The 53,702-nt window shown below is 64.9% G+C and carries 62 protein-coding genes and 3 tRNA genes (2 of these 65 cut by a window edge); 39 read left to right on the top strand and 26 right to left on the bottom strand.

The window, feature by feature from the left end; genetic code table 11:
- Both arcC and EWH21_RS06550 read left to right on the top strand, forming a co-directional pair.
- A protein-coding gene (arcC, locus tag EWH21_RS06555) for a carbamate kinase (RefSeq protein WP_277700088.1) crosses the window boundary here: on the top strand, positions 1-76 show its end. The gene continues 851 nt to the left of window position 1, outside the view; 76 of the gene's 927 nt are visible here — the last part of the coding sequence; its start codon lies off the left edge, out of view; it ends in the stop codon at positions 74-76.
- A 14-nt stretch (positions 77-90) separates the two neighbouring features.
- Positions 91-456, top strand: coding sequence for a DUF5064 family protein (locus EWH21_RS06550; RefSeq protein WP_277700087.1), 366 nt, complete (start codon positions 91-93; stop codon positions 454-456).
- Between the two features lie 57 nt (positions 457-513).
- On the opposite strand, the gene lpdA is transcribed toward EWH21_RS06550, so the two are convergent.
- Positions 514-1,914 carry a dihydrolipoyl dehydrogenase gene (gene lpdA, locus EWH21_RS06545; RefSeq protein WP_277700086.1) on the bottom strand — a complete coding sequence of 467 codons (1,401 nt, stop codon included), beginning with the start codon at positions 1,912-1,914 and terminating at the stop codon, positions 514-516.
- A 15-nt stretch (positions 1,915-1,929) separates the two neighbouring features.
- A complete protein-coding gene (locus EWH21_RS06540; protein WP_277700085.1) occupies positions 1,930-3,129 on the bottom strand; it encodes an MFS transporter in 1,200 nt (399 codons plus the stop codon).
- Between the two features lie 95 nt (positions 3,130-3,224).
- On the opposite strand from EWH21_RS06540, the gene EWH21_RS06535 reads away from it, so the two are divergent.
- Together EWH21_RS06535 and EWH21_RS06530 are read left to right on the top strand one after the other, a co-directional pair.
- On the top strand, positions 3,225-3,794 hold the full coding sequence (locus tag EWH21_RS06535) for a PaaI family thioesterase (protein ID WP_277700084.1): 570 nt from the start codon (positions 3,225-3,227) through the stop codon (positions 3,792-3,794).
- 29 nt (positions 3,795-3,823) lie between these two features.
- On the top strand, positions 3,824-4,396 hold the full coding sequence (locus EWH21_RS06530) for a TetR/AcrR family transcriptional regulator (protein ID WP_037046935.1): 573 nt from the start codon (positions 3,824-3,826) through the stop codon (positions 4,394-4,396).
- 39 nt (positions 4,397-4,435) lie between these two features.
- On the opposite strand, the gene EWH21_RS06525 is transcribed toward EWH21_RS06530, so the two are convergent.
- Complete coding sequence (locus tag EWH21_RS06525) at positions 4,436-5,230, bottom strand: SDR family oxidoreductase (RefSeq protein ID WP_179553572.1); 795 nt, start codon at positions 5,228-5,230, stop codon at positions 4,436-4,438.
- 432 nt (positions 5,231-5,662) lie between these two features.
- Here EWH21_RS06525 and EWH21_RS06520 point away from each other — a divergent pair, with 432 nt between their 5' ends.
- From EWH21_RS06520 to EWH21_RS06510, 3 genes are all read left to right on the top strand, one after another.
- Positions 5,663-6,469 (top strand): outer membrane protein OmpK, encoded by an 807-nt coding sequence (locus EWH21_RS06520; protein ID WP_047588025.1) that lies wholly within the window; start codon positions 5,663-5,665, stop codon positions 6,467-6,469.
- Between the two features lie 121 nt (positions 6,470-6,590).
- Positions 6,591-7,436 (top strand): EamA family transporter, encoded by an 846-nt coding sequence (locus EWH21_RS06515; protein WP_277700083.1) that lies wholly within the window; start codon positions 6,591-6,593, stop codon positions 7,434-7,436.
- 55 nt (positions 7,437-7,491) lie between these two features.
- Entirely contained in the window at positions 7,492-7,965 is a 474-nt protein-coding gene (locus EWH21_RS06510) for an LEA type 2 family protein (protein ID WP_037046928.1), read from the top strand.
- A gap of 22 nt (positions 7,966-7,987) precedes the next feature.
- On the opposite strand, the gene EWH21_RS06505 is transcribed toward EWH21_RS06510, so the two are convergent.
- Entirely contained in the window at positions 7,988-8,782 is a 795-nt protein-coding gene (locus tag EWH21_RS06505) for a type 1 glutamine amidotransferase (protein WP_047592383.1), read from the bottom strand.
- Positions 8,783-9,249: 467 nt separating this feature from the next.
- On the opposite strand from EWH21_RS06505, the gene EWH21_RS06500 reads away from it, so the two are divergent.
- On the top strand, positions 9,250-9,591 hold the full coding sequence (locus EWH21_RS06500) for a zinc ribbon domain-containing protein YjdM (RefSeq protein WP_037046925.1): 342 nt from the start codon (positions 9,250-9,252) through the stop codon (positions 9,589-9,591).
- 63 nt (positions 9,592-9,654) lie between these two features.
- On the top strand, positions 9,655-10,377 hold the full coding sequence (locus tag EWH21_RS06495) for a transporter substrate-binding domain-containing protein (protein ID WP_152488031.1): 723 nt from the start codon (positions 9,655-9,657) through the stop codon (positions 10,375-10,377).
- 4 nt (positions 10,378-10,381) lie between these two features.
- Here EWH21_RS06495 and EWH21_RS06490 read toward each other — a convergent pair whose 3' ends face one another.
- The 4 genes from EWH21_RS06490 to EWH21_RS06475 all read right to left on the bottom strand — a co-directional run bounded on the left by EWH21_RS06490 (position 10,382) and on the right by EWH21_RS06475 (position 14,739).
- A complete protein-coding gene (locus tag EWH21_RS06490; protein WP_051800515.1) occupies positions 10,382-11,131 on the bottom strand; it encodes a hypothetical protein in 750 nt (249 codons plus the stop codon).
- A gap of 142 nt (positions 11,132-11,273) precedes the next feature.
- Positions 11,274-12,605, bottom strand: a complete 1,332-nt coding sequence (locus EWH21_RS06485; protein ID WP_152488029.1) for an MFS transporter — start codon at positions 12,603-12,605, stop codon at positions 11,274-11,276.
- Positions 12,606-12,801: 196 nt separating this feature from the next.
- Entirely contained in the window at positions 12,802-13,824 is a 1,023-nt protein-coding gene (gene hemH / locus EWH21_RS06480) for a ferrochelatase (protein WP_277700082.1), read from the bottom strand.
- Positions 13,825-13,836: 12 nt separating this feature from the next.
- Positions 13,837-14,739, bottom strand: a complete 903-nt coding sequence (locus EWH21_RS06475; RefSeq protein WP_277700081.1) for a TIGR01777 family oxidoreductase — start codon at positions 14,737-14,739, stop codon at positions 13,837-13,839.
- 191 nt (positions 14,740-14,930) lie between these two features.
- On the opposite strand from EWH21_RS06475, the gene EWH21_RS06470 reads away from it, so the two are divergent.
- The 11 genes from EWH21_RS06470 to EWH21_RS06420 all read left to right on the top strand — a co-directional run bounded on the left by EWH21_RS06470 (position 14,931) and on the right by EWH21_RS06420 (position 24,687).
- Positions 14,931-15,917: an NAD(P)/FAD-dependent oxidoreductase gene (locus EWH21_RS06470; RefSeq protein WP_277700080.1), complete on the top strand. Its 987-nt coding sequence runs from the start codon at positions 14,931-14,933 to the stop codon at positions 15,915-15,917.
- Positions 15,914-16,144 carry a TIGR02450 family Trp-rich protein gene (locus EWH21_RS06465; protein ID WP_277700079.1) on the top strand — a complete coding sequence of 77 codons (231 nt, stop codon included), beginning with the start codon at positions 15,914-15,916 and terminating at the stop codon, positions 16,142-16,144. The genes EWH21_RS06470 and EWH21_RS06465 overlap by 4 nt, the downstream gene beginning before the upstream one ends.
- Before the next feature lie 139 nt (positions 16,145-16,283).
- Positions 16,284-17,234, top strand: coding sequence for a DUF523 and DUF1722 domain-containing protein (locus EWH21_RS06460; protein ID WP_175253056.1), 951 nt, complete (start codon positions 16,284-16,286; stop codon positions 17,232-17,234).
- A gap of 4 nt (positions 17,235-17,238) precedes the next feature.
- Positions 17,239-18,195, top strand: coding sequence for a MerR family transcriptional regulator (locus EWH21_RS06455; RefSeq protein ID WP_277700078.1), 957 nt, complete (start codon positions 17,239-17,241; stop codon positions 18,193-18,195).
- Positions 18,183-19,619, top strand: coding sequence for a deoxyribodipyrimidine photo-lyase (gene phrB, locus EWH21_RS06450; protein WP_277700077.1), 1,437 nt, complete (start codon positions 18,183-18,185; stop codon positions 19,617-19,619). Before EWH21_RS06455 ends, phrB begins: the two co-directional genes overlap by 13 nt.
- A complete protein-coding gene (locus EWH21_RS06445; RefSeq protein ID WP_277700076.1) occupies positions 19,616-20,038 on the top strand; it encodes a nuclear transport factor 2 family protein in 423 nt (140 codons plus the stop codon). Before phrB ends, EWH21_RS06445 begins: the two co-directional genes overlap by 4 nt.
- Complete coding sequence (locus EWH21_RS06440) at positions 20,035-20,793, top strand: SDR family NAD(P)-dependent oxidoreductase (protein WP_277700075.1); 759 nt, start codon at positions 20,035-20,037, stop codon at positions 20,791-20,793. The genes EWH21_RS06445 and EWH21_RS06440 overlap by 4 nt, the downstream gene beginning before the upstream one ends.
- The gene (locus EWH21_RS06435; protein WP_277700074.1) at positions 20,790-22,037 is read left to right on the top strand and encodes an FAD-dependent oxidoreductase; all 1,248 of its coding nucleotides are present in this window, start codon (positions 20,790-20,792) and stop codon (positions 22,035-22,037) included. The genes EWH21_RS06440 and EWH21_RS06435 overlap by 4 nt, the downstream gene beginning before the upstream one ends.
- The gene (locus EWH21_RS06430) at positions 22,037-22,837 is read left to right on the top strand and encodes a DUF1365 domain-containing protein (RefSeq protein ID WP_277700073.1); all 801 of its coding nucleotides are present in this window, start codon (positions 22,037-22,039) and stop codon (positions 22,835-22,837) included. The genes EWH21_RS06435 and EWH21_RS06430 overlap by 1 nt, the downstream gene beginning before the upstream one ends.
- Entirely contained in the window at positions 22,824-24,116 is a 1,293-nt protein-coding gene (locus tag EWH21_RS06425) for a cyclopropane-fatty-acyl-phospholipid synthase family protein (protein WP_277700072.1), read from the top strand. Before EWH21_RS06430 ends, EWH21_RS06425 begins: the two co-directional genes overlap by 14 nt.
- 40 nt (positions 24,117-24,156) lie before the next feature.
- Positions 24,157-24,687, top strand: coding sequence for a DUF2878 domain-containing protein (locus EWH21_RS06420; RefSeq protein WP_277700071.1), 531 nt, complete (start codon positions 24,157-24,159; stop codon positions 24,685-24,687).
- A 61-nt stretch (positions 24,688-24,748) separates the two neighbouring features.
- Here the strand turns inward: EWH21_RS06420 and EWH21_RS06415 are convergent, their stop codons facing one another.
- The 6 genes from EWH21_RS06415 to hemA all read right to left on the bottom strand — a co-directional run bounded on the left by EWH21_RS06415 (position 24,749) and on the right by hemA (position 30,312).
- A complete protein-coding gene (locus EWH21_RS06415) occupies positions 24,749-25,264 on the bottom strand; it encodes an acyloxyacyl hydrolase (protein WP_277700070.1) in 516 nt (171 codons plus the stop codon).
- 95 nt (positions 25,265-25,359) lie between these two features.
- Positions 25,360-26,151, bottom strand: coding sequence for a glutamate racemase (murI, locus tag EWH21_RS06410; protein ID WP_277700069.1), 792 nt, complete (start codon positions 26,149-26,151; stop codon positions 25,360-25,362).
- The gene (locus EWH21_RS06405; protein WP_047587909.1) at positions 26,141-26,893 is read right to left on the bottom strand and encodes a molybdopterin-synthase adenylyltransferase MoeB; all 753 of its coding nucleotides are present in this window, start codon (positions 26,891-26,893) and stop codon (positions 26,141-26,143) included. The genes murI and EWH21_RS06405 overlap by 11 nt, the downstream gene beginning before the upstream one ends.
- Positions 26,894-26,897: 4 nt before the next feature.
- On the bottom strand, positions 26,898-27,731 hold the full coding sequence (gene prmC / locus EWH21_RS06400) for a peptide chain release factor N(5)-glutamine methyltransferase (protein ID WP_277700068.1): 834 nt from the start codon (positions 27,729-27,731) through the stop codon (positions 26,898-26,900).
- 221 nt (positions 27,732-27,952) lie between these two features.
- Positions 27,953-29,035, bottom strand: coding sequence for a peptide chain release factor 1 (prfA, locus tag EWH21_RS06395; protein ID WP_047587912.1), 1,083 nt, complete (start codon positions 29,033-29,035; stop codon positions 27,953-27,955).
- Entirely contained in the window at positions 29,032-30,312 is a 1,281-nt protein-coding gene (hemA, locus tag EWH21_RS06390; protein ID WP_047587914.1) for a glutamyl-tRNA reductase, read from the bottom strand. The genes prfA and hemA overlap by 4 nt, the downstream gene beginning before the upstream one ends.
- A 391-nt stretch (positions 30,313-30,703) precedes the next feature.
- Here hemA and EWH21_RS06385 point away from each other — a divergent pair, with 391 nt between their 5' ends.
- From EWH21_RS06385 to ychF, 9 genes are all read left to right on the top strand, one after another.
- Entirely contained in the window at positions 30,704-32,431 is a 1,728-nt protein-coding gene (locus EWH21_RS06385; RefSeq protein ID WP_047587916.1) for a tetratricopeptide repeat protein, read from the top strand.
- Positions 32,431-33,045 (top strand): lipoprotein insertase outer membrane protein LolB, encoded by a 615-nt coding sequence (gene lolB, locus EWH21_RS06380; protein ID WP_277700067.1) that lies wholly within the window; start codon positions 32,431-32,433, stop codon positions 33,043-33,045. The genes EWH21_RS06385 and lolB overlap by 1 nt, the downstream gene beginning before the upstream one ends.
- A gap of 205 nt (positions 33,046-33,250) precedes the next feature.
- Positions 33,251-34,120 (top strand): 4-(cytidine 5'-diphospho)-2-C-methyl-D-erythritol kinase, encoded by an 870-nt coding sequence (ispE, locus tag EWH21_RS06375; protein ID WP_277700066.1) that lies wholly within the window; start codon positions 33,251-33,253, stop codon positions 34,118-34,120.
- Positions 34,121-34,146: 26 nt separating this feature from the next.
- A tRNA-Gln gene (locus EWH21_RS06370) sits at positions 34,147-34,221 on the top strand.
- 56 nt (positions 34,222-34,277) lie between these two features.
- Positions 34,278-34,352, top strand: a tRNA-Gln gene (locus tag EWH21_RS06365).
- Between the two features lie 46 nt (positions 34,353-34,398).
- Positions 34,399-35,340, top strand: a complete 942-nt coding sequence (locus EWH21_RS06360) for a ribose-phosphate pyrophosphokinase (RefSeq protein WP_037046880.1) — start codon at positions 34,399-34,401, stop codon at positions 35,338-35,340.
- Positions 35,341-35,445: 105 nt separating this feature from the next.
- Positions 35,446-36,057: a 50S ribosomal protein L25/general stress protein Ctc gene (locus EWH21_RS06355; RefSeq protein ID WP_037046878.1), complete on the top strand. Its 612-nt coding sequence runs from the start codon at positions 35,446-35,448 to the stop codon at positions 36,055-36,057.
- A 63-nt stretch (positions 36,058-36,120) separates the two neighbouring features.
- Complete coding sequence (pth, locus tag EWH21_RS06350) at positions 36,121-36,711, top strand: aminoacyl-tRNA hydrolase (protein WP_277700065.1); 591 nt, start codon at positions 36,121-36,123, stop codon at positions 36,709-36,711.
- Between the two features lie 25 nt (positions 36,712-36,736).
- Positions 36,737-37,837, top strand: a complete 1,101-nt coding sequence (gene ychF, locus EWH21_RS06345) for a redox-regulated ATPase YchF (RefSeq protein WP_047587921.1) — start codon at positions 36,737-36,739, stop codon at positions 37,835-37,837.
- A gap of 69 nt (positions 37,838-37,906) precedes the next feature.
- Here ychF and EWH21_RS06340 read toward each other — a convergent pair whose 3' ends face one another.
- From EWH21_RS06340 to EWH21_RS06330, 3 genes are all read right to left on the bottom strand, one after another.
- Entirely contained in the window at positions 37,907-38,293 is a 387-nt protein-coding gene (locus EWH21_RS06340) for a carboxymuconolactone decarboxylase family protein (RefSeq protein WP_277700064.1), read from the bottom strand.
- A complete protein-coding gene (locus EWH21_RS06335) occupies positions 38,241-38,696 on the bottom strand; it encodes a MerR family transcriptional regulator (protein ID WP_277700063.1) in 456 nt (151 codons plus the stop codon). The genes EWH21_RS06340 and EWH21_RS06335 overlap by 53 nt, the downstream gene beginning before the upstream one ends.
- 110 nt (positions 38,697-38,806) lie before the next feature.
- Positions 38,807-39,559: a class I SAM-dependent methyltransferase gene (locus EWH21_RS06330; protein ID WP_277700062.1), complete on the bottom strand. Its 753-nt coding sequence runs from the start codon at positions 39,557-39,559 to the stop codon at positions 38,807-38,809.
- A gap of 117 nt (positions 39,560-39,676) precedes the next feature.
- On the opposite strand from EWH21_RS06330, the gene EWH21_RS06325 reads away from it, so the two are divergent.
- From EWH21_RS06325 to EWH21_RS06310, 4 genes are all read left to right on the top strand, one after another.
- Positions 39,677-40,045 (top strand): hypothetical protein, encoded by a 369-nt coding sequence (locus EWH21_RS06325; protein WP_277700061.1) that lies wholly within the window; start codon positions 39,677-39,679, stop codon positions 40,043-40,045.
- 188 nt (positions 40,046-40,233) lie between these two features.
- Positions 40,234-40,479: an Arc family DNA-binding protein gene (locus tag EWH21_RS06320; protein WP_152488001.1), complete on the top strand. Its 246-nt coding sequence runs from the start codon at positions 40,234-40,236 to the stop codon at positions 40,477-40,479.
- The gene (locus EWH21_RS06315; RefSeq protein WP_277700060.1) at positions 40,476-40,895 is read left to right on the top strand and encodes a type II toxin-antitoxin system VapC family toxin; all 420 of its coding nucleotides are present in this window, start codon (positions 40,476-40,478) and stop codon (positions 40,893-40,895) included. The genes EWH21_RS06320 and EWH21_RS06315 overlap by 4 nt, the downstream gene beginning before the upstream one ends.
- An 18-nt stretch (positions 40,896-40,913) precedes the next feature.
- Complete coding sequence (locus EWH21_RS06310) at positions 40,914-41,291, top strand: excalibur calcium-binding domain-containing protein (RefSeq protein ID WP_172979131.1); 378 nt, start codon at positions 40,914-40,916, stop codon at positions 41,289-41,291.
- A 148-nt stretch (positions 41,292-41,439) separates the two neighbouring features.
- Here EWH21_RS06310 and EWH21_RS06305 read toward each other — a convergent pair whose 3' ends face one another.
- Together EWH21_RS06305 and EWH21_RS06300 are read right to left on the bottom strand one after the other, a co-directional pair.
- Complete coding sequence (locus EWH21_RS06305; RefSeq protein WP_277700059.1) at positions 41,440-42,015, bottom strand: hypothetical protein; 576 nt, start codon at positions 42,013-42,015, stop codon at positions 41,440-41,442.
- Positions 42,016-42,117: 102 nt separating this feature from the next.
- Positions 42,118-42,194, bottom strand: a tRNA-Met gene (locus EWH21_RS06300).
- Between the two features lie 228 nt (positions 42,195-42,422).
- On the opposite strand from EWH21_RS06300, the gene EWH21_RS06295 reads away from it, so the two are divergent.
- Positions 42,423-42,581, top strand: a complete 159-nt coding sequence (locus EWH21_RS06295) for a hypothetical protein (RefSeq protein ID WP_277700058.1) — start codon at positions 42,423-42,425, stop codon at positions 42,579-42,581.
- 42 nt (positions 42,582-42,623) lie between these two features.
- The gene (locus EWH21_RS06290) at positions 42,624-43,070 is read left to right on the top strand and encodes a hypothetical protein (protein ID WP_037046856.1); all 447 of its coding nucleotides are present in this window, start codon (positions 42,624-42,626) and stop codon (positions 43,068-43,070) included.
- A gap of 58 nt (positions 43,071-43,128) precedes the next feature.
- Here EWH21_RS06290 and EWH21_RS06285 read toward each other — a convergent pair whose 3' ends face one another.
- Both EWH21_RS06285 and EWH21_RS06280 read right to left on the bottom strand, forming a co-directional pair.
- Complete coding sequence (locus EWH21_RS06285; RefSeq protein WP_037046854.1) at positions 43,129-44,043, bottom strand: DMT family transporter; 915 nt, start codon at positions 44,041-44,043, stop codon at positions 43,129-43,131.
- 219 nt (positions 44,044-44,262) lie between these two features.
- A complete protein-coding gene (locus tag EWH21_RS06280) occupies positions 44,263-46,179 on the bottom strand; it encodes a bifunctional UDP-sugar hydrolase/5'-nucleotidase (protein ID WP_277700057.1) in 1,917 nt (638 codons plus the stop codon).
- Positions 46,180-46,352: 173 nt separating this feature from the next.
- Here EWH21_RS06280 and EWH21_RS06275 point away from each other — a divergent pair, with 173 nt between their 5' ends.
- Positions 46,353-46,517 carry a hypothetical protein gene (locus EWH21_RS06275; RefSeq protein ID WP_167494383.1) on the top strand — a complete coding sequence of 55 codons (165 nt, stop codon included), beginning with the start codon at positions 46,353-46,355 and terminating at the stop codon, positions 46,515-46,517.
- A 174-nt stretch (positions 46,518-46,691) separates the two neighbouring features.
- Here the strand turns inward: EWH21_RS06275 and moaE are convergent, their stop codons facing one another.
- The 5 genes from moaE to EWH21_RS06250 all read right to left on the bottom strand — a co-directional run bounded on the left by moaE (position 46,692) and on the right by EWH21_RS06250 (position 49,761).
- Positions 46,692-47,144: a molybdopterin synthase catalytic subunit MoaE gene (gene moaE / locus EWH21_RS06270; protein ID WP_277700056.1), complete on the bottom strand. Its 453-nt coding sequence runs from the start codon at positions 47,142-47,144 to the stop codon at positions 46,692-46,694.
- Positions 47,145-47,218: 74 nt separating this feature from the next.
- On the bottom strand, positions 47,219-47,461 hold the full coding sequence (locus EWH21_RS06265) for a MoaD/ThiS family protein (RefSeq protein WP_037046846.1): 243 nt from the start codon (positions 47,459-47,461) through the stop codon (positions 47,219-47,221).
- On the bottom strand, positions 47,458-47,934 hold the full coding sequence (moaC, locus tag EWH21_RS06260; RefSeq protein ID WP_037046843.1) for a cyclic pyranopterin monophosphate synthase MoaC: 477 nt from the start codon (positions 47,932-47,934) through the stop codon (positions 47,458-47,460). Before moaC ends, EWH21_RS06265 begins: the two co-directional genes overlap by 4 nt.
- 188 nt (positions 47,935-48,122) lie before the next feature.
- A complete protein-coding gene (locus EWH21_RS06255; protein WP_037046840.1) occupies positions 48,123-49,514 on the bottom strand; it encodes a PhoH family protein in 1,392 nt (463 codons plus the stop codon).
- A complete protein-coding gene (locus tag EWH21_RS06250) occupies positions 49,507-49,761 on the bottom strand; it encodes a hypothetical protein (protein WP_134677771.1) in 255 nt (84 codons plus the stop codon). Before EWH21_RS06250 ends, EWH21_RS06255 begins: the two co-directional genes overlap by 8 nt.
- Positions 49,762-50,034: 273 nt before the next feature.
- Here EWH21_RS06250 and yaaA point away from each other — a divergent pair, with 273 nt between their 5' ends.
- The 3 genes from yaaA to alg8 all read left to right on the top strand — a co-directional run.
- Complete coding sequence (gene yaaA / locus EWH21_RS06245; RefSeq protein WP_277700055.1) at positions 50,035-50,814, top strand: peroxide stress protein YaaA; 780 nt, start codon at positions 50,035-50,037, stop codon at positions 50,812-50,814.
- A gap of 701 nt (positions 50,815-51,515) precedes the next feature.
- Positions 51,516-52,826 (top strand): GDP-mannose 6-dehydrogenase, encoded by a 1,311-nt coding sequence (algD, locus tag EWH21_RS06240; protein WP_037047397.1) that lies wholly within the window; start codon positions 51,516-51,518, stop codon positions 52,824-52,826.
- A 48-nt stretch (positions 52,827-52,874) separates the two neighbouring features.
- Positions 52,875-53,702 carry the 5' portion of a mannuronan synthase gene (gene alg8, locus EWH21_RS06235; protein ID WP_047587947.1) on the top strand. The gene runs 654 nt beyond the window's last position, so the window shows 828 of its 1,482 coding nt (coding positions 1-828); its start codon is at positions 52,875-52,877; the stop codon falls past the right edge of the window.

Here is a 53,702-nt window from a genome sequence, read left to right as displayed (position 1 = left end):
AAACATCGAAGCCATCGTCCAGGGCCGCTCCGGCACACGCATCAGCATGGCCTGCGACGGCATTGTCCATCGCTGAAGGAGGACCGCAGCATGTTCACCCCCGGCCACCTGCACCGTGACAACCTCGACCGCCCCGACGCCTTGCGCCACATCCCGCCGTTCTCGGTCGACTTCTACTACGAAGTACGCCAGGACCCGCAACAGGGACCGATGCTGCACATGCGCCTGGCCGGCACCGTACGCGGCAAGCCGTTCGAGGAGGAGTTCGAACTGCACCGCGACGTGGCCTTCAATTTCGCCAGCGTGGCCACCCGCGCCGCCGCCCGCCATGGCCTGCCCATCAACGCCAGCCCGGTGATGCGCGGCCACGACGAGTACGACAAGGTGTTCGCCGACATCCGCGCCAAGCTGCACACCCGGCCAGGCGAACCGGTCAACCTCGACCACGTGCTCTGACGCCCCCTCGGGCACCGGCGCGGCGTCCCTTGGGGGCAGCGCACTCGGCGATGGGCGTCACGCCTGCATCGTCCAGCCGTGCACGCCCATCGCGGCCTGCCGTCCGGCTTCCGAGCGGGTCGGGTGCGGGTGGCAGGTCAGGGCGATGTCTTCGGCCGAGGCGGAGAACTCCATGGCGACGCAGTACTCGCCGATCAGCTCGCCGACGCTCGGGCCGATCATGTGCACGCCGAGAATCTGGTCGGTGTTGGCATCGGCGATGATCTTCACGAAGCCTTCGGTCTCGTGGTTGATCTTCGCCCGGCTGTTGGCGCTGAAGGGGAACTTGCCGACCTTGTACGCACGCCCCTCGGCCTTCAGTTCCTCCTCGCCCTTGCCGACGCTGGCCACTTCCGGACGGGTGTAGATCACCCCGGGGATCACCCCGTAGTTGACCTCGGCCGCATGCCCGGCGATGCGCTCGATGCAGGCCACCGCCTCGTCCTCGGCCTTGTGCGCCAGCATCGGCCCGGAGGTGACATCACCGATCACCCAGACACCGGGCACAGCGCTGTGCTGCCTGTCGTTGCCGAGCATGCCGCGCTGATCGGTAGCGAGTCCCACGCTCTCCAGCCCCAGGCCACGGGTGTAGGGGCGGCGACCGATGGCCACCAGCACGTAATCGGCGTCCAGGGTCTCCTGCGCCCCGCCGGCAGCCGGCTGCAGACTCAGGCTCACGCCGCGCTTGTCCGAACGGGCCGCCGTGACCTTGGTACCGAGCTTGAAGCTCATGCCCTGCTTGCCCAGGGTGCGTTGCAGCGTCCTGGCGGTCTCGCCGTCCAGGCCGGGGCAGATGCGATCGAGGTATTCCACCACCGTGACCTGGCTGCCCAGGCGACGCCATACCGAGCCCAGTTCCAGGCCGATCACCCCGGCACCGATCACCACCAGGTGCCGGGGCACCTCGGACAGCGACAAGGCGCCGGTGGAATCGAGGATGCGCTGGTTGTCGATCTCGACGCCCGGCAACGGCGTCGGCTCGGAACCACTGGCGATGACGATGTTCGTCGTCTCGAGCAGGCGCTCGCCGCCCTCGTGCAACCTGACCTGTACCCGTCCGGGGCCGTCGATGCGCGCCCAGCCCTTGACCCATTCCACCTTGTTCTTGCGAAACAGGAATTCCACGCCCTTGGTCAGCGCTTCGACGCTGTCGGCCTTCTGTTTCATCATCTGCTTGAGGTTGAGCGTCGGCGTGACCTCCACGCCGAGGGCACTCAGTTCGCCGGCGGCCGCCGCTTCGTATAGCTCCGAGGCATGCAGCAGCGCCTTCGAGGGCATGCAGCCGACATTCAGGCAGGTGCCTCCCAGGGTTTCGCGCCCCTCCACGCACGCCACCTTCAACCCCAGTTGCCCGGCACGGATGGCCGCGTTGTAGCCGCCAGGGCCGGCGCCGATGATGACTACGTCATAGCTGCTCATAGCTTTTTCCTCGGATCAGGGAAGTTTGCCGGCCAGCGCAGTCGTGACGACCGGACGTGCCCGCAAGAGATGGAAGAGTAGAAACGCCAGGCCAGCGAACAGCGCGTTCAAGGCAACCATAGGCCAGGCCGAGCCATCCTGCAGGGCCCCCAGCAGCAACCCGGCCAGGGTCGCACCGGCCATCTGCGAAAACCCCATCAGCCCCGCCGCCAGCCCTGCGCGCTGCGGGTTGGGAATCACCGCACCGGCCACGGCGGCGGGCAGCAGCATGCCGCCACCCAGCGTCACCAGCACCTGGGGCAGCGACAACCCCAGCAGCGACAGACCGAACGCCAGGTAGATCAGCAGCGTCAGCAAGGCGCCCACCAGCACCAGGCCGACGCCGATGCCCACCACCCGCAGCGGCCCCAGGCGCTGCACGTTGCGCAGGGTGAACAGCGCGCCGCCGAGCAGGCCGGAAACGATCAGGGCGAAGGTCAGGCCGTACTGCGCAGCGCTCAGCCCCAGCAAACCGATGTAGACCGACGACGAGCCGGCCACCACGACGAACATCGCGCCGTAGGTACAGGCGATGGTCAGCGCCAGCGCGCGGCAACTCGGCAGCACCTGCAGGTAACTGGCCAGCAGGCCCCTGAGGCGGCCGGCCTGCGGGTCCCGCTGCAGGTGGGTCTCGCGGTAGCTGAACAGGGTCGACAGCAACGCCAGGCCGCCCAGCCCCAGGGTGGCCAGCAGCGGTGCGCGCCACCCGCCGTACTGGGTCAGCAGGCCGCCGATCACCGGCGACAGGACGATGGCGGCGAACATCCCCAACACCGTCAGCGCCAGGGCCGGCCCCGCCTGCTCCTGCCACACGTCGCGGACGATGGCGCGTGCCAGCACCAGCGCCGCGCAGGCGCCCAGGCCCTGCAGTACGCGCATGCCGATCAGCACCTCGATGTCTGGCGCCAGCAGCATGCCCAGGGTCGCCAGCAGGTACAGGCTCAGCCCAGCGAGCAGCACCGGCCTGCGCCCCAGCCGGTCGGACAGTGGCCCCAGCAGCAGCTGGCCCAGGCCGAAGGCCGCGACGAACAACGAGAGCGCCAGCAGGCTGCTGCCGGGCTCGGCGTGCAAGCCACGCTCCAGCTCACCCAGCGCGGGAATCAGCAACTGCGTGGAGGTCTCCCCCAATGCCGTGAGCAGCATGAGGATGAGCAACAGAATGCGGGAAGGCTGCATGGCAAGGCTCCGAGTGACAACGACTGGCGGCTATTTATATTTCGACCATAATATGAAAAATTGAATGTCGTCCATCATATTTATCAGGAGTCGTCATGACCGCTTCATCCCGAGATGCCCGCCTCGCCACCTGGATCGCCGAAGAACAGGCGCTGCGCAGCCAGCTCGCCGCCCCCGGCACGCTGAGCCTGGCCGAAGTCGCCGCCATGGCGCCGATGGACTTCTTCGACGGCATCGGCCGTGGTGACCTGCCCTCGCCGCCGATCAACGCCGTGCTCGGCTTCACCCCCGTGCACTGGGCCAATGGCCTGTTCGTCTTCCAGGGCGCGCCCGACCCTAGCCACTACAACCCACTGGGCAGCGTGCATGGCGGCTACATCGCCACCCTGCTCGACTCCTGCATGGGTTGCGCCGTGCATACGCAGCTCAAGCCGGGCCAGGGCTACACCACCGCCGACCTGCGGGTGAGCTACATTCGCGCACTGCGCAGCGAAGCCGGTCCGGTGCGCGCCGAAGGTCGCATCATCCATGTCGGCCGCTCCACCGCCCTGGCCGAAGGGCGCCTGTACGATGTCGACGAGCGCCTCTACGCCGTCGCGTCCACCACCTGCCTGATCCTCGACATGAACACGGCGCGCCAGAGCGACGACGCGCGTGTAAGATGACAGCCAGCATCTGAAACACGGGACAGCCCATGCGCTATTCGGAAGATCACAAGGCCAAGACCCATCAACGCATCATCGAGGAAGCCGCCCTGCGCTTTCGCCGTGACGGCGTGGGGGCAACCGGCCTGCAACCGCTGATGAAGGCGCTGGGCCTCACCCATGGCGGCTTCTACGCCCACTTCAAGTCCAAGGACGAGCTGGTGGAAACCGCCCTGCAGCACGCCGTGCAGACCCTGGCGAGCAGCCTGCAGCAGGCACCTGAGGAAAGCGGCTCGCCGCTGCGACGGCTCATCCAGCGCTACCTGTCCGATGCCCATCGCGCCAACCCGGGTGCCGGCTGCCCACTGCCGACCATGTCCGCGGAGCTGGGGCAACGCGGTGAGCCGAGCACGACCACCGACGCGATGGTGCTCAACCGCCTGGCGCTGATCGAGCAGGGCCTGGACGGTGACGACGCCGCAGACGAAAGCGTGCTGCTGCTCTCGGCCATGGTCGGCGCGCTGCTGCTGTCGCGCAGCGTCAAGGACCCGGAACTGTCCGACCGTCTGCTGCACACCACGCGCGCGAAGCTGCTGGAAAAGACCGCCAGCCCGAGCGAATGAGGCTTGGCCGGGCGCCAGTCCGACACCCGGCCACTCCCGTCACTTGTAGCGTGCAGCCGCCTGGTTGTGCGAAAGATTCGGCCCCAGCGCCGCGCGGGCGCCGACGAAGGCATCCCAGTCGGCCGCGTCGGGCAGCGAAGGAATGGTCACCAGTTCCTGCTGATCGAAGCCGGCCAGTGCCGCATCGACCATCTCCCCTACCTCCATGATCATCGACGGCGGCAGCGCCGAGGCGTCGGTGCCACTGCGCTCCCAGATCTCGGTGCGGGTCACGCCCGGCATCACCGCCTGCAACTGGACGCCAGCGCCGCGCAGCTCGCCCGCCAGGGTCTGCGTCAGGCTCAGCACATAGGCCTTGGTCGCGCTGTAGACGGCGTTGAACATCTCCGGCGCCAACGCCACCACCGAGCCGAGGTTGATGATGCCGCCGCGCCCGGCTGCGGAGAAATTGGCCGCAGCGGCGGCTGCCAGGCGAGTCAGCGCGACCACGTTCAGCTGGATCATGGTTTCCGCCTGGTCCAGATCCGCTGCGGCCAGCGTGCCGTTCATGGCCACCCCGGCGTTGTTCACCAGCAGCGTGATGCGCGAGTCCTCACGCAGACGCTGCTCCACCGCGAGCACGTCGCTCTTGCGCGTCAGGTCGGCGGGCATGACCTCGACCGCAACCCCGTACTCGGCCCCCAGGCGCCTGGCCAGGTCATCGAGGCGCTGGGCATCGCGCGCCACCAGCAGCAGGTCATGGCCGCGACGCGCCAGGCGCTCGGCATAGGTGGCGCCGATGCCTGAAGAGGCGCCAGTGATCAGGGCGGTTCCGCGAGTGGCAGGGGTATTCATGGTGCATCTCCTGGGTGTGTGATGAGCGAGAGGAGAGCCTCTCATCTTTTAGATTACTGTCATAATTTAATATTTATATTAAGACCATAATCAAGCTAATCAAGCACATCCCGGCCAACGCACCACAGCGTCCGCCAGACGGTCGCGCACCAAGTTATGGCCATTTTTGTCTTCTCGGTCAGAAAACGGTGCAGAGAAAACCCTCGAACGCACCCGGAAACCACGTCTATCCGATTGATTTGAAAAGGGTATTGCCAGACACGAGAATTGGCGCCGTTTTTGCTCTGACAGCACCAGCCTGACCAGGCGGACAGGTTCACGAAGTACCGGGAGCGCCCCTTGATGTCGCGACACGACGCCCCGAACACCGTCCGCTGGATCGGGCAGGCCAGAAAAAATCATAACGACACGTCTCAACCACCAGGAGCTTCCATGAATCGCACCCTTTCTTCGCTGCTCGTCGCGGGCGGCATGCTGGCCGGCGGCCAGGCCATCGCCGGTGACCTGCTGCAGTGGCAGAACAACAGCCTGACCTACCTCTACGGCCAGGACTTCAAGATCGACCCGGAGATCCAGCAGACCGTCACCTTCGAGCACGCCAGCGGCTGGAGCTTCGGTGACCTGTTCCTGTTCGTCGACGTGATCAAGTACAACACCGATGCCACCAACGGCGCGGGTGATGGCCACACTTTCTACGGCGAATTCAGCCCGCGTTTTTCCCTGGGCAAGATCAGTGGCGCCGACCTCTCCTTCGGCCCGATCAAGGATGTGCTGATCTCCACCACCTACGAGTTCGGCGAGGATGATGTCGATGCCTATCTGATCGGCCCGGCCGTCGACCTCGACATCCCCGGCTTCGACTACTTCCAGCTCAACACCTACCTGCGCACCCCGGATGGCGATCGCGCCGGCAGCAACGTCTGGCAGATCACCCCGGTGTGGAGCTACACCATTGGCGTGGGCGAATCGGACATCGTCATCGATGGCTTCATGGACTGGGTGGTGGACAACGACAGCAACCGCCGCGGCGACTACCACGCCAACCTGCACTTCAACCCGCAGATCAAATACGACCTGGGCAAGGCGCTGAAGTGGGGCGAGAAGCAGCTGTACGTCGGTATCGAGTACGACTACTGGAAGAACAAGTACGGCATCAAGGATGGCGGCTACGTCAGCGACAACTTCGTCGGCCCGACCGACCAGAACACCGCCAGCCTGCTGGTCAAGGCACACTTCTAGAGCGCACGCTCGTGCGAGCCAGGCCAAGGTCGCAGGGATTTGCGACCTTCCGCCAATGCACGCCACCGCCCTGACGTGCTTAGCTGCCTGACATCACCCGCCGTTGCGACAAGGATGGACGATGTCACCGCGCACCCTGCTGCTCACCGCTCTCGCCATGCTGGCGTTCGCCGGCAACTCGTTGCTGTGCCGCCTGGCCCTGCGCGAAACGGCCATCGACGCCGCCAGCTTCACTGCCGTCCGCCTGCTGGCCGGTGCATGCACGCTGTGGCTGCTGCTGCAACTGCGCCAGAACCGGCAAGCCCCGGCTGGCAGCTGGGCCGGCGCCGTGGCGCTGTTCACCTATGCGGCTGCGTTCTCCTTCGCCTACCTGCAGCTGGACACCGGCGCCGGCGCCCTGCTGCTGTTCGGCGCAGTGCAGTTGAGCATGCTGCTGTGGGGGTTGCTGCGCGGCGAACGCCTGGGCCTTTGCGCCAGTCTCGGCACCGCGCTGGCCACGGCCGGCCTGCTCGCCCTGCTGCTGCCCGGTGCCAGCGCACCACCACTGCAGGCGGCCTTGCTGATGCTGCTGGCCGGGGTCGCCTGGGGTGCCTACTCGCTGCTCGGACGCGGCCAGGGCAACCCGCTGGCGGTGACGGCCGGCAACTTCCTGCGGGCCACGCCCCTGGCGTTGCTGCTGGCGCTGGCCGTGCTGCCGCAGCTGAACTGGGATGGGCCGGGGCTGTTCTACGCACTGCTGTCCGGCGCGCTGACCTCCGGCGTCGGCTACGCCATCTGGTACAGCGCCCTGCCCGGCCTGCACGCCAGCCAGGCCGCCACCGTGCAACTCAGCGTGCCGATTCTCGCCGCCCTCGGCGGCAGCCTGCTGCTCAGCGAAGCGCTGACCCTGCGCCTGCTGCTCAGCGCCGTTGCCGTGCTGGGCGGTATCGCGCTGGTGCTGAGTGCGCGGCAACGCGCCGGGAGCTAATGCCGCGCCCGGTGGTCTTCTATCCTGAACGCATTCACGTCCAGAGAAGATCGCCATGCCCCGTCTGCTCCGCCTTTGCCTGATCACCCTGCTCGCCGCCGCCCTGGGCGCCTGCGCCAGCCTCGGCAATCATGATCCGCTACGGGTCGACCTGGTCGGCCTGGAACCGCTGCCAGGCCAGGGCCTGGAGGTCCGCTTCGCGGTCAAGCTGCGGGTGCAGAACCCCAATGACAGCGCCGTGAGCTTCAACGGCATGGCCCTGGATCTGGATGTGAACGGCCAGCCGCTGGCCAGCGGCGTCAGCGACCAGAGCGGCAGCGTGCCGCGCTTCGGTGAGACGGTACTGAGCGTACCGGTGAGCATTTCAGCGTTTTCGGTGATGCGCCAGGCCTGGGGTGCGGCCGGCTACCGCCCCGGCCAGGAAGTGCCTTACGTGCTAAGGGGCAAACTGGCCGATGGCCTGTTCGGTACCCGCCGCTTCAGTGACAGCGGGACCCTGAACTGGCCACAGCCGCCAGGCGCCTACTGAGGCAGGCGCCGAGGGGCTGGTCTCAGGCAGCCTGGCGGCTGCTGCGTGCGGCGACGCGGCGCTGACAGGCTTCACCGAAGGCCTGGAAGATCTTCACCGAATCGGGGTTCTGCGCGGCCTGCCACTCCGGATGCCACTGCACCGCGAACAGGAACGGCGACAGGCTCGGCGCGTGGATCGCCTCGACCAGGCCGTCCTCGGCAGTCGCCAGCACCTCGACACCCTTGCCCAGCTTGCGAATGGCCTGGCCGTGCAGGGAGTTGACCTGAATCTCGTCCTTGCCCATCAGCTCGGCGAACCAGCTGCCGGCGACCGGGCGCACGCCATGGCTCGGCGCGTACTGCACGTCGACCGGGTCATCGGGATTCTCCCGGTGGTCGTTGAAACCGGGCTCGGCATAGACCTTCTGGTAGATGTCGCCGCCCAGCGCGACGTTGATTTCCTGCATGCCACGGCAGATGGCGAAGATCGGCAGGCCACGGGCGATGGCGGCATGAATCAGCGGCAGGTCGAACAGGTCGCGATCACGGTCCTGGGTCTTGTTCGGCGTCTCGTTTTCCTGGCCGTAGAGCGCCGGGTCGATGTTGCTGCCGGCACCGGTCAGGTACACGCCGTCGGCCATGTCCAGATACTGTTCGAGATCATCGGTACCGCAGCAGGTGGGCACCAGTACCGGTACGCAACCGGAAAAGTCGACCAGCGGCTGGATGTATTTGTGAGTCATAACCTGGTAGTCGTGGCCCTTGCGCTCTTGAGTGCCCATGGACATCAACACGACGGGTTTGCGGGGGGTGTTGCGGATCTTGTTGTCGGACATACGTCACCTTGGGACAGGCCGGGCCTGTCGTTGCTGTGCAGACCGATACCAGCGGAACGTCTCCGCTGTCGTACCCATGGCCTGTTTGGCTAACCCCGTGCACCAAGGCTCATCCTGAGTCTGAGTGCCGCCATCCGACGGCGGCTCGAACCGGGTCCACTCGCGCCTGAGCGGGGCGATGACACAACTACCCGTTACCCGGTTCGGCAGCGGAATCTGCTGCCAGTCTGCCCGAGCCGTAAAATATGTCAAACAAAAGTGAGCAAAATCATTCACCCCGACAGTTGCCAACCGGCCGCGAAGCACCCTGAAGAGTCCGGATAACGGCGCACACAAGGTCGTGAGCCGCGAATCGGAAGTCCAATATTTTAAACACCCGCATCTCGACGGTTCAGCGCTCCAGAGCGGCGTTGCCGGACAAAACCCTATATAATCTGCGGTTTCTCCACACTCACCGAGGACCTCCCTTGACCGCCCTGCCACCCTGCCCCAAGTGCAACTCCGAATACACCTACGAAGACGGCGATCAACTGGTCTGCCCCGAATGCGCCCACGAGTGGAAAGCCGGCGAGAACGCCGACGCGGGCGATGACGTGCGCGTGATCAAGGACTCGGTGGGCAACCCGCTGCAGGATGGCGACAGCGTCACCGTGATCAAGGACCTCAAGGTCAAGGGCTCGTCGCTGGTGGTCAAGGTGGGCACCAAGGTGAAGAACATCCGCCTGGTCGACGGCGATCACGACATCGACTGCAAGATCGACGGCATTGGCGCGATGAAGCTCAAGTCCGAGTTCGTGCGCAAGGTCTGAGCGACTACCCTCCTCGCAGAAATTGGCTAGCCTGAATACAGGCCCGCCACGAGGAAACCCGCCATGCGCAATCTGCTGCTCACTCTCCTGGTGCTGGCTGCACCCGTGGTAGCGGAGCCATGGCGTGTGGTGGGCGACGAGCAGTTCGCCCCCTACAGCTTCGTCACCATCGACGATGAGACGCCCCGCGGGCTGGATGTCGAACTGGTCGATGCGGTGCTGCGCGAGGCGCAGGTGCCGTACGAGATCCGCCTGTACCCCTGGGAACGGGTCAAGCGCATGCTCGACCGTGGCGACGTGCAGATGGCCTTTCAGTTCGCCGGCACCCCGCAGCGGCAGCAGCAGTATCTGCTGGTCGGCCCGCTGCGCAGCGGCTCCACCGTGTTCATGACCACCGCCAAGACCGCCATCGAAGACTGGCAGGACCTCGACGACCTGTCGCCCTACGTGATCGGCCAGGTGCGCGGCTATGCCTACGAAGAGAAGTTCGACCGCGCGGCGCTGTCCCGCGACACCAGTGCGCAGAACCCGCGCCAGCTGGTGTCGATGCTGCTGGCCGGGCGCATCGACATCATCGTCGGCGATCATGCCCAGCTGCTGTATTTCGTGCGTGAGCAGCGCGCCCAGGAACAGGTACGGGTCCTGCCGCGCGCGCTGATCCAGATGCCCCGCTTCGTCGCCTTCGCCAAGGACGATACCGAACATGCGCGGCAGTTCTCCGAGGCGCTGGTGCGCCTGCGCGAAGCCGGCACCCTGGAGCAGATCCAGCAACGCTGGATGCAGTGAAGCGCTACTGCACCGGCAGGAAATTCAGCAGGAACAGACTCTGCGCATAGTTGGCCCCCATGCGCCGATAGCGCTCCTCGAGCACATGGGTCAGCAGATCGAGGCGCGCCACCATCTTGCCGAACTCCACCGCGTAGCTGAGGTTGCTGCCCTGCTCCGATATCTCGTTGGACAGCAGCAGTGGTCGCCCGGCGGCATCACGGCGGTTGCTCAGCATCCAGGCGGCCTTCTCGAGATTGCGCGCGGCGTTATGGATGAACTGCGCATCGAAACTGTCGGTCAGGTAGAACTCGGTGCGCCCGCCATGGGCAGTCACCAGCATGCTGCCGATGGCGTAGGTGAAGGCCGCCACCCGATCCCCCTGGAACGCAGGACTGAGCGAGTAGTCCAGCGCAGCGACGTCGCGTCGCCCGCCCAGCGTCGGCCAGTCCTGGTTGTATTCGATGGCGTGCTGGATCGCGCGCTCGGCGGCGGCGGCGTCAGGGAAGGCACTCTTGCGCCACTCTCGCGGGTTGCGCAGATAGAGCTTGTTCATCAGGCGGTACAGGCTGTTGAGGTTGTTGCGCATGGCCAGGGTGGCCATGCGGTCGACATCGCTCTGCAACAGTTCGGCCGGTTTCAGCGGGCTGCGCTTGTAGACGATGGAATCGTTGTCCAGACGGCCGCTGCAACCACCCAGCAGCAACAGCAAAGCCAGCCCCGGTACACACCACCGTAGCCAATAGGCTGCACTGTTCGTTGGCCTCGTTCCCATCCTGAGTTTCCCTGGCTGGCCTGCGCCGGAGTAGCACGAGCATCACTCAGAACCTCAGTAAAGCGCAAAAATTCCGTCCAGCCTGTGCCCTGGCGCATAAAGCGTGCCGAAGCCCCCTCGGCACGCCCGAAAAAACACCGCCTCAAGCCGGGCTGGCCGCCCACTGTTCCAGGCGCACCACGCTCTCGCGATAGGGTTTGAGGCTCTGGGCCAGCAGGGTGATCGACATCAGCACCGCCAGGGTGGTGACGATCAGCAGCGAGTAGCGCAACGCAGCATCGTCGGCGAAGACGAAATCGGTCACCAGCGCCACGGCGGTGGGCCCCACGCCCAGGCCGAACAGGGTGATGACGAACAGGTAGATGGCCGAGGCCTGGCCGCGCATCGAGCTCGGCATGATCTCCTGAATCGCCGCCGCGGCAACGCCGCCCGGCATGCTCAGGCAGAACACCGTCGGCGCCATCAGCACACTGGCCCAGAAGGCATTGTCCATCAGCGGAAACAGCACCACCATCGGCAAGGCACCCAGTGCGCCATAGAGACCGACGCGCATGTTGGCGTCGCTGCACCCGCGCTTGGCCATCCAGTCCGCCAGGCGTCCACCGAAGACGACCCCCAGGCAGCCGAACACCGCGACGATGCAGCCGTAGACGATACCGACCTGGCTGGCATCCCAGCCATAGGTGCGGATGTAGAACGTCGGCACCCAGGCCGCGCTGCCGTAGGCTGCGAACGCCAGGCCGGCAAAGCCGAAGTTGTGCAGCAAAACGGTCCGCCGGTTGGCGCGAATGTAGCGTCCCACCTCACTGAGCGGCACCGCCACGCCAGCCCCGACACCGCGTCGTGCCGGTTCTTTGACCGCCATCATCAGCAGGGTGAAGATTACCCCGACGGCGCCGAGGATGAGGAAGATCAGCTGCCACGGACGCACCTCGCCCAGCAGCGGCAAGGTCACCTCGCCCTGCGCCGAGGCCAGCTGGATGACCAGGCCACCGACCATGAAGGCCAGCCCCGAGCCCAGGTAGGGTCCCATCGAATAGACGCTGATCGCCGTGGCGCGGCGCTCGGCAGAAAAGCTGTCGGCGATCAGCGAATAGGCAGCAGGCGACAGTGCCGCCTCGCCGACACCGACGCCGATGCGGCAGAGCAGGAACTGCCAGTACATCCTGGCCATGCCGCAGGCAGCCGTGGCCGCGCTCCAGAACAGGATGCCCACGGCGATCAGGCCACGGCGGCTGCGGGTGTCGGCCACACGGCCAAGCGGAATGCCGCAGACGGTATAGAACAGGGCGAAGGACAACCCCATCAGCAGGCTCATCTGCGTGTCGTTGATCGCCAGGTCGCGGCGGACCGGCTCGACCAGCAGGTTGAGAATCTGCCGATCGACGAAGGACAGGACGTACGCCACCATCAGGATGGCGACAGTGACCCAGGCGCGGGTACTGGAGGGATAGCCGTTATTGTTGTTATGCACGGACGCTCTCCTCGGCACCGCGTGACGCGATGCGCGGCGGTTGAATAGAGGCGCCAGCTTAGGACGATACAAAGAGCAGTGAGTATCGCTCGAAGGTGTTATCAGGTCGGCGAATGCTTCATACCCGCCAAGGCGAATGGTCCGATCAGGCAAGCCGCGTCTACAGCCGACACGGCGTTGCCAGCTGAGCGGAGGCTCAGATCATCAGGGGTGCCCGTTCGCACAAAGTCTTCAGCGCCGCGACCCAATCCGGGTGGTCATTCAGGCAGGGCACCAGCTGCAGGCTCTCGCCACCGGCCTCGACGAACTGCTCGCGGCCACGGTCGCCGATTTCTTCGAGGGTCTCGATGCAGTCGGCGACGAAGGCCGGGCACATCACCAGCAGCTTCTTCACGCCCTGCACGGCCAGTTCGTCGAGCCGGGTCTCGGTATAGGGTTCGATCCATTTCGCCCGGCCCAGACGCGACTGGAAGCTCACCGACCACTGCTCCGGGCGCAGGCCCATGCGCTCGGCGAACAGCTCGGCACTGCGCAGGCACTGGGCGCGATAGCAATGCGCGAGCACCTGCGGCGACGCCGTGCGGCAGCAGTCGTCACGTTTCAGGCAGTGGCCACTCGGGTCGAGCTTGTGCAGGTGACGCTCGGGCAGACCGTGGAAACTCAGCAGCAGGTGATCGAAGCCCTGCTGCAGATGCGGCTTGGCGCTGGCGACCAGGGCATCGAGGTACTCGGGCTGGTCATAGAACGGCGGCAGGCTGGACAGGCGCAGGTCGAGACCGCGCTCGCGCACCACCCGCCTGACCTCTTCGATCACCGTGGTGGTGGTGCTGTCGGCGAACTGCGGGTACAGCGGCGCCAGGGTGACCTGGCGAATGCCCTGCGCAGCCAGGCGCTGCAGGGTCGACTCGATGGACGGCTGGCCATAGCGCATGGCCAGTTCGACCGGGCCGTGCGTCCAGTGCGCCTTCATCGCGTCCTGCAGGCGACGGCTGAGCACGATCAGCGGCGAACCCTCCTCCCACCAGATCGAGGCATAGGCATGCGCCGAGGCCGCCGGGCGCTTGATCAGGATCAGCGACACCAGCAGGCGACGCAGCGGCCAGGGCAGATCGACCACATAGGGGTCCATCAGGAACTGGTTCAGGTAGCGGCGGACATCGGCTACTTCGGTAGACGCGGGCGAACCCAGGTTAACCAGCAACAATGCGTGATCGGTCATGCGAAATCCTAGTCATTGATGGCTCAGCAGGTCGACCAGAGCCACATCCAGATGGGTGAAACGAAAACTGAAGCCCGCCTCGAGCAGACGCCTCGGCAGCGCACGCTGGCCGCCGAGCAGCAGCTCGGACATCTCCCCGAGCGCGGCACGCAGGACGAACGCCGGCGCCGGCAACAGGGTCGGGCGGCTCAGTGCCTGGCCCAGCGCCCTGGTGAACTCGGCGTTGCGCGCCGGGATGGGCGCGCAGGCATTATAAGGACCGCGGGCGTCAGCGTGCTGCAAGAGAAAATCGATCAGGGCGATTTGATCGGCGATATGGATCCAGGGCATCCATTGCCGACCATCGCCAAGCCGGCCGCCGACGCCCAGGCGAAATGGCAGGAGCAGGCGCTTGAGCATGCCACCATCGGCACTCAGCACCAGACCGGTGCGCAGCAGCACCACGCGCATGCCCAGTGCCTCGGCACGCAGCGCGGTTTCCTCCCAGGCACCGCACAGCTGTGCAGCGAAGTCCTCGGTGACCGGCTGGGCGCTCTCGTCCAGCTCGCGCTCGCCGCCGTTGCCGTACCAGCCCACCGCCGAACCCGACAGCAGCACGGCGGGACGCTGCTCGCGAGCCTGCAGCCAGGCCAGCAGCTGTTCGCTGAGGCCGATACGGCTGGCCCACAGCAGCGCCTTGCGCTTGCTGCTCCAGGGACGGTCGGCGATCGGCGCGCCGGCCAGGTTGATCACCGCATCCAGGGGCTCCTCGCCCAGCTCATCGAGGCGGGCGATGCCGCGGACATCCGCGCCGCAGAGCGCCGCGACCTTGCCCGGCTGGCGGCTCCAGACGGTGAGACGGTGACCCTGTTCGGTCCAGTGGGCGCACAACGCACGACCGATCAGGCCGGTACCGCCGGTCAGCAGGATATGCATGGCATCGTCCTCGCATGGCATTGGAAGAAACTTCGCCTTTAGTCTGGTTTATGACGCGCACAGGTGCCGCGTTTGTCCTAAACCTAAAGCAAGGGAGCAGCACTTTCGGCGACAGCTGTACATGAAAACATTCTTGTATAGCTTTTGTCCAAACCGTAGCCTGTAATGCATTCAGCGCTGACGAGGTAACCATGAACGCACCCATCGCCATCATCGGCACCGGTATCGCAGGGCTTTCCGCCGCCCAGGCCCTGCATGCCGCCGGGCTAGAGATCGAACTGTTCGACAAGAGCCGTGGCAGCGGTGGGCGCATGGCCAGCAAGCGCAGCGATGCCGGCAGCCTGGACCTCGGCGCCCAGTACTTCACCGCGCGTGACCGGCGCTTCGTCGAAGTGGTCCAGCAGTGGCAGGCCCGTGGCTGGGTCGCGGAATGGACCCCAGGCCTGTACAACGCCCGCGATGGCCTGCTCAGCGCCTCACCGGACGAACAGCTGCGCTGGGTCGGCAGCCCGCGCATGAGCGCGATCACCCGCGCCCTGCTCGGCGCGCTGCCGGTGAAGTTCAGCTGCCGCATCACCGAAGTCTTTCGCGGTGATCGCTACTGGAGCCTGCAGGATGCCGAGGGCAACAGTCACGGCCCCTACAGCCAAGTCATCATCGCCACGCCGGCGCCACAGGCCAGCGCCCTGCTGGCCGCGGCGCCGAAGCTCGCCGGGGCTGCCGCCAGCGTGATCATGGAGCCGACCTGGGCCGTGGCCCTGGGCTTCGACACGCCACTGGATACGCGCGTCGAAGGCTGCTTCGTGCAGGACAGCCCGCTCGACTGGCTGGCGCGCAACCGCAGCAAACCCGGTCGCGACAACCGCCTGGACACCTGGGTGCTGCACGCCAGCAGCGTCTGGAGCCGGCAGCACCTGGACCTGCCCAGGGAAGCCGTGATCGAGCAGCTGCACGGCGCCTTCGCCGAGCTGATCGGCTGCGCCGTACCGCCACCGAGCTTCACCCTCGCCCACCGCTGGCTCTACGCGCGCCCGGCGCAGACGCACCAGTGGGGGGCGCTGGCCGATGCCGACCTGGGCCTGTACGCCTGCGGTGACTGGTGCCTGTCCGGCCGGGTCGAAGGGGCCTGGCTCAGCGGCCAGGACGTCGCCCGGCGGCTGCTCGAACACCTGCAATGAGCCCGCCCGAAAAACGCCGGCTCAACCCACGCAAGCTGCTGCTGTCGAAATGGACGGCCGTGCAGCCGCGCAATCGCGAGCGCCATTTCCTGGTCACCGAACTGATTCGCGACGAAGACGACGACGTCCTCGCGGTCGAATTGCAGGCGGTGCTCACCCGCCGCAGCCAGCACCTCGACTGGCGACAGTTGCAGGATACCGAACGCTGGCTGCAAGGCTGGCGCTGATAGCTGTCAGCACATCATCAATCGCGACCAATAGCGATACAAAAGCTGTACAAAGAATTTGACTTGTACAACAGCACCTCTAAGATAAACAGAAATTGTACACGGACAGCCTTGTGTACAAGATCTTGGAGGTCTGGTCATGCACGCGAGCAAAGCCAAGCTGGGTATAAGCGCCTGCCTGCTGGGGGCCGAGGTCCGCTACAACGGCGGCCACAAGCTTTCACGCCTGTGCAGCCGCAGCCTGACCGAGCACTTCGATTTCATCCCGGTGTGCCCGGAGGTCGGCATCGGCATGCCGATTCCGCGCGAGCCGATCCGCCTGGTCGGCGATCCGCAGGCACCGCGTGCGGTCGGCACGGTCGACCGTTCACGTGACGTCACCGACGCCCTGGCGGCCTACGCCGAGCGGATGGCCAGCGAACTGCAAGGCATCAGCGGTTACATCTTCATGCAGCAGTCGCCGTCCTGTGGCCTGGAGCGGGTCAAGGTGTACCAGGAGGGCGGGCGCCCCAGCGAACCGGGACGTGGCATCTTCGCCGCCGCGTTCTGCGCACGCCACCCGGACCTGCCGGTGGAGGAAGACGGGCGCCTCAACGACCCGGTACTGCGCGAGAACTTCATCACCCGCGTCTACGCCCACGCCGAATGGCAGCGCCTGCTGCAACAGGGCCTGACACGGCGCGCGCTGATCGCCTTCCACTCGCGCTACAAATACCTGCTCATGGCCACCGACCCCATGCGCTACAAGTCGCTCGGCCGCCTGCTCGGCCGGCTCGCCGACTATGACCTCGCCGACCTGGCGCCGCAGTATTTCAGTGAGCTGATGAGCGCACTGAAAAAATGCGCCACCCGTGGTACCCACAGCAACGTCCTGCAGCACCTGAGCGGCTATCTCAAGCGCGCCCTGAGCGCCGACGAGAAGCAGGAAATGCAGCAGCTGATCGGCCAGTACCGCGACGGCATCGTGCCCCTGGTGGTGCCCCTGACGCTGCTCAAGCATCACTTTCGCCGCCATCCGGACCGCTACATCGCCGAGCAGGCCTACCTGCAGCCGCACCCCGAGCCACTCAGCCTGCGCAACGCGCTGTAGCACCATGAGCCACGAACGCAGCGCCGCTGCAGACAGCGGCCAGGACTATCGCCAGGCACTCGACGAGGGCTACCTGCCGATTCGCGAAGTGGCGCGCAGCACCGGCGTCAATGCCGTGACCCTGCGTGCCTGGGAGCGGCGCTACGGGCTGATCGTGCCCTACCGCACGCCCAAGGGTCATCGCCTGTACTCGCCGGCCAATCTCGAACGCATCCACGCCATCCTCGCCTGGCTGGCACGCGGCGTCGCGGTGGGGCAGGTCAAGGCTCTGCTCGACCATGGCCAGCAACCCCAGGCCGCCGGCAACGACAACTGGTCGCGCCAGCGCAGCGAGCTGCTGGGCTGCATCGCCGAGTTCAACGAACGGCGCCTGGACGAACGCTTCAACGCCGCGCTGGCGCTGTACCCGGTCAGCACCCTGGCAGGACAGCTGCTCTGGCCACTGCTCGGCGACCTGCGCCAACGCTGGCAGGGCCAGTTCTGCGCCCGCGCCGAGCAGGTGTTCTTTCTCTCCTGGCTGCGCAGCAAGCTGGCCACCCGCATCTATCACAGCAACCGCCAGGTCGGCGGCGCCCCGCTGCTGCTGGTCAACCTGGGCGAGGCGCCCATGGAGCCGGGCCTGTGGCTGTGCGCCTGGCTGGCCAGCGCCAGCGACTGCCCGGTGGAAATCTTCGACTGGCCGCTGCCGTACAACGAACTGCTCACCGCGCTCGAGCATATCGCCCCTCGTGCGCTGCTGCTGTACGCCGAGCAGGCCCTGGACGGTGTGCAGGTGCGCCGCCAGCTGCCACGCCTGGCAGAACAATGTCCGGTGCCGCTGCTGATCGCCGGCCCCGCCACTCACATCCATCGCGACGCCCTGAGCGAACTGCAGTCGGCCAGTGATCCGCTGGCCGCCCACGCCTGGCTGCTGCGCCACGGCCTGCTCGGCATGCACGAGGTAACCCCATGCAACGACTGATGTGGTTGCGCACTGACCTGCGCACCCAGGACAACACCGCCCTCAGCGAGGCCATGCTGAGTGGCCCGACCATCGCCCTGTACCTGATCACTCCGCAGCAGTGGCAGCGCCACGACGACGCGCCATGCAAGGTGGACTTCTGGCTGCGCAACCTGGCCGAGCTGCAGCGCGCGTTGGCCAGGCTCAACGTGCCGCTGCTGATACGCCACTGCGCGGACTGGAGCGACGCCTCCGCCCAGCTCGCCGAGGTCTGCTACCAGCACAACGTCTGCGCCGTCCACGTCAACGAGGAGTACGGCGTCAACGAGAGCCTGCGCGACCAGCAGGTCGCCGCCTACCTCAGGCAGCAGGACATCGCCTGGCACAGCCACCTCGACCAGCTGTTCTTCCGGCCCGGCAGCGTGCTGACCCGCTCCGGCGGCTACTTCCAGGTCTACAGCCAGTTCCGCAAGGTCTGCTACGAGCGTCTGCACAGCGCCCTGCCCGCCTGCATTGCGCCACCCAGGCCGCAGGCACCACTGGCCATCGCCAGCGACCCGATTCCCGACGCGGTCGCCGGTTTCACCACGCCCGGCGCCAGCCTGCGCGAGCTGTGGCCGGCCGGCGAAGACGCGGCCCAGCAACGCCTGCAGCGCTTCGCCGATGAACAGGTGAGCGAATACGATCGCCAGCGCGACTTCCCGGCCCGCCCCGGTACCAGCCAGTTGTCGGCCTACCTGGCCGCCGGCGTGCTGTCGCCACGCCAGTGCCTGCATGCCGCCCTGTCCGCCAACCAGGGCGAGTTCGACAGCGGCAACCCCGGCGCCGTCACCTGGATCAACGAGCTGCTCTGGCGCGAGTTCTACAAGCACATCCTGGTCGGCTACCCGCGCGTCTCGCGCCATCGCGCCTTCCGCCTGGAAACCGAGGCCCTGCGCTGGCGTGACGCCCCGCAGGAGCTGGCCGCCTGGCAGGAAGGGCGCACCGGCCTGCCGCTCATCGATGCCGCCATGCGCCAGTTGCAGGCGACCGGATGGATGCACAACCGCCTGCGCATGGTCGTGGCCATGTTCCTGACCAAGAACCTGCTGATCGACTGGCGCGAGGGCGAGCGTTTCTTCATGCGCCAGCTGATCGACGGCGACCTCGCCGCGAACAACGGCGGCTGGCAGTGGAGCGCCTCCACCGGGACCGACGCCGCGCCGTACTTCCGCATTTTCAACCCCATCAGCCAGTCGCAGAAGTTCGACCCCGACGGTCATTTCATTCGCCACTGGCTGCCGGAGCTGGCCTCGCTGAACAAGCGCGACATCCATGACCCGGCGGCGCTCGGGGGGCTGTTCGCCCCCTCCGGCTACCCACGGCCGATCGTCGACCTGTCGCGCTCGCGTGAACGTGCGCTGAGCGCCTTCAAGGACCTCAATGCGCGGGAAGTGCCGGCATGAGCGAGTTCCTGCGTGGTTTCGCCGAGCGCTTCGCCGCGCTGGACAGGGACAACCTCGACCAGCTGAACGAGCTGTACAGCGACGACGTGCGGTTCCAGGACCCGCTGCACGAGGTACAGGGCCTCGGCGCCGTGCGCCGCTACTTCGCCGAGCTGTATGCCAACGTCGACGCGCTGCACTTCGAATTCCACGGTTTCGATCAGGTCGCCGACGGCGAGGGCTACCTGCGCTGGACCATGCGCTATCGCCACCCACGCCTGCGCGGCGGCGAGGAGATCGCGGTGGCGGGCTGCTCGCACCTGCTCTGGCGCGAACGCGTGTATCGGCACCGCGACTACTTCGATGCCGGCGCCCTGCTCTACGACCACCTGCCGCTGCTCGGTGGCGTGATCGCCTGGTTGAAACGGAGGCTGGCATGAACCGCATCTGGCTGACCGGGGCGAGCAGCGGCATCGGCGCAGCCCTGGCCGAGGAACTGTTGCGCGGCGGCCATCGCCTGGCGCTGAGCGCCCGCAGCCAGGCGCCGTTGCAGGCATTGGCGGCGCGCTACGGTGAGGAGCAGGTACTGGTGCTTCCTGGCGATCTGACCGACGCCGGGCAGGTGCGCGCCATCGGCGCCGCCATCGCCCGGCACTGGGGCGCACTGGATTGCGCGATCCTCAATGCCGGCACCTGCGAGTACATCGACGCGCGCCAGTTCGAGGCGGCGATGATCGAACGCGTGGTCAGCGCCAACCTGTTCTCCGCCAGCCACTGCATCGAGGCGGCGCTGCCACTGCTGCGCCAGGGCCACCGCCCGCACCTGGTCGGCGTCGGCAGCTCGGTCACCTACCTGGCGCTGCCACGCTCGGAGGCCTATGGCGCATCCAAGGCGGCGCTACGCTACCTGCTGCAGAGCCTGCGTGTCGATCTGGCGGCGGAAGGCATCGATGTCACCCTGGTCAGTCCGGGCTTCGTCGACACCCCGCTGACGCAGCAGAACGACTTCCCCATGCCCATGCGCTGGCCGGTCGAACGCGCCGCCCGGCACATCGCCGCGCGCCTGCAGCGACGCCCGCACGAGATCGCCTTTCCCAGCCCCTTCATCGCCGCACTGAGACTGCTCGGCAGCCTGCCCAGCAGCCTGCAGCTGGCCATCGGCCGCCGCCTGGCACGCAACGAGGACACCCCATGAAGATCGCCATCGTCGGCAGCGGCATCGCCGGGCTGACCTGTGCCTACCTGCTCAACCGCAAGCACGACATCCAGGTGTTCGAGGCCGGCGACTGGATCGGTGGCCACACCCACACCGTCGACGTGCAGGTGGAAGGTCGTCGCTATGCCATCGACACCGGCTTCATCGTCTTCAACGACTGGACCTACCCCAATTTCATTCGCCTGCTCGGGCAGGTCGGTGTGGCGTTCAAGCCTACCGAGATGAGCTTCTCGGTCAGCGACCCGAGCAGCGGCGTGGAATACAACGGTCACGACCTCAACAGCCTGTTCGCCCAGCGCAGCAACCTGTGGTCGCCGGCGTTCTGGGGCATGCTGCGCGACATCCTGCGCTTCAATCGGCAGTCGCTGGACGACCTCGCCAGCGACCGTATCGACGCCGACACCACGCTCGGCCAGTACCTGCAACGCAACGGCTACGGGCGACGCTTCATCGAGCACTACATTGTGCCCATGGGCTCGGCGATCTGGTCGATGTCGCTGGCCGACATGCTCGGTTTCCCGCTGCAGTTCTTCGTGCGTTTCTGCAAGAACCACGGCCTGCTCTCGGTCAGCGACCGCCCGACCTGGCAGGTGATCGAGGGAGGCTCGCGCAGCTACGTGGCGCCGTTGACCGCCAGCTTCGCCGAGCGCATCCGCCTCAACTGCCCGGTCAGCCGGGTGGTGCGCGACGACAACGGCGTGACCCTGCACAGCGCGGCCGGCGAGGAGCGCTTCGACAAGGTGGTGTTCGCCTGCCACAGCGACCAGGCCCTGGCCCTGCTCGACCAGGCCAGCACGGCGGAACGGGATATCCTCGGCGCCCTGCCTTACGCCAGCAACGACGTGGTCCTGCACACCGACACCCGCCTGCTGCCCGAGCGCCCGCTGGCCTGGGCCAGCTGGAACTATCGCCTGGGCGGGCCGAGCGACCAGCCGGCCGCCGTGACCTACAACATGAACATCCTGCAGGGTATCGACAGCGCGACCACCTTCTGCGTCAGCCTCAACCAGAGCGCCGCCATCGATCCAGGCAAGATCCTCGCGCGCTTCCGCTATGCCCACCCGCAGTACAGCCTGGCCGGCACCGCCGCCCAGGCCCGCTGGCAGGAGCTGCAGGGCGCGCAGCACAGCTACTTCTGCGGCGCCTACTGGGCCAATGGCTTCCACGAGGACGGCGTGGTCAGTGCACTGCGCGTGGCCCGCGCCTTTGGAGAGACGCTGTGATGCACAGCGCCCTGTACAGTGGCTGGGTGCAGCATCGCCGCTTCGCCCCGCGCGCCCATGCCTTCCGCTACCGCATGGGCCTGCTGTACCTCGACCTGGACGAGCAGGCGCAGCTGTTCGCCCTCTCGCCGCTGGCCGGCTCGGGCCGCTGCGCGCCCTTCGCCTTCCGCGAGCGCGACTACCTGCCCGCGTTCACCCGCCAGGGCATGGCCCTGCACGAAGCGGTGCGCAACCTGGTGCAGGAGGCGCTGGGCGTTCGCCCGCAGGGGCGCATCTGCGTGCTGACGCAACCGCGCAGCTGGGGCCTGGCCTTCAATCCGGTCAGCCTCTTCTACTGCCATGACGGCGACGATCGCCTGCTGGCGATTCTCTGCGAGGTCAGCAACACCCCCTGGCGCGAGCGCTATCACTACGTGGTACCGGCCAGCGCCGACGGCCACCAGCGCATCCGCGTGGCCAAGGCCTTCCATGTCTCGCCCTTCCTGCCGCGCGACCTGGAATACCGCATGAGCTTCAGCCCGGTCGGCGAACGCCTCGGCCTGCACATGGCCGACTGGCAAGGCGAGCGCAAGCTGTTCGACGCCAGCCTCAGCCTGCACCGCCAGGCCCTCGACCGCGCCGGCCTGCACCGCTACCTGCTGGGTTTCCCCTGGATGACCGGCAAGACCCTCGCCGCCATCTACTGGCAGGCGCTGCGCCTGTTGCTCAAGCGCATGCCGATTTTCGACCACACGCCTGCGGAAGGCCGCTTCCGCGTTGCCCGCCCCCAAGTGAAGGACATGCCCCATGAAAAGCTCTAGCCTGATCGCCAGCAGAAGCCTGGTCCGCAGCGGCAACGGCATCGGTGCCGGTCTGCTGCGGCGTGCCGTACTGCGCCAGCTGGCCAACCTGCGACACGGCCTGCTGCTGGTTCATGAGGGCAGCGAGGTGCTGCACTTCGGTACGCCGCAGAGCAACCAACGAGCCGAGATCCGGGTCAACGATCCGGCAGTCTGGGGCCTGGTCGCCGGCAATGGCTCGATCGGCGCCGGCGAGGCTTACATCCATGGCTACTGGAGCACCCCGGACCTCACTGCGGTGGTGCGCATCTTCGTCGCCAACCTCGACGTCCTCGACGCCATGGAAAGCGGCCTGGCACGCCTGGGACGACCGCTGATCCAGGGCCTGCACTGGCTCAATCGCAACACCCGGCAGGGCTCGCGACGCAACATCGCGGCGCACTACGACCTGGGCAACGACCTGTTCGAGCAGTTTCTCGACCCGACCATGATGTACTCCGCTGCGATGTTCCTGCACGGCGACGACAGCCTGCAGCAGGCGCAGCTCAACAAGCTGCAGCGCATCTGCGAGAAGCTCGCGCTGCAACCGTCCGACCACCTGCTGGAGATCGGCACCGGCTGGGGCAGCATGGCCATCTATGCCGCCAGCCAGTATGGCTGCAGGGTGACCACCACCACCCTGTCGCGCGAGCAGTACGCCTACACCGAACGACGCATCCGCGAGCAGGGCCTGGAGGATCGCGTCACCCTGCTGCTGGAGGACTACCGCGACCTCGAGGGCCAGTACGACAAGCTGGTCTCGATCGAGATGATCGAAGCCGTCGGCCATCGTTTCCTGCCCACCTACTTCGAGCAATGCGCGCGCCTGCTCAAGCCCGAGGGGCTGATGCTGCTGCAGGCCATCACCATTCGCGACCAGCGCTACGAGCAGGCCCGCCAGTCGGTGGACTTCATCCAGCGCTACATCTTCCCCGGCGGTGCCCTGCCGTCGATGCACAAGATGCTGGAAGTGATCAGCCGCCACACCGACCTCAACCTGCACCACATGGAGGACTTCGGCCTGCACTACGCGCGCACCCTGCGCCTGTGGCGCGAGAACCTGAGCCAGGCACGCCAGCGCCTGGAGCAACTGGGCTATGACGACTACTTCTACCGCCTGTGGGAGTTCTACCTGTGCTACTGCGAGGGCGGCTTCCTCGAGCGCACCATCGGCACCGCACAACTGCTGCTGGCCAAGCCCGGCGCCCGGCCGCTGCCGCAGTACGTGCAGCCCTCGACGTTGGCCTGGACGAACAACTGACCTAGACTGCCCGGCCCGAACGCCCCCCAGGAACCCGCCGATGCCCCGCCTGCTTGCCAATGCCCTTCTGTTCCAGCTCGGCTGGCTGGTCTGCGTGTTCGCCGGCGACAGCTTCTGGCTGCTGGCCGTGGCCGCGATCATCGCGGTGCATCTGCTCTGGGTCAGCAGCTGGGCCGCCGAAGGCAAACTGCTGCTCAGCGTGTTCCTCGCAGGCAGTGCGCTGGACAGCTTCCTGCTCAACCTCGGCGTCTTCGATTTCGGCGAGCCACGCCAGTTGATTCCGCTGTGGCTGGCGCTGCTGTGGCTGTTGCTGGCCAGCACCCTCAACCACTGCCTGGCCTGGACCGCCCAGCCCTGGTGGCGCGGCAGCCTGCTCGGCGCGCTGGCCGCGCCCCTGTCGTACTACGCCGGCGCCCGGCTCGCAGGGGTCACGCTGCCGCTGGGCACCTGGCCGACCCTGGCCATCCTGGCGCTGACCTGGGCCATCGTGATGCCGGTGCTGCATGGTTTCGCCCGACTGTATCGGGCGCAATACGAACAACAGCTGCGCAGCCGGCGCAGCGCACCCTAGCGGTTCCCCCTGACACGAAAAGGCCGGGCATCTGCCCGGCCTTTTCGTCTGCAGCGCAGGCTCAGAAGCTCATGCGGTAATGCAGGGTGTAGGCTTCGGCACCATCGTTCGGCTGCTTGAGGCCGGCGTTGGAGTAGTGCACCGCACGCAGGCCGATCTCCTGACCGGAGAAACGCAGTCCGACGCCGATGCGGTCCTCGAACTGGAAGGAGGAGCCCAGCTCGTTGCTCTCCAGCTCGGTGCTGGAGAAGGCAGCCACGCCGATACCCGCTTCGATGTAGGGACGCACGCTCTGCCCGGCGAATTCGTAGACGAATACCGGCGCGAAGGACAGGCTGTGGTTGCTCGCCGTGTCGTCGCCATCCCAGTAGGTATAACCCAGGTCCCAGTAGCCGGTCAGGCGACCAACGCTGCTCTCGAGCCAGCTCTTGTCCCAGTCCCACTGTGCCCCCAGGCGGTACACCATGGTCGAATCCCCACTCTGGCCGATGGCGGCGGTGACATCCGCTGCCTGTGCAGCCCCCATCATTCCCAACGACAGCGCCGCGCTTGCAGCTAAGGCGTACAACTTCTTCATGAGTCATTCCTTTAAGTAGCGAGAGTTCATCAGGCTCGTTACAAAAATATAGAACTAATCGACATGAAGGGAGGCAAGAGGCGAAAAATTCACATTCACTGCAAGGAAAGGATCTCGGCCGTTTCACCAAGCAGAATCGGCAAGACCCGGGAAAGTTGCGCGGTATCGCCACTGCTCCAGTAACGGCTCGGCTGCGCCGCCTCGGTCGCGGCCAGGTCATGCTGAAGCAGCAGCCGCTGCAGCTGGCGCGCCACCGCGGCCCCGGTATCGATCAGCGTCACTGAGGGCGGCAGCAGTGTCGTCAGCAGCGGCCGCAGGAAGGGGTAGTGGGTGCAGCCGAGAATCAGCGTGTCGCAGCCTTCGTCCAGCAGGGGCGCCACGTAACGCTGCAGCAGCTCGCGCGTGGCCGCTGCCTGCAACGCGCCCGCTTCGATGCATTCGACCAGCCCCGGACAGGGCTGCGTGACCACCCGCACATCGCCGGCAAAACGGTCGAGCAGCGCGGCGAACCTGGCGCTCTTCAGCGTACCGGTGGTCGCCAGCACGCCGACCACTCCGCTGCGGGTCGCCGCCGCGGCAGGCTTTACCGCAGGTTCCATGCCGACGATGGGCAACTGCGGATAACGCTCGCGCAGGTCAGCGGCGGCAGCGGCAGTGGCAGTGTTGCAGGCCAGCACCAGCGCCTTGGCGCCCTGTGCCAGCAGATGCTCGGTGATCTGCACGCAGCGCTCGCGGATGTACTCCGGGCTCTTCTCGCCATAGGGCACATGGCCGCTGTCGGCAACGTACAGCAGCGACTCGTTCGGCAGCAGCTGGCGGATCTCGCGCAGCACGGACAGGCCGCCGACGCCCGAGTCGAATACCCCGATCGGTGCGTTACTGGGCATCGCCACAGACACCGCAAGCGGGATCGCGCTTGACCCGCAGCTCACGAAAGCGCGTGCCCAGCGCGTCGATCAACAACAGGCGCCCCACCAGCGGCTCGCCGAATCCCGCCAGCAGCTTGAGCGCCTCCAGCGCCTGCAGGCTACCCACCAGCCCGACCAGCGGGCCCACCACCCCGGCCTCGCTGCAGGTCAGCTCGGCTTCGCTGCCATGCCCGTAGAGACAGTGGTAGCACGGGCTGGCCACGTTACGCGGGTCGAACACCGACAGCTGGCCCTCCAGGCGAATCGCTGCGCCGGAGACCAGCGGCTTGCCCGCCGCCACGCAGGCGACGTTGACCGCCTCGCGGGTGGAGAAGTTGTCCGAGCAATCCAGCACCAGGTCGACAGCCTGCACCGCAGCCGCCAGCGAATCGGCATCCAGCGCCTGACGGTGCGGCACCAGGCTGACCTGCGGGTTGATCGCCGCCAGCCGCGCCATGGCCGAATCCACCTTGGCCTGGCCGATGCTGGCGGTGTCGTGGGCGATCTGCCGCTGCAGGTTGGTCAGGTCCACCGTGTCGAAGTCGGCCAGGTGCAACTCGCCGACGCCGGCAGCAGCCAGGTACAGGGCCACGGGCGAGCCCAGCCCGCCCATGCCGACGATCAGCACACGGCCCTGCTTGAGGCGCAGCTGTCCCTCCACGTCGATCTGTTTCAGCAGAATCTGCCGGCTGTAACGCAGCAGCTCATCATCGCTCAGCATCTGATCACTCATGGTCGAAACGTCCCAAACTGATGCGCTCGTGTCCGCCCAGGTCACGTCGGCTGTGTGCCTCGCTGAACCCCGCCGTGGCGAGCAGCTCACGCACGGCCTCGGCCTGGTCGAAGCCGTGCTCCAGCAACAGCCAGCCGCCGGCCAGCAGGTACTGCGGCGCGGCCTGGATGATCGCACGAATATCGTCCAGCCCGTCGGCCCCGGCCACCAGCGCACTGCTCGGTTCGAAGCGCACGTCGCCCTGGTCCAGATGGCGGTCGTCGGCGCGGATATAGGGTGGGTTGCTCAGGATCAGCCCGAAGCGCTGCCCGGCCAGGGCGGAGAACCAGTGGCTGTGCAGGAAGCGGACGTTGTCCAGTTGCAGACGCTGACGGTTGCGCTCGGCCAGGGCCACGGCGTCCTCGACGCGATCGACACCGGTAACCTGCCAGCCCGGCCGCTCGCTGGCCAGGGCCAGGGCAATGGCGCCGGTGCCGGTGCCGAGATCCAGCGCCGCCAGTGGCGTGGCCGGCAGCAGCGCGAGCGCGCTCTCCACCAGCAGCTCGGTGTCCGGGCGCGGAATCAGGGTATGCGGCGCGACCTCCAAGTCCAGGCTCCAGAAGCCCTGATGGCCGAGGATGTAGGCCACCGGCTCACCCTGACGACGGCGCTGCAGGTGGCTCCGGAACAGGCCCAGCTGATCGGCGGCCAGCTCGCGCTCCGGCCAGGTACGCAGATAGCTGCGCGGCTTGCCCAGTGCGGCGGCCAGCAGCAGCTCGGCGTCCAGCCGTGGCGTGGGCGAGTCAGGCAGCTCGGCGGTGTTGAGCAGGGATTCGATGGTGGACATGCGTTAAGCCTCGAGCGGCAAGCTTCAGCGACAAGATGACCCGCACTCGGCGGCGCGTGCCTTGCGGTTCTCTCCTGGATGGATCGGGGCGCCTGTCACGCCTGCTCGAGCCACCGCGTGGAAGGGTGGATGAAAAAGCCTCATCCAGCCCAGGGGTTCACCCATGCGTCCCGGATTGCATCCGGCGGTCCGGCGAATTCAGCTCGCGGCTCGTCGCGGCCCTAGTCGCCCAGCGCCGCCAGCTGGTCGGCCTGGTACTCGGCCAGCAACGGCTCGATCACCGCCTCCACGCTGCCGGCAATCACTTCGTTGAGCGAATACAGGGTCAGGTTGATGCGGTGGTCGGTCACCCGGCCCTGCGGGAAGTTGTAGGTGCGAATGCGCTCGGAGCGGTCGCCGGAGCCGACCAGCAGCTTGCGCGTGTCGGACATTTCCTTGTGCGCGGCGGCGTCCTGCTGGTCCTGCAGCTTGGCCGCCAGCCAGGCCATGGCCTTGGCGCGGTTCTTGTGCTGCGAACGTTCTTCCTGGCACTCCACCACCGTGCCGGTGGGGATGTGGGTGATGCGGATCGCCGAGTCGGTGGTGTTGACGTGCTGGCCACCGGCGCCGGAGCTGCGGTAGGTATCGACGCGCAGGTCGGCCGGGTTGATCTCGATGGCGGCCTGCTCATCCGGCTCCGGCAACACCGCCACGGTGCAGGCGGAGGTGTGGATACGGCCCTGGGATTCGGTCTCCGGCACGCGCTGCACGCGGTGCGCACCGGACTCGAACTTGAGCTTGGCGTAAACGTTGTCACCCTCGACGCGGGCGATCACTTCCTTGAAGCCGCCGTGCTCGCCCTCGTTGGCCGACAGCACCTCGACCCGCCAGCCCTGCTTCTCGGCATAACGCGAATACATGCGGAACAGGTCGCCGGAGAAGATCGCCGCCTCGTCGCCACCGGTGCCGGCACGGATTTCCAGATAGACGTTGCGCCCGTCGTTGGGGTCCTTCGGCAGCAACATGCGCTGCAGGCGGTCCTCCAGCTCGACCAGCGCCTCACGGGCCTGGGCGACTTCCTCCTCGGCCATCTCGCGCAGGTCCGGGTCGCTGTCCTTGAGCAGCGCCTGAGCACCTTCGAGGTCGGACTGCACCTTGCGCAGCTCGCGGAAAGTGGCGATTACCGGCTCGATCTCGGCATATTCCTTGGAGTACGCCCGAAACTGGCTCTGCTTGGCGATCACCTCGGCGTCGCCGAGCAGCGCCGTGAGTTCCTCGAAGCGATCGCTGAGGTTGTCCAGCTTGTTCAACAGTGAAGCTTTCATTGCAGACCTTTGTCCTGCGGTGCGCTCTCGTCGAGGGCGAACAATTCCTGGGCCAGGCTGAGCGCGTCGATGCGCCCCTCGGCGGTAAGTTTCTTCATGCGCACGCTGGGCGCGTGCAGCAGCTTGTTGGTCAGGCCGCGCGCCAGTTGCGCCAGCACGTCTTCGGGATTGCTGCCGTTGACCAGCATGCGCTGGGCCTTGGCCAGCTCCTCGTCGCGCAGGCGCTCGGCCTGCTGGCGGTAGGCCTTGAGCACATCCACTGCGGCCAGCTCGCGCAGGCGCTGCATGAAATCGTCGGTACCGGCGGCGACCAGTTCCTCGGCGGCCTGCGCCGCGCCCTGACGGCTCTTGAGGTTTTCCTCGATGACCTCGTGCAGGTCATCGACGGTATAGAGGTAGACGTCATCCAGCTCGCCCACCTGCGGCTCGATATCGCGCGGCACGGCGATGTCGACCATGAAGATCGGCTTGTGCTTGCGCTTCTTCAGCGCACTTTCCACGGCGCCCTTGCCGAGGATCGGCAGCTGGCTGGCCGTGGAACTGATGACGATGTCGCTGTGCGCCAGCTCGTCGGGGATGTCCGAGAGCAGCACCGCATGGGCGCCGAACTGCTCGGCCAGCTGGCTGGCACGCTCCAGCGTGCGGTTGGCGACGACGATGCGCTTGATGCCCTGATCGAACAGGTGCCGCGCCACCAGGCTGATGGTCTCGCCGGCCCCGATCAGCAACGCCTGGCTGCGGTGTAGGTCGGCGAAGATCTGCTTGGCCAGGCTGACCGCCGCGAAGGCCACGGAAACCGGGTTCTCGCCGATGGCGGTGTCGGTGCGCACGGTCTTGGCGGTGCTGAAGGTGGCCTGGAACAGGCGCCCCAGCAACGGCCCGACGGTGCCGGCCTCGCGGGCCACGGCATAGGCGGACTTGAGCTGACCGAGGATCTGCGGCTCGCCGAGGACCATCGAGTCCAGCCCGCAGGCCACGCGCATCATGTGACGCACGGCGGCGTCGTCACTGTGCACGTAGGCACAGGCTCGCAATTCGTCGATGCTCAGGCGGTGATAGCTGGCCAGCCATTGCAGCACTTCGTCGCTGCTCAGCTGATCCTGCTCCAGGTACAGCTCGCTGCGGTTGCAGGTCGAGAGGATCGCCGCCTCGCGGCTGGGCGTCAGCCGGCACAGCTGCTGCAATGCCTCGACCAGTTGCTCCGGGGTGAAAGCAACGCGCTCACGCACCTCTACCGAGGCGGTCTTGTGGTTGATACCGAGGGCGATGAAGGCCATGCAGAGTCGCTGAGGGGCAATACGGAAGCCGGCAATTGTCCTACTTCGCCCCCGAGAGAACAACTACCGCGACCTATTGTCCCAATAGACAGTTCGCCGCATCGTCCTGGCCAGTGGGCTTGCTCCAAGGCTTGTGTCATGATGCCGCGAACGTCGCAGGGCGCGAGCCGGCATGGCCGTCGCCCCGGAATAACGCACGACAAGGTGCCTGGGTCCGTTCCCGTTTCATCGCGCGCCGCATTTGCCGCGCAACTCGAAGGGACGGGCCGGTTTTGCCGCGAGACTGCATTACTCGATGACTCATTTGGACGACCAAACTTCGCCTCTCGTGCCTTGCCTCGCGCCCAAACCAGCTCCGTCGCGGCCGCGAACGAAACGGAAACACACCCTGATGACCAGACCCCTCGCGTTAGTCACTGCAATTGCCCTTCTCAGCGGCTGCCAAACCTTCGCCCCCAGCGAGCCTGACGGCACGCCGCCGGTGCAGGAAGCCGACCAGAGCACCCAGCTGAAGCCGGAAGAATACGGCTCGTTCAGCCAGGAAACCCTGTTCGCCCTGCTCACCGCCGAACTGGCGGGGCAGCGCAATCGCTTCGATATCGCCCTGGGCAACTACGTGCAGCAGGCCAACGCCACCGGCGACCCCGCAGTCGCCGAGCGCGCCTTCCGCATCGCCGAGTACCTCGGCGCCGAGCAGGCCGCACTGGACAGCGCACTGATCTGGGCGCAGAACGCGCCGCAGAACATCGACGCACAACGCGCGGCGGCCGTGCAGCTGGCTCGCGCCGGCCGCTATGACGAATCCATGACATACATGGAGCAAGTGCTGCAGCGCCAGGGCGACACCCACTTCGATTTCCTCGCACTGTCCGCCGCGGAAACCGACCCGGACACCCGCGCCGGCCTGCTGCAAGGCTTCGACCGGCTGCTGAGCAAGAACCCGGACAACAGTCAGCTGCTGTTCGGCAAGGCCATCCTCCTGCAACAGGACGGCCGCGCCGAAGAAGCCCTGGAGCTGCTCGAGGAACGCCCCGGCAGCGCCAAGGAAGTGTCCCCGCTGCTGCTGCGCGCCCGCCTGCTGCAGAGCCTGGGACGTGGCGAGGAAGCGCTGCCCCTGCTGCAGAAAGGCATCCGCGAGAACCCCGACGACAAGCGCCTGCGCCTGACCTATGCACGCCTGCTGGTCGAGCAGGACCGCCTCGACGACGCCAAGGGCGAGTTCTCCAAGCTGGTGCAGGAAAATCCCAACGACGACGACCTGCGCTTCTCCCTGGCGCTGGTGTGCCTGGAAGCCGAAGCCTGGGAAGAAGCCATCGTCTACCTGGAAGAGCTGGTCGAACGGCGCAGCCATGTCGACGCGGCGCACTACAACCTGGGCCGTGCCTACGAAGAGCTGGAGGACAGCGACAGCGCCCTGCAGGAGTACGGCATGGTCGGCCCCAGCAACGACTACCTGCCGGCCCAGCAACGCCAGGCCGAACTGCTGTTCAACCAGCAGCGCAACGACGACGCCAGCCGTCGCCTGGCCGAAGCGCGCGAGGCGCAACCCGACTACGCCATCCAGCTGTACCTGATCGAAGCCGAGGGGCTGAGCAACCATGACCAGGTCGACTCGGCCTGGCAGGTGATCAACCAGGGCCTCGAGCAGTTCCCCGATGACCTCAACCTGCTCTATACCCGTGCCATGCTGGCGGAGAAGCGCGACGACCTGGCCCAGCTGGAACACGACCTGCGCTACATCCTCGAGCGCGAGCCGGATCACGCCATGGCGCTCAATGCCCTCGGCTACACCCTGGCCGACCGCACCACGCGCTATCAGGAAGCCCACGACCTGATCGAGAAGGCCCACCAGCTCAACCCGGACGACCCGGCCATCCTCGACAGCCTCGGCTGGGTCAACTATCGCCTGGGTAACCTGGAGGAAGCCGAACGTTTCCTGCGCCTGGCCCTGAAGAAGTTCCCCGACCACGAGGTTGCCGCCCACCTTGGCGAAGTGCTCTGGGCCCAGGGCAAGCAGCGCGAGGCCCGCAGCGTCTGGCGCGAGGCCCTGGCCGAGACACCTGACAGCCCCATCCTGCGCGACACCCTCTCGCGCCTGACCGGTTCCGAGACGCCCTGATGCTTCGTCACCTTCTTGTTTTCAGCCTCATCGCCCTGCTCGCCGGCTGCGCCGGCCTCACCTCGCACGAAGCACTGGAAGGCCAGGGCGACCCGGCGCAGTGGAAAGCCCATAAACAGCAGATCAGCCAGCTCGACGGCTGGCAGATCAACGGCAAGATCGGCATTCGTGCGCCCAGCGACTCGGGCAGCGCCACGCTGTTCTGGCTGCAACGCCAGGACTACTACGATATCCGCCTGTCCGGCCCGCTCGGTGGCGGCGCCGCCCGTCTGACCGGCCGCCCGGGCGACATCCTGCTGGAAGTGTCCAACCGCGGCCTCTATCGCGCCGAGTCGCCGGAAGCCCTGCTGCGTGAACAGCTGCGCCTGGACCTGCCGGTCTCCAACCTGCTCTGGTGGATTCGCGGCCTGCCGGCCCCGGAAAGCCGCAGCCGCATCACCCTCGACGGCGAAAGCCACCTGGCCCGCCTGGAGCAGGACGGCTGGCGAGTGGAGTATCAGCGCTACACCGAACAGAACGGCTACGCCCTGCCCGAGCGCCTGAAGCTCTACGGCCAGGACCTGGACGTCACCCTGGTGATCAAGGACTGGCAGCCGCGTCAGCTCGGCCAGTAAGCCCGCCCCCCCAACCTTGTGGGAGGGGCCTAAGCCGCGACAGCGTCGGCGATGGCTCAGCGTTTCGGCTGGGCATTTCGCGGCTAAAGCTGCTCCTACAGGGGCTGCGGTCTTTGTAGGAGCAGCTTTAGCCGCGATGCGCCTGCCGAGGTATTTCCCGCATACAATCGCCACCTATTCTCGCGACGACGCCCCTGCTCCGACCATGACCGCCATCCCCGCCCACGCCGAACTCACCCTGCCCGCTCCCGCCAAGCTCAACCTGATGCTGCATATCCTCGGCCGCCGCGCCGACGGATACCACGAGTTGCAGACCCTGTTCCAGTTTCTCGAGCATGGCGACGAGCTTGGCTTCAGCGTGCGCCAGGATGGCGAGATTCGCCTGCACACCCCCATCGAAGGCGTTGCGCACGACAGCAACCTGATCGTGCGCGCCGCCAAGCGGCTGCAGCAAGCCAGCGGTACGTCACTGGGCGCCGACATCTGGCTGGACAAGCGCCTGCCCATGGGCGGCGGCATCGGTGGCGGCAGCTCGGATGCCGCCACCACCCTGCTCGGCCTCGACCACCTGTGGCACACGCAACTGGGCGAGGATCGCCTGGCCGAGCTGGGCCTGGCACTGGGCGCCGACATACCGGTATTCGTGCGCGGCCGCGCCGCCTTCGCCGAGGGCGTTGGCGAGTGCCTGACGCCCGTGGAGCTGGACGAACCCTGGTTCCTCGTCGCGGTGCCGCAAGTCTTTGTAAGCACAGCAGAAGTTTTCGGCTCGCCCGAGTTGACACGGGATACGCCGCCCATTAAAGTTCGCAGCCTTCTTGCGGGGGGTGGTCGAAACGACTGCCAGCCGGTTGTAGAGAAGCGTTACCCAGAAGTTCGTAACGCTTTGATCTTGTTGAACAAATTCGTTTCAGCTAGATTGACCGGCACTGGAGCTTGTGTATTTGGGAGCTTCCCAAATCGGGACGATGCTGATAAAGTCGCCCGCCAACTTCCAGGCACTCTGCCGAGCTTTGTCGCTCAAGGTCGCAACATTTCGATGCTGCACCGCAGGCTCCAAGCATTGGCCAAGAAGTGAATGCTCAGCATTCGGTTATACGATACAGGGGCGTCGCCAAGCGGTAAGGCACCAGGTTTTGATCCTGGCATGCGTTGGTTCGAATCCAGCCGCCCCTGCCATAACCTCCCCAGGGAGGCATCGAAAACCGCATCCGACAGCATTCGACACAGAATATAGGGGCGTCGCCAAGCGGTAAGGCACCAGGTTTTGATCCTGGCATGCGTTGGTTCGAATCCAGCCGCCCCTGCCATTTTCCATACCCATCCAGGTATACCCCCAGCCGGCAGGTACTGCGCGTGTCCAAGATGATGGTCTTCACGGGGAACGCAAACCCCGATCTGGCGCGACGGATCGTTCGTCAGCTGCACATTCCCCTCGGCGATGCTTCGGTCGGACGTTTCTCCGACGGCGAAGTCATGATCGAAATCAACGAGAACGTCCGCGGCAAGGACGTATTCCTGATTCAGCCGACCTGTGCACCCACCAACGACAACCTGATGGAACTGGTGGTGATGGCTGATGCCTTCCGTCGTTCCTCGGCTACCCGCATCACCGCGGTCATCCCCTACTTCGGCTACGCCCGCCAGGATCGTCGCCCGCGCTCCGCCCGTGTGGCGATCAGCGCCAAGGTCGTGGCTGACATGCTCACCGTGGTCGGTATCGACCGCGTACTGACCGTGGACCTGCATGCCGATCAGATTCAGGGCTTCTTCGACATCCCGGTGGACAACATCTACGGTTCCCCGGTCCTGGTCGACGACATCGAAGACCAGCGCTTCGACAACCTGATGATCGTCTCCCCGGACATCGGCGGCGTCGTCCGCGCACGCGCCGTGGCCAAGAGCCTGGGCGTCGACTTGGCCATCATCGACAAGCGTCGTGAGAAGGCCAACCAGTCCGAAGTGATGCACATCATCGGTGACGTCGAAGGTCGTACCTGCATCCTGGTCGACGACATGGTCGATACCGCCGGCACCCTGTGCCACGCGGCCAAGGCCCTGAAAGATCGTGGCGCCGCCAAGGTCTACGCCTACTGCACCCACCCGGTGCTGTCGGGCCGCGCCATCGAGAACATCGAGAATTCCTCGCTGGACGAGCTGGTGGTGACCAACACCATCCCGCTGTCCGCTGCGGCACAGTCCTGCTCGCGCATTCGCCAGCTCGACATCGCCCCGGTCGTCGCCGAAGCGGTTCGCCGCATCAGCAACGAAGAATCGATCAGCGCGATGTTCCGCTAAGGAACCCGCTGACGTTATGCGCCCCGCCTCGTGCGGGGCTTTTTGCCCTACCGCCCAAGGCTGGTCGCAAGCCTGCAGGCGGTTTGGTTATTTTGGAGAAGTGAAATGACTGTTGAATTTGCCCTGAATGCCGAAGTGCGTTCCGACCTGGGGAAAGGTGCGAGCCGCCGCCTGCGTCGTAACGTGTCCATGGTGCCTGCCGTGATCTACGGCGGCGAGAAAGCCCCGGCCTCCATCAGCCTGCTGGCCAAAGACCTGGCCAAGCTGCTGGAAAACGAAGCGGCTTTCAGCCACGTTCTGACCCTGGACGTTGCCGGCACCAAAGAAAGCGTTCTGATCAAAGCCCTGCAGCGCCACCCGGCCAAAGGCTTCGTTCTGCACGCTGACTTCGTTCGCGTCGTTGCCGGCCAGAAGCTGAGCGCCCACGTACCGCTGCACTTCATCAACGAAGCGACTGCCGTAGGCGTCAAGCAGCAAGGTGGTGAGATCTCCCACACCATCAGCGAAGTCGAAGTTTCCTGCCTGCCGAAAGACCTGCCGGAATTCATCGAAGTCGACATGGCTGCCGTGGAAGTGGGCCAGACCGTACACATGTCCGACCTGAAGCTGCCGAAAGGCGTTGAGCTGGTTGCTCTGGCTCACGGTAACGACCTGGCTGTCTCCAACATTCACGCCTCCCGCGTGAAGGCTGAAGACGAAGAAAGCGCTGCCGAGTAATCGCGGTGCGGAACCCGCCCGGCATGCGATCACGCCGGGCGATTTCCTCGAAAGGGCTCCTGTATGACTGCCGTACAACTGATCGTTGGCCTGGGTAACCCCGGCCCCGAATACGACCAGACCCGGCACAATGCAGGGGCCCTTTTCGTTGAGCGCGTGGCGGAAAGCCAGCGCGTCAACCTCAGCGTCGATCGCAAGTATTTCGGCCTGGTGGGCAAGTTCAACCACCAGGGGCGCGAAGTTCGTCTGCTCATCCCCACCACCTACATGAACCGCAGCGGCCAGTCCGTGGCGGCCCTGGCCAATTTCTTCAAGATCAAACCCGAAGAGATTCTGGTGGCCCACGACGAACTCGACATGCCACCCGGCGTCGCCAAGCTCAAACAGGGCGGCGGCCACGGCGGCCACAACGGCCTGCGCGATATCATCGCCCAGCTCGGCAACCAGAATAACTTCCATCGCCTGCGGCTCGGCATCGGCCACCCCGGGCACGCCAGCCTGGTTTCCGGCTACGTGCTCGGACGCGCGCCACGCAGCGAACAGGAACTGCTCGACCAGAGCATCAACTTCGCCTTGGACGTCCTGCCGGAAATACTCGCCGGCGACTGGACCGTGGCCATGCGCAAATTGCATAGCCAGAAGGCCACCAAGTAACCACCTTTTACCGAGGGTCACCCCCATGGGATTCAACTGCGGCATCGTCGGCCTGCCCAACGTCGGCAAGTCCACCCTGTTCAACGCCCTCACCAAGTCCGGCATCGCCGCAGAGAACTTCCCCTTCTGCACCATCGAGCCGAACAGCGGCATCGTGCCCATGCCCGACCCGCGTCTGGATGCCCTGGCCGAGATCGTCAAGCCGGAAAAGGTCATCCCCACCACCATGGAGTTCGTCGACATCGCCGGCCTCGTGGCCGGTGCCTCCAAGGGTGAAGGCCTGGGCAACAAGTTCCTCGCCAACATCCGCGAGACCGACGCCATCGCCCACGTCGTGCGCTGCTTCGAAGACGAGAACGTCATCCACGTCGCCAACAGCGTCGACCCCAAGCGTGACATCGAGATCATCGACCTCGAACTGATCATGGCCGACCTCGACAGCTGCGAGAAGCAACTGCAGCGCGTGGCGCGCAGTGCCAAGGGCGGTGACAAGGAGGCCGTGGCGCAGAAGGCCCTGCTGGAAAAACTCATTCCCCACTTCACCGAAGGCAAGCCGGCGCGCAGCCTGCTGAAGAGCCTGGGTGACGACGAGAAGCGCCTGGCCAGGACCTTCCACCTGCTCACCACCAAGCCGGTGATGTACATCGCCAACGTCGCCGAAGACGGCTTCGAAAACAACCCGCACCTCGACGTGGTGAAAGCCATCGCCGAAGAGGAAGGCGCTATCGTCGTACCGGTGTGCAACAAGATCGAAGCCGAGATCGCCGAGCTGGACGATCTGGAAGAGATGCAGATGTTCCTCGAAACCATGGGCATGGAAGAGCCAGGCCTGAATCGCGTGATCCGCGCCGGCTACGCCCTGCTCAACCTGCAGACCTACTTCACAGCCGGGGTGAAGGAAGTGCGCGCCTGGACCGTCCGCGTCGGCGCCACCGCGCCGCAGGCAGCCGCGGTGATCCACACCGATTTCGAGAAAGGCTTCATCCGCGCCGAAGTGGTCGCCTACGACGACTTCATCGCCTACAAGGGCGAAGGCGGTGCCAAGGAAGCCGGCAAGTGGCGCCTGGAAGGCAAGGACTACATCGTCAAGGACGGCGACGTGATGCACTTCCGCTTCAACGTCTGAGCCTGCCCCGCTCCCTCGAAGCCCCCAGCGGATCCACGCCGCTGGGGGCTTCGCGCTTATGGCCCGGCGTCAGGCCGCCTCAGAGCGCTGCTCGAACACCTCCCGCGCCACCGCCAGGCCATTGAGGGCGGCGGGAAAGCCGGCATACACCGCCATCTGCATCATCGTCTCGACGATCTCGGTGCGGCTGACACCGACGTTCAGCGCGCCATGCACATGCACCCTCAGCTGTGGTGCAGCATTGCCAAGGGCGGTCAGCGCCGCCACCACGGCGATCTCCCGGCTTTTCAGGTCCAGCCCCGGCCGCGAGTAGATATCGCCGAACGGGAACTCCACCAGGTAGCGCGCGAAATCCGGGGCGATGCCAGACAGACTCTCCACCACCCGCTCGCCGGCCTCACCGTCAATCTCCTTCAGCCTGGCCAGCCCCCGCTGGTACCGACTTTCGTTGCTCATGCTCGTTGCCCCTCTCGGTTGATGACTCCGGCGCCAGGCGCTGCTCGCACGAGCGGTAGTGCTCGATCTTCGCTTGCAGCGCATCGGCGGCGCAGCGCATCGCTTCGATCTCGGCCAGAACCTCCGCGAGGTGTTCTTCCAGAATCTGGCGACGCGCCGGCACCGTCGGGTCTCCGGCGCCTCTCAGCGCCGCGAACGCCTGCATCTTGCCGATCGGCATGCGGGTCGTGCGCAGGCGCAGCAGGAACTCGATCCAGGCCATGTTCGAAGGCGCATAACGGCGCTGTCCACTCGCCGTGCGGCCCACCGGACCGATCAGCCCGATGCGTTCGTAATAGCGCAGGGTATGGGCTGTCAGCCCGGTGCGGCGGGCGACTTCGTCGATGCTCAGATGAGGTTCCATGGGGCGATCCTAAAAGTTCGAGTGCGCTCTAAGTCAATCCCTTTCGGTATCCACGTCAAGCGCCGAACAACGCCCGATAGCCCAACCGACCCGCGTGGCAGCGCCCCGGGTTAACGCCGCGCTTCGATCAGGTGCCGAGTCGAATGCGCCACGAATGGCCGCCCACCACGCATCTGCTCATCGAGGGCCAGCAATACATCGTGGTACTTGCGTGTGGAGAAGTCAGGCACCCACCACACGCACTTGCGCAGAATCCAGACCACCGCCCCGACGTCGTTGAACACCAAACGACAGCGCTCGACACGCAGATCCGTCACGTTCAGCCCGGCTGCCTGCGCGGCGGCCGCCTCGTCCTGCGGATCGCGCTGACGTCGCTGCTGTGGAAGCGGCCCGAGGAAGCGCTCAATCAGATCGAAAGCCGAAGCCGCACCGACATGCTGCGCGAAGTAGCATCCGCCCGGCTTGAGCACGCGATGGATCTCGGCCCAGTTCGGGGATACCGGATGACGCGATGTGACGAGCTCGAAAGAAGTGTCCGCAAACGGCAGCACGCTGTCCGCCGCCGTGGTTTCCACCACCTGCACGCCACGCGCGCCCAGGTGCTCGCGGGCCTTGCGGGCGTTGGGCGGCCACGCCTCCGTGGCACACATTCGCGGAGGAAAGCGCGGCACCTCGCCCAGCACCTCACCGCCACCGGTGTCCAGATCAAGCGCCGACTCCACCTGCGCCAAGCGCTGCGCCAGCAACCTGGAATACCCCCAGGAAGGACGCTCCTCGCTGGCTCGCCCCGCCAGCCACCCGAAGCCCCAACCACTCACATCGGCCGCTTCAGCTTCAGCCACCAGCTCATCAAAGGATTTCATTCAGCACACATCACACAGATCGAAGAAAAAGGAACCGTCCGGTCGCGCACGCACACCGTGGACAATGGTCATCAGCGTTTCTATTCTGCCGGGCTTTCGCCATCAAGGATGAAGCAAATGAAAAACCTGCTCCTGCTGCTCTCGGTCGCCGCCGGCGGCTATTACCTCTATACCGAGCACTTCGCGGCCACTGCCATCGATGTTGATAGCTACCAGGCCCTGCTGCAAAAGGTAGAAGCCACAAGCGTCAGTCTCGATGAGGTCAAGGTTGGGACCCACCAGCTGGTGACCTTTTTCTGCAACGACGCCAGTTACGAGCAGGCCACAGGCAAGACCTCCGCCAGCTGCATCGCCCGCTACGAAAACTACCGGGACATGTGCGAGGACCGCATCTTCTCCCAGTCTCCCCAGACCTTCGCCAACAAAGCCGATGTCATCGCCATTGCCAAGCGATACGTGGCCTGTACAGGGATCAAGAACAGCTAGCAGGACAGCTGTCTACAGACGACACGGGAACAATAAGGAAGCCGATCCTCTTGACCGGCAACAAGAGAATGAATGGGGTCAGTGTGGCGGGTTTTCAGGGTATCTATCAGTGAGACCCGCGGCTGTGTGCATGTGGCCCGCGCACAGGTATGCTATCACTGAAAGCACTGAATGCACGGGAGGCAACCATGGCCGCTATCACTATTAGAAACCTCGACGACGATCTGAAAGCCCAGCTGCGTATCGTAGCGGCTAGCCACGGCCGTTCCATGGAAGAAGAAGCCCGGGTGATTATTCGGCAGGCTCTGTCACGACAAGGAAAGCGTGGTGGCTTGGGTAGCCGGATTCACTCCCGCTTTGCCGCTGTTGGAGGGGCAGACCTTGAGCTACCAGAGCGCAAAGACAACGCCCGTGCTGCGAGCTTCGATGAATGATCCTGCTTGATACCAACGTGCTGTCGGAACTGATGCGCGCCAAGCCTGCGCCCCAGGTTCTGGAGTGGGTTGACGCTCAGCCTGTCGGGGATCTGGTAATCACCTCGATCACCGTTGCGGAAGTTCTCTCTGGCATTGCCAGAATGCCGGACGGCAAGCGCAGACAAGGATTGCTCGATGTAGCTTCAGCCATGTTCGTTGAGGAGTTCGCGGGCAATATTCTGCCGTTCGATGCAGATGCCGCTGTGCACTATGCAGAGATAGCCGCAGAAACCGAGGCTAAAGGACGGGTGGTTGATATGGCCGATGCGCAGATCGCTGCAATTGGTCGGCTACATGATGCCGTGATCGCAACTCGCAATATTCGCCACTTCGAAACGCCGGGCGTTGCCCTGGTAGATCCTTGGAGCGCCTAGTTCGAGCAAGGAAGTGCCATGAAAAAATGGATTGTGTTGCTGGCTGCAGGTCTAGCGATCTGGCATTTCTACTTCGATCGGCCCGCAAGCCCAATGATTACGAACACCTCTGACGATGGCAGCTTGTTAAGTGAGCCGATCATCAAGCAGCCATCGGAAAGTTTCTCGCTCGAAAGCTTGTTGCCGTCTTTCAGTTCGAGCAGCTCTACATCCTCACCTGCTACGTCCGCCGTGCCCGGTTCAGGGCAAGCAACGCAGTATCGCTGCGATGGTCGCATCCACTGTTCGCAGATGAGATCCTGCGAAGAAGCTACCTTTTTCTTGAACAACTGCCCCGGCACAAAGATGGATGGCGACGGAGACCGCGTTCCCTGTGAGCAACAGTGGTGCCGGTAAAGCGGAGACAATGCGTAGTTGGCCCGTAGTCTGGAACCACAAACAAGAAAGGGCTAGCCGAAGCTAACCCTTTGGTTTGTAGGCGGCTAAGCCACGCTCGAATCGGGAGGCATGCATCGCTGTACCCAGCCAGTCCCGAGCAAGGCTCTCACTGATAGCCACTCCACAGAATTATCGGATTCTGCCCCGGCGTCGCCTCCGCCTGGGCCGTGAGCAGGCCGCTCTGAACCCGCCAGACGACCAGCTTCTTCCCAAAGGCATCAGTTCCGAACCTAGCGCCTGGCATTTGGTCCAGACGAGGGTAATTCTCGAGCTTTCTGGTCAGATAATCTTGCAGCTGATCGAAGCTACCGTCCGCAAACTCAATACGTACGTTACTCAGCTTGTTCTTCGTAAAAAAGAACGTCACCAACCGTGCGGGAATATTGTCATACGCCTTGCTGATATGGGCAGAGCAAAGGTAGTCGTTCTGGGCTGTAATACGCTCAGCGGGGCCGAGGTTTCCGTAGCATTTCAGCTTATGGCCACGCGCCTGATTTTCGCTGATGACCGCAGCTTGATCTCGTGCAGAGAAATGGTCCGGTGACTCCGCATAGGTAGGTGTACCTAGACGAGCATACCAGTCGCGAATAGCGTTTTGGTAATGCAACGGCAGTGAGGAGAATACGAGCGTCCCTGCACCGAACAAGACAACCGCTAAGAAAATGGGTCTTAGGAGTTTCATCTAGCATCCTGCTTTTTTGGAAGAGTAGTCGGTCCGTAGTCTGTTTGTAGTCTGGAACCACAAACAAAAAAGGGCTAGCCGAAGCTAACCCTTTGATTTGTATGGTGGCTACACCGGGACTTGAACCTGGGACATCAGCATTATGAATGCTGCGCTCTAACCGACTGAGCTATGTAGCCAACGTGGCGCGCATTTTCCGCGTCTCGCTGACTGCTGTCAACCCCAGATCATCGATAAATTTACGCTTTATCAAGTGGTTAGGCTGCGTAGGCAACGGTACGTTCGACGGCTCGCTGCAGGCTCTGTGTCACACCTCTCGACCCCTTGGCGCAATGGCCGGGATCAGTGCTTGCCATCCCCTGTCGGCCTGTTCATCCTGCCTCATCCATTTCCAAACGAGCCCTGTCATGACGCCCATCCAGAATATCGGTCTGGCGCTATTCGTTCTGCTGTCCATCGGCGTTGCCATCGGGCACAGGACCGAGTGTGCCGATGGCCGCGTGGTGGAAACCTATCTGGCCAAGGGGCTGGCTTCGCAGGTGCTGGGGCATGATCTTTGCGAGTAATCGCAGCAGCCCTGAACCTATCCCTCATTAAGGAATGATGTGATGAAAAAGCTCGCCTTGCTTGTCAGCTGCAGCCTTCTGGGCGCCTGCGCCAACCTGGGTTCGCAGCCACCGGTGCCGGTGACCTCGCCACTGGTGCAGGCGTTCCGTGATATCTGCCTGCAAACCGCCCCGAGCTTTGCCGAGGCACATCGCGTGGCGCGTCAGCACGGCATTACCGAGATGACCGACATGGGCTTTGCCACGGTCGGCTTCAATGCAGACAAGAGCCTGGGTATCCAGGTGAAGGTCAGTCACGAGTGCGTGGTGACCGGCGAATCGCAACAGGACGACACGCTGACGAGCCAGATGCTCAGCGCAGCTGCGGTGAATGCCGGTACCACGGTACCTCGCAAGGCACCCGTGAAGATGGTGATCGCCGGGCAGCGCTTCATCCTGATGCATGATCGCCAAGATGGTGAGGCCTTCGTGATGCTCAAGCCGGACTGACACGCTGCCTGCCTCCCACGCACGGAATGCACCCACCCTGCATGCGGATGCTCGTTCCTCAGGCACGCCTGCCAGGGCGCGTGGCCAACAGCAGGCCGCCGAAGATCATCGCCGCGCCCAGCCAGTGGTAGAGCTGCAGGCTTTCGTTCAGCAGCACCCATCCCAGCAGCGCGGTGAACACCGGCATCAGGTAGTTGGTCAGCGCAGCCTTGGCAGCACCGATCACGCGGATGCCGTGGTTCCAGGCCAGGTAAGCCAGCAACGAGGCGAATACGGCGGTGTAGGCGACCGCCGAGAGATTGGCGGTATTCAGCGCAAGCTGTGCACCCTGGCTCAGTTCATACAGGTAGAACGGCAGGATCAGCGGCACGCCAAGCATGATGAACACCCCCAGCAGCGCCAGTGGCGGAATCGGCTGCAGGTAGCTGGCCCAGCGCCGTAGCAGCAGCGAGTACAGCGCCCAGTCGACCACCGCCAGCAGCATGATCAGGTCGCCCTGATTGAACGACAGGCTGGCCAGGCGGCTCCACTGGCCCTGGCTGATCAGCACCGCCAGGCCGATCACCGCCACCAGCATGCCCCACCAGGCGCGTCGTGCTGGCCATTCGTTGAGCAGCAGCCCGGCACCGATGAACGTCACCAGTGGCAGGCATGTGTTGACCAGCGAAATATTGATCGCCGCCGTGGTCTGCGCCGCACTGTAGAGCAGCGAGTTATAGCCGGCGATCCCCAGCCCCCCGAGCACCAGCAGGCGCCACCCGGCATGGCCCACAGCAGCGCGATGGCGCCACAGTGGCATGGCGACGAAGGGCAGCAGCAGCGCCAACGCCAGGCACCAGCGCCAGAACGCGAGGGTGAACGGCGCGATTTCCCCGGCGAAGGCACGTGCGACCAGGGCATTGCCGGACCAGCAGAGGTTGGCCAGCAGCAGGCCGAACAGCGCCAGCGGGCGCGAGTGATTGAGTGCAGTCATGAGGCAAGCGCCAGGGTGATGACGAGGAACGCGTCGCCTGGTCGTGTGCGGTCAGCGGGCGAACGGTGCTGAGCGATCATTGCATAGCTTCCGAATCAGGCGGCTTTGCACCATACGGAGGCAGGCAATGCTTGGCAAGGTTGCAGAGTGACCGAGCCAGGTACGCACCCGGGGCCTGCGCGTCGAAATCGACAGCCAATGGGCGGGGCGTACTCCCCCTCAATACCAGCGACGCAGCAGGCGCATCAGCAACCCGAGAATCAACAGTACGCCCAGCAGGACCACGGCGCTGGCGCCCCACTGCATCGGGCCGGCAAGACGGAACATTTCGCGCGGATTCAGGCTGGGCGCGCGAATCATGCGCGCCTCGGCCGCCGCGCCAGTGGTGGGAATGTCGGCCAGGCCGTCGCCATCGAGATCCGGCAGGCTGCGGATATGGTCGAGCAGTGCCTGCCACTCCTTGAGCTCCTGCACACCGGGCGTGTTCGGCTCCTGGTCGACGATGGCGTCCTCGATGCGCGGCAACGGACGGCCTGCGGCATCCTTGGGGATCACGTCGAGCAGGCCCTTGGTCAGGTCCGGCACCAGCCAGGTGAAGCTGCCGACGTAGCTGGTGGCCCCGATGCTGTAGAGGCGCGTGTCGTCGAGATCGAGGTCGCGATATCCCTTGACCGGGTCACCGATCTCGATGCGGCTGACCCGATCGAACGGCACGCGCCAGGGGTTGTAGGTGAAGCGAACGCCGGAAACCCGTGGGTAGTAGCTGTCACTGTCGCGCAGCTGGTAAGCGAGCAGCAGCACTTCCAGCAGGGATTTGATCTCGCGAGCGCTGACGTAGGCCTTGATCATCGGGTAGCCCGGTTCGTCATCGAACTGGCCGATGCCCAGCGGGGCAATGCGAAACAGGTCGGAGACGTCCTGCACGCCATGCCGGCCCTTGATCAGGTCATCGCGGATGGTGCCGTTGCCGGTGAAGGCCAGGTCGGCATCGACCGCATGGCGCAGCGCGTCGGTCACCAGGTTGGCCAGGGTGTGATCGCTGAAGTCACGTCCCAGGCGCTGATCGACCTTGGCCAGCGGCTGGTCGAAGCGGTAGCCCCTGGGGTTGAGCATGCGCTCGCTGACCACATGCTTGAAGTCCTCGACCTGGGCGGTGATCACTGCGTCACCGGCGATGCGGTCGTCGATCGGATGCAGGCGGTAGTCACGTACCTGCGTCACACCGTCGTCGCCAAGCGTCATGCGCAGTTCACCGAGATACTGGATCTCCGAGCCGGCCTGCACCACCGGTGTATGCCCGTTGACCAGCACCGGCTGCGGCAGCGCCACGTGCGAGTGGCCGCCGACGACGATATCGATGCCCGGCACCTGCTCGACCAGCTCCACGTCCTCCCCACGCCAGCTGCCGTCGGCCTGTTGCGTGACACCCATGTGCGACAGCAGGATGACCACCTCGGCCCCCTCCTCGCGCAGTTTGGCCACGGTTTCCCTGGCGGTGGCGACCGGGTCGGCGAACGTCAGCGGCTGGATCATCGGGCTGACCGCCACGGCATTGTTGCCGAGCAAGCCGAACAGGCCGAAACGGATGCCGCCACGCTCGATCAGCTTGTACGGCAGGATGCGTCCGGCTTCGAAGTGCGCCTGCAGGCTGTCGTCGGCCTTGCTCGCCGGGGCGAAACGCATGTTGCTCGACAGCAGCGGCAGCAACGCGTCGCCCTCCACCTTGTGCGCGGCGCTGATCATCGCTGCCAGGCCAGCAGGGCGGAAGTCGAACTCGTGGTTGCCGATCACCGCCGCGTCGTAGCCCAGTTCGCTCATCAGGCGCAGCTCGCTGCCCATCTCGCGGGAGATGGTGTGAAACAGCGTGCCCATGGTGAAGTCGCCACCATCGAGCAACAGCACCGGTTCCTCACCGGCGGCGCTGCGGCGTTGCTGCAACAGCGTAGCCAGGCGGGCGACGCCGCCCACCGTCTCGTCATCGTTCGGCGTTGCCGGGCTGTATTCGTTGTTGGGACCGAAACCGAGCAGCCGCGACTGCCAGTCGTTGCTGTGCAGGATGGTGAAGCTGCGCTCGGCAGCGAACAGCGGCGTAGCGCTCAGCACGCCGGCGAGCAGGAGGGAGGAAAGCAGGCGCATGGACGATCCTTGACGATGACTGCGCACAGTATGGGGCAGCGCCCGACGCCAGGCAGCGACCAATCGGGACGCAGCTTGTCGCCAATGGTGTCAGGCATTCGTTGCCACAGATCAGCAACGCTCACGGAGGGAAGGACTAATCTGTAATCAGGACTGCGAAGTGGAGAAGAACAATGGACCACTATCACCTGATGCTGATGCTGCTGATCGGCGGTTTTCTGCTGTTGGGCATCGGTTTCAACTTTCGCGAGCACGAATGGGGCGTTCGCGTACTTGGCCTTGGCGTGCTGCTGATGCTGGTGCCTATCGCGCTGCGGGTACACCTGGCGCTGGCGTGAACGCGCGCGTGCGGGAGCCGGCTCGCTGAAGATCCGCCCGAGGTATCGCCGGCACCCCGGTGCCTGCGTGAAGTGGGTTCTCGCCACTATGAGAGACAGCGCGCTGGGAAAGTCAGCGTCGCTAAATGCTGGTTTTACAGGCGCAGAAGCAGCTCGTGCACCGCAGGCGATGCTCTATTGCTTCCAACGCTCGGCGGCGCTCTGGTCGCTGCAGCGACCCTCCACCCAGCGCGGCCCTTCGCTGGTGTCTTCCTTCTTCCAGAACGGTGCACGGGTCTTCAGATAATCCATGATGAAGTTGCAGGCGTCGAATGCGGCCTGGCGATGGGCGCTGCTGGTGCCGACGAAGACGATGGGCTCGCCCGGTTCCAGGCGGCCAACGCGATGGATGATCTCGATACCCAAAAGCGGCCAGCGCTCGCGGGCCTCGTCGGCGATCCTGGCCAGGGCCTTTTCGGTCATGCCGGGGAAGTGCTCGAGGAGCATGCCCCCCACCTCACGGCCGTCATTGAAATCGCGCACGTAGCCCACGAACGTGACCACGGCGCCGATGCCGAGGTTGGCGGCATGCAGCGCGTTGAGTTCGCTCCCCGGATCGAACGGCTGGCTGTGTACGCGGATGGTCATGAGTGAGGTATCCAGGTCGGGAGCGGCCTGCACGCAGGCCGCTGCTTTATAGGTGTACGCCACGAAGCGCTTGTTCAGCCGCCCGTCACGGTGGGGAAGAAGGCGACTTCATCGCCCTCGGCAAGCGGCTCGTCGAGACTGCACAGCTCCTGATTGCGCGCGCACATCAGGTTCTGTTCGCCCAGCACGTCCCACTCGCCCCCACGCGCCAGCAAGTGCAGACGCAGGTCGTCGAGCGTGGCGAAATCGCCGCTGAGCTGTTCGTCGTCGCGGCCCAGGGCCTCGCGATAGCGGGCGAAGTACTGCACGCGAATCATGCTTGTTCCTCCAGCTGGTAATGACCGCTCTTGCCGCCGAGTTTTTCCAGCAGGCGCACCTGCTCGATGACCATGCCACGATCCACGGCCTTGCACATGTCGTAGAGGGTCAGCGCGGCGACGCTGGCGGCCGTCAGTGCTTCCATCTCGACACCGGTCTGCCCCGACAGCTTGCACCGCGCGGTGATGTGCACGGCATCGTCGCCCTCCGCGCTCAGCTCGACCTTGACGCCGGTGAGCATCAGCGGATGGCACAGGGGGATCAGGTCGCTGGTTTTCTTCGCCGCCTGGATGCCGGCGATACGCGCCACGGCGAACACGTCACCCTTGGGGTGCTCGCCAGCGACGATCATCTGCAGGGTGGCTGGCAGCATGCGCACACGCGCCTCGGCGGTGGCTTCACGAAAGGTGGTCGCCTTGTCGGTGACATCGACCATGTGCGCACGGCCTTGGGAATCGAGGTGGGTCAGCACGGGAAAGCTCCTGGCGGGAATCGGTCGATTGTAAACCCGCAGGTCAGGATTTGGCAGGCATGTCGTAGCGGGGATGAACCTGCAGGTGATCCGCGAATATCGCGACTGAAGCCGCGCCTGCGATTCCTGCCCGATAAAAACGCCCCTGTTCTTGCGAACAGGGGCGCGAATGGTTGCCCGCCCGAAGATTACATGTGGCTTTCCGCGTACTCCGCGAGGATCGAGCGCGGCACGCCTTGCAGGGTGATGTGAACGCCGTGAGGGAAGTCCTTGAAGCGTTCGGTGAGGTAGGTCAGCCCCGAGCTGGGCGCCGACAGGTATGGCGTATCGATCTGCGCCAGGTTGCCCAGGCACACCACCTTCGAGCCACTGCCCGCACGCGTGATGATAGTCTTCATCTGGTGCGGCGTGAGGTTCTGGCACTCGTCGATGAGGATCAGGCTCTGCTGGAAGCTGCGCCCGCGGATGTAGTTGAGCGATTTGAACTGCAGCGGCACCTTCTGCAGGATGTAGTCGACGCTGCCATGGGTGCTTTCGTCCTCCATGTGCAGGGCCTCGAGGTTATCGGTGATGGCGCCGAGCCAGGGCTCCATCTTCTCCGCCTCGGTACCGGGCAGGAAGCCGATCTCCTGGTCCAGCCCCTGCACGCTGCGGGTGGCGATGATGCGCCGGTAACGCTTGCTGACCATGGTCTGCTCGATGGCCGCCGCCAGCGCCAGGATGGTCTTGCCCGAACCGGCGGCACCGGACAGGTTGACCAGGTGGATGTCCGGATCGAGCAGCGCGAACAGCGCCAGGGCCTGGTGAATGTCGCGCGGCTTGAGCCCCCAGGCTTCCTGATGCAGCAGCGGCTCCTGGTGCATGTCGAGGATCACCAGTTCGTCGCCCTTGATGGCCTTGATCCAGCCGACGAAACCCTGTTCATCGAGAATGAACTCGTTGACGTGCACGGCGGGCAGGTTGTCGGTGAGCTGCACGCGATGCCAGGTGCGGCCATGATCCTGGCGGGTGTCGACCTTGCTCACACGCTCCCAGAACGAGCCGGGCAGGTCGTGGTATCCCTTCGACAGCAGGGAAACGTCATCGACCAGCTGGTCGGTGTGATAGTCCTCGGCGTCGATGCCACAGGCACGCGCCTTCAGGCGCATGTTGATGTCCTTGGTCACCAGCACCACGGACAACCCGGGATTACGTGTCTTCAGCTCCACCAGCTGGTTGATGATCTTGTTGTCGTTGAGGTTCTCCGGCAGCCAGGTCACCGGCGCCGCGCTCTTGCTCATGAGAATGGAAAGACGCCCGCAGGGGCCGCTCTTGCCACGCTGTATGGGTACACCGTATTCGACGTCTTCGGGCTCGGCTCCGGCGAGGATCTGGTCGATCAGACGGATCGCCTGGCGACATTCGGCGGCGACACCATGCTTGCCGGATTTCAGCTTGTCGAGCTCTTCCAGCACCGTCATCGGAATGGCGACGTGGTGTTCTTCGAAGTTCAGCAGGGCATTGGGATCGTGAATCAGGACGTTGGTGTCGAGGGCGTAGAGGGTTGGAGCGGTGGGCTTGGAGCGTCCGTGGTCATCCATACTCGGTCACCTTCTTGTCGTAGCCGGGCGACGCAAAACCAGGGTCGGTGCTGCGCCGGACAGAGACCGCCGATTTTTCAGATCGGGGCCGAAAGGTGGCAAGCAAGGTGAGGGCCAATGGCCGCCACCTGTCTGCAGGTTTCGGCGGTCTTGCTTTTTTATTACCCCAATTCGCATGACAGAAAAATGTTTTTTTCTCGAACCCGGGGTTTATTTGTCGGTGCGACAGATAGCGCTTGGCGCTCACGCAGGACACCGTTAAAGTCCTAAGTCCTACCCGGCCTTCTGCGCCGAATCGCCGCCCCCTCATGCAGCATCCCCCGCGCCAATGCGGTGCAGCGCAGGTCTTCACGCAAGCGTCCCTCTGCTTCCCTCCGCCGGCCAAACCCATGCCGACAGGATCATCGGCACGCCGATGCCTGGGCAGGCGTCGACGCGGTCGCTCTCAATCGCCCCGATAGGTGGTCTTGCCGATCCCCGACCTCTAGAATCGTCGCCACGCTTTCTGGAGACCCTGCCCATGCTGATGGTGATTTCACCGGCCAAGACCCTCGATTACGAGACGCCACCCGCCACCCCCCGCTTCACCCAACCCGAGCACCTCGACCACGCCCAGGAACTGATCGCCCAGCTGCGCGAGTTCAGCCCGGCCCAGATCGCCGAGCTGATGGGCCTGTCGGACAAGCTCGCCGGTCTCAACGCCGCACGCTTCGGCAGCTGGGAACGCCCGTTCAACCCCTCCAACGCCAAGCAGGCGCTGCTGGCGTTCAAGGGTGATGTCTACACCGGCCTGAATGCCGAAGACCTCTCCGAGGAGGACTTCGATTTCGCCCAGGCCCACCTGCGCATGCTGTCCGGCCTGTATGGCGTGCTGCGGCCACTGGACCTGATGCAGGCCTATCGCCTGGAAATGGGCACCAAGCTGGTCAATGGCCGAGGCAAGGACCTCTATGCCTTCTGGGGCGAACGCATCAGCGGCTGGCTGAACGAAGCGCTGCAGGCCCAGGGCGACGACGTGCTGCTCAACCTGGCGTCCAACGAATACTTCGGCGCGGTCAAGCGCAAGGCGTTGAATGCGCGCATCATCGACACCGAGTTCAAGGACCTGAAGAACGGCCAGTACAAGATCATCAGTTTCTACGCCAAGAAAGCACGCGGCCTGATGGCCCGCTACGTGATCAAGGAACGCCTGAACGACCCCGAAAGCCTGAAGGACTTCAACTATCAGGGCTACCGCTACTCGGCCGAACAGTCCCAGGCCGACAAGCTGGTCTTCCTGCGCGACCAGCCCCAGGACTGAACCCGACCTGGCCGTCCGTGCACCGCCTATCGGCTGGTGCGCGGGCTCCGTGTTTGCCCCTCGCGCCTCGTCCTCGCCTATCCCCGCCATATCCCCGCCCCGATTCCCGCACGCGCCAAAGATTCCCCGGCACGGTGTTGCGCATGCAGAAACCTGCTTGGCATCACAGTTTCAGCTCATCCCAACTTTCCAGCGAACTTATCGCGCCGTTTAGTTATCGGATAGTTTCGAATTAATTAAATCGCGATGTGCCATCATGCATTTTGCAAACTTGCCACTATATTGCGATCAATTAGCCGTTCAGCTCCGGTTCAGCATCAGGACGAACGGTAGGAACTATCGGAAAGCGCCACGACTCATACAGCCCGTAACACATTTCAATACATAACTTTCTTTGTCACTGAACCTGCCTGATTGCGAATTAACTTTCGCCGGACAGATTCGCCCAAACGAAAGTTCCTGTATTCAACAGGGAGATTCACGAACCCGTCAAAGTACTGAAACAGAGGCCTCCCGCGAGGCACAAGCGACAACATCAAAGGGCCACTTTCTTATAAAGGCCCGTACTTGGCACCACTTCCGGTGCCCCACTCTACTTATGCCTGAATGAACTTGCCGCTGTAATGAACAGCAAGTTCACGGACGCGTTTTGGCCATAAGGCCAGTATTTGAAACTGCATCATACGGACGAGGTGAATACCATGCGAATCAGTATCTTCGGTTTGGGTTATGTAGGGGCCGTGTGTGCCGGCTGTTTGTCGGCTCGCGGCCATGACGTGATTGGCGTGGATATTTCCGCGCACAAGATCGACCTGATCAACAACGGCAAATCGCCCATCGTCGAACCGGGCCTGGAAGAACTGCTGCAACAGGGTCTGCGTCAGGGCCGTCTGCGCGGCACCACCGATGTCGCTGCAGCCGTACTGGAAAGCGATGTGTCGTTCATCTGCGTCGGCACGCCGAGCAAGAAGAACGGCGACCTGGAGCTGAACTACATCGAAGGCGTGTGCCGCGAGATCGGCATGGCCATGCGCGACAAGGGCGAGCGCCATACCGTGGTGGTACGCAGCACCGTACTGCCCGGCACCGCGAAGAACGTGGTGCTGCCGATCCTCGAGGACTGCTCGGGCAAGAAGGCCGGCGTCGACTTCGGCCTGGCGGTGAACCCCGAGTTCCTCCGCGAGAGCACCGCGATCAAGGACTACGACTTCCCGCCGATGACCGTCATCGGCGAGCTGGACCGCGCCTCCGGCGACCTGCTGGAAAGCATCTACAGCGAGCTGGACGCACCGGTCATCCGCAAGGACATCGAAGTCGCCGAGATGATCAAGTACACCTGCAACGTCTGGCACGCCGCCAAGGTCACCTTCGCCAACGAGATCGGCAACATCGCCAAGGCCGTCGGCGTCGATGGTCGCGAGGTGATGGACGTGGTCTGCCAGGACCACAAGCTCAACCTCTCTCGCTACTACATGAAGCCCGGCTTCGCCTTCGGCGGCTCCTGCCTGCCCAAGGATGTGCGCGCCCTGAACTACCGGGCCGGCAGCCTGGACGTGGAGGCGCCGCTGATCGGCTCGCTGATGCGCAGCAACGCCGCCCAGGTGCAGAAGGCCTTCGACATCATCTCCAGCCATGACTCGCGCAAGGTCGCCCTGCTCGGCCTGAGCTTCAAGGCCGGCACCGATGACCTGCGCGAAAGCCCGCAGGTGGAGCTGGCGGAAATGCTCATCGGCAAGGGCTTCGACCTGAGCATCTACGACCGCAACGTCGAGTACGCCCGCGTCCACGGTGCCAACAAGGACTACATCGAGTCGAAGATCCCGCACGTCTCCTCGCTGCTCAACAGCGACCTGGAAGACGTGGTGGCGAAGGCCGACATCATCGTCCTGGGCAACAGCGACGAGCGCTTCGCCAAACTGGCCGAGCAGGCGCCGAGCGGCAAGCGCGTGATCGACCTGGTGGGCTTCATGCCCCACGCCAGCAATGGCGTGGCCGAAGGGATCTGCTGGTAAGGGCCTGGCGTGCCCGCGTGCCATGCACGCGGGCACCGAGAGACACATATGGACAAGCTCAAGAACGGCCTCAACGAAGCCAGCGGCTGGCTGCTCTACCTCAGCCTGCTGATGCTCCTGGCCCTGGCGTTGCCACGCACGGTGTTCGACCCCGAATCGCGGGACTTCCTCCTGCTCATCGGCATCGTCGGCATCTGGCGCTACTCCATGGGCGCCATGCACTTCGTGCGCGGCTGCCTGTTCCTTTATCTGGTCTACCCCTGGTATCGCCGCAAGGTGCTCAAGCTGGGCAAGGCGGCGGACCCTTCGCATGTATTCCTGATGGTCACCAGCTTTCGCATCGACGCGCTGACCACCGCCATGGTCTACCGCTCGGTGATTCGCGAAGCCATCGACTGCGGCTACCCGACCACCGTGGTGTGCTCGATCGTCGAGCTCTCCGACGAGTTGCTGATCAAGAACCTCTGGGCGCAGGCCGAGCCCCCCGAGCACGTCAAGCTGGACATCGTGCGCATCCCCGGCACCGGCAAGCGTGATGGCTTGGCCCACGGTTTCCGCGCCATCTCCCGGCAGATGCCGGACGAGCATGCGGTCGCGGCGGTGATCGACGGCGACACCGTGCTCGACCCGGGCGTGGTCAGGAAATGCGTACCCTGGTTCAAGCTGTTCCCCAACGTCGGCGGCCTGACCACCAACGAGTTCTGCGAGGTGCGCGGCAGCTACCTGATGAGCGAATGGCACAAGCTGCGCTTCGCCCAACGCCACCTCAACATGTGCTCGATGGCACTCTCCAAGCGCGTGCTGACCATGACCGGCCGCATGTCGGTGTTCCGCGCCAGCGTGGTGACCAACCCCGAGTTCATCACCGACGTCGAG

This window comes from Pseudomonas sp. REST10 (genome assembly GCF_029542605.1).
GTDB lineage: Bacteria > Pseudomonadota > Gammaproteobacteria > Pseudomonadales > Pseudomonadaceae > Aquipseudomonas > Aquipseudomonas khazarica.
The sequence above is the reverse complement of the archived record's forward strand: the minus strand, read 5'-3'. Positions and strand labels throughout refer to the sequence as shown.

Bases quoted from the DNA above. Each gene is read 5' to 3' on its own strand.
- EWH21_RS06315 (WP_277700060.1), top strand. From the start codon at position 40,476: ATGATCCTGCTTGATACCAACGTGCTGTCGGAACTGATGCGCGCCAAG.
- EWH21_RS06285 (WP_037046854.1), bottom strand. From the start codon at position 44,043: ATGACTGCACTCAATCACTCGCGCCCGCTGGCGCTGTTCGGCCTGCTG.
- EWH21_RS06275 (WP_167494383.1), top strand. From the start codon at position 46,353: ATGGACCACTATCACCTGATGCTGATGCTGCTGATCGGCGGTTTTCTG.
- phrB (WP_277700077.1), top strand. From the start codon at position 18,183: ATGCAACGACTGATGTGGTTGCGCACTGACCTGCGCACCCAGGACAAC.
- EWH21_RS06355 (WP_037046878.1), top strand. From the start codon at position 35,446: ATGACTGTTGAATTTGCCCTGAATGCCGAAGTGCGTTCCGACCTGGGG.
- ispE (WP_277700066.1), top strand. From the start codon at position 33,251: ATGACCGCCATCCCCGCCCACGCCGAACTCACCCTGCCCGCTCCCGCC.
- EWH21_RS06440 (WP_277700075.1), top strand. From the start codon at position 20,035: ATGAACCGCATCTGGCTGACCGGGGCGAGCAGCGGCATCGGCGCAGCC.
- algD (WP_037047397.1), top strand. From the start codon at position 51,516: ATGCGAATCAGTATCTTCGGTTTGGGTTATGTAGGGGCCGTGTGTGCC.
- ychF (WP_047587921.1), top strand. From the start codon at position 36,737: ATGGGATTCAACTGCGGCATCGTCGGCCTGCCCAACGTCGGCAAGTCC.
- lpdA (WP_277700086.1), bottom strand. From the start codon at position 1,914: ATGAGCAGCTATGACGTAGTCATCATCGGCGCCGGCCCTGGCGGCTAC.
- EWH21_RS06405 (WP_047587909.1), bottom strand. From the start codon at position 26,893: ATGCTGAGCGATGATGAGCTGCTGCGTTACAGCCGGCAGATTCTGCTG.
- EWH21_RS06255 (WP_037046840.1), bottom strand. From the start codon at position 49,514: ATGGATGACCACGGACGCTCCAAGCCCACCGCTCCAACCCTCTACGCC.
- EWH21_RS06540 (WP_277700085.1), bottom strand. From the start codon at position 3,129: ATGCAGCCTTCCCGCATTCTGTTGCTCATCCTCATGCTGCTCACGGCA.
- EWH21_RS06460 (WP_175253056.1), top strand. From the start codon at position 16,284: ATGCACGCGAGCAAAGCCAAGCTGGGTATAAGCGCCTGCCTGCTGGGG.
- EWH21_RS06515 (WP_277700083.1), top strand. From the start codon at position 6,591: ATGTCACCGCGCACCCTGCTGCTCACCGCTCTCGCCATGCTGGCGTTC.
- pth (WP_277700065.1), top strand. From the start codon at position 36,121: ATGACTGCCGTACAACTGATCGTTGGCCTGGGTAACCCCGGCCCCGAA.
- EWH21_RS06535 (WP_277700084.1), top strand. From the start codon at position 3,225: ATGACCGCTTCATCCCGAGATGCCCGCCTCGCCACCTGGATCGCCGAA.
- EWH21_RS06385 (WP_047587916.1), top strand. From the start codon at position 30,704: ATGACCAGACCCCTCGCGTTAGTCACTGCAATTGCCCTTCTCAGCGGC.
- EWH21_RS06415 (WP_277700070.1), bottom strand. From the start codon at position 25,264: ATGAAGAAGTTGTACGCCTTAGCTGCAAGCGCGGCGCTGTCGTTGGGA.
- murI (WP_277700069.1), bottom strand. From the start codon at position 26,151: ATGCCCAGTAACGCACCGATCGGGGTATTCGACTCGGGCGTCGGCGGC.
- EWH21_RS06305 (WP_277700059.1), bottom strand. From the start codon at position 42,015: ATGAAACTCCTAAGACCCATTTTCTTAGCGGTTGTCTTGTTCGGTGCA.
- EWH21_RS06310 (WP_172979131.1), top strand. From the start codon at position 40,914: ATGAAAAAATGGATTGTGTTGCTGGCTGCAGGTCTAGCGATCTGGCAT.
- EWH21_RS06530 (WP_037046935.1), top strand. From the start codon at position 3,824: ATGCGCTATTCGGAAGATCACAAGGCCAAGACCCATCAACGCATCATC.
- EWH21_RS06265 (WP_037046846.1), bottom strand. From the start codon at position 47,461: ATGATTCGCGTGCAGTACTTCGCCCGCTATCGCGAGGCCCTGGGCCGC.
- EWH21_RS06470 (WP_277700080.1), top strand. From the start codon at position 14,931: ATGAACGCACCCATCGCCATCATCGGCACCGGTATCGCAGGGCTTTCC.
- EWH21_RS06430 (WP_277700073.1), top strand. From the start codon at position 22,037: ATGCACAGCGCCCTGTACAGTGGCTGGGTGCAGCATCGCCGCTTCGCC.
- EWH21_RS06520 (WP_047588025.1), top strand. From the start codon at position 5,663: ATGAATCGCACCCTTTCTTCGCTGCTCGTCGCGGGCGGCATGCTGGCC.
- lolB (WP_277700067.1), top strand. From the start codon at position 32,431: ATGCTTCGTCACCTTCTTGTTTTCAGCCTCATCGCCCTGCTCGCCGGC.
- moaE (WP_277700056.1), bottom strand. From the start codon at position 47,144: ATGACCATCCGCGTACACAGCCAGCCGTTCGATCCGGGGAGCGAACTC.
- EWH21_RS06475 (WP_277700081.1), bottom strand. From the start codon at position 14,739: ATGCATATCCTGCTGACCGGCGGTACCGGCCTGATCGGTCGTGCGTTG.
- EWH21_RS06465 (WP_277700079.1), top strand. From the start codon at position 15,914: ATGAGCCCGCCCGAAAAACGCCGGCTCAACCCACGCAAGCTGCTGCTG.
- prfA (WP_047587912.1), bottom strand. From the start codon at position 29,035: ATGAAAGCTTCACTGTTGAACAAGCTGGACAACCTCAGCGATCGCTTC.
- EWH21_RS06525 (WP_179553572.1), bottom strand. From the start codon at position 5,230: ATGAATACCCCTGCCACTCGCGGAACCGCCCTGATCACTGGCGCCTCT.
- yaaA (WP_277700055.1), top strand. From the start codon at position 50,035: ATGCTGATGGTGATTTCACCGGCCAAGACCCTCGATTACGAGACGCCA.
- EWH21_RS06435 (WP_277700074.1), top strand. From the start codon at position 20,790: ATGAAGATCGCCATCGTCGGCAGCGGCATCGCCGGGCTGACCTGTGCC.
- EWH21_RS06420 (WP_277700071.1), top strand. From the start codon at position 24,157: ATGCCCCGCCTGCTTGCCAATGCCCTTCTGTTCCAGCTCGGCTGGCTG.
- EWH21_RS06495 (WP_152488031.1), top strand. From the start codon at position 9,655: ATGCGCAATCTGCTGCTCACTCTCCTGGTGCTGGCTGCACCCGTGGTA.
- EWH21_RS06425 (WP_277700072.1), top strand. From the start codon at position 22,824: ATGAAAAGCTCTAGCCTGATCGCCAGCAGAAGCCTGGTCCGCAGCGGC.
- EWH21_RS06445 (WP_277700076.1), top strand. From the start codon at position 19,616: ATGAGCGAGTTCCTGCGTGGTTTCGCCGAGCGCTTCGCCGCGCTGGAC.
- EWH21_RS06510 (WP_037046928.1), top strand. From the start codon at position 7,492: ATGCCCCGTCTGCTCCGCCTTTGCCTGATCACCCTGCTCGCCGCCGCC.
- prmC (WP_277700068.1), bottom strand. From the start codon at position 27,731: ATGTCCACCATCGAATCCCTGCTCAACACCGCCGAGCTGCCTGACTCG.
- EWH21_RS06335 (WP_277700063.1), bottom strand. From the start codon at position 38,696: ATGGAACCTCATCTGAGCATCGACGAAGTCGCCCGCCGCACCGGGCTG.
- EWH21_RS06505 (WP_047592383.1), bottom strand. From the start codon at position 8,782: ATGTCCGACAACAAGATCCGCAACACCCCCCGCAAACCCGTCGTGTTG.
- EWH21_RS06330 (WP_277700062.1), bottom strand. From the start codon at position 39,559: ATGAAATCCTTTGATGAGCTGGTGGCTGAAGCTGAAGCGGCCGATGTG.
- EWH21_RS06280 (WP_277700057.1), bottom strand. From the start codon at position 46,179: ATGCGCCTGCTTTCCTCCCTCCTGCTCGCCGGCGTGCTGAGCGCTACG.
- EWH21_RS06455 (WP_277700078.1), top strand. From the start codon at position 17,239: ATGAGCCACGAACGCAGCGCCGCTGCAGACAGCGGCCAGGACTATCGC.
- hemA (WP_047587914.1), bottom strand. From the start codon at position 30,312: ATGGCCTTCATCGCCCTCGGTATCAACCACAAGACCGCCTCGGTAGAG.
- EWH21_RS06320 (WP_152488001.1), top strand. From the start codon at position 40,234: ATGGCCGCTATCACTATTAGAAACCTCGACGACGATCTGAAAGCCCAG.
- EWH21_RS06325 (WP_277700061.1), top strand. From the start codon at position 39,677: ATGAAAAACCTGCTCCTGCTGCTCTCGGTCGCCGCCGGCGGCTATTAC.
- hemH (WP_277700082.1), bottom strand. From the start codon at position 13,824: ATGACCGATCACGCATTGTTGCTGGTTAACCTGGGTTCGCCCGCGTCT.
- EWH21_RS06550 (WP_277700087.1), top strand. From the start codon at position 91: ATGTTCACCCCCGGCCACCTGCACCGTGACAACCTCGACCGCCCCGAC.
- EWH21_RS06290 (WP_037046856.1), top strand. From the start codon at position 42,624: ATGAAAAAGCTCGCCTTGCTTGTCAGCTGCAGCCTTCTGGGCGCCTGC.
- EWH21_RS06490 (WP_051800515.1), bottom strand. From the start codon at position 11,131: ATGGGAACGAGGCCAACGAACAGTGCAGCCTATTGGCTACGGTGGTGT.
- EWH21_RS06340 (WP_277700064.1), bottom strand. From the start codon at position 38,293: ATGAGCAACGAAAGTCGGTACCAGCGGGGGCTGGCCAGGCTGAAGGAG.
- EWH21_RS06295 (WP_277700058.1), top strand. From the start codon at position 42,423: ATGACGCCCATCCAGAATATCGGTCTGGCGCTATTCGTTCTGCTGTCC.